Source organism: Streptomyces sp. NPDC034043 (assembly GCF_055575675.1).
Genome location: NZ_JBVISF010000004.1, coordinates 1 through 56,498 on the forward strand (window position 1 = coordinate 1; position 56,498 = coordinate 56,498).

Annotated in this window: 53 protein-coding genes, 4 tRNA genes and 2 pseudogenes (1 of these 59 running past the window's edge); 47 read left to right on the forward strand and 12 right to left on the reverse strand. The window is 70.2% G+C overall.

The genetic code is table 11. The features are described from left to right. The 4 genes and pseudogenes from ACZ51S_RS11180 to ACZ51S_RS11195 all read right to left on the reverse strand — a co-directional run. Positions 1 to 199: pseudogene (locus ACZ51S_RS11180) on the reverse strand (2-oxoacid:acceptor oxidoreductase subunit alpha); the annotation flags it as partial. A gap of 218 nt (positions 200 to 417) precedes the next feature. Beyond that, complete coding sequence (locus tag ACZ51S_RS11185; protein ID WP_007265849.1) at positions 418 to 1,077, reverse strand: response regulator transcription factor; 660 nt, start codon at positions 1,075 to 1,077, stop codon at positions 418 to 420. Between the two features lie 206 nt (positions 1,078 to 1,283). Then, positions 1,284 to 2,694 (reverse strand): annotated as a pseudogene (locus ACZ51S_RS11190) (sensor histidine kinase). Positions 2,695 to 2,861: 167 nt separating this feature from the next. Then, on the reverse strand, positions 2,862 to 4,022 hold the full coding sequence (locus tag ACZ51S_RS11195) for a sensor histidine kinase (protein ID WP_468479166.1): 1,161 nt from the start codon (positions 4,020 to 4,022) through the stop codon (positions 2,862 to 2,864). Positions 4,023 to 4,178: 156 nt separating this feature from the next. Between ACZ51S_RS11195 and ACZ51S_RS11200 the strand changes: the two genes are divergently transcribed. From ACZ51S_RS11200 to ACZ51S_RS11260, 13 genes are all read left to right on the forward strand, one after another. After that, positions 4,179 to 4,586, forward strand: coding sequence for an NADH-quinone oxidoreductase subunit A (locus ACZ51S_RS11200; RefSeq protein ID WP_388934956.1), 408 nt, complete (start codon positions 4,179 to 4,181; stop codon positions 4,584 to 4,586). Beyond that, entirely contained in the window at positions 4,577 to 5,176 is a 600-nt protein-coding gene (locus ACZ51S_RS11205; RefSeq protein WP_388934953.1) for an NADH-quinone oxidoreductase subunit B, read from the forward strand. The genes ACZ51S_RS11200 and ACZ51S_RS11205 overlap by 10 nt, the downstream gene beginning before the upstream one ends. Further along, positions 5,173 to 6,279 (forward strand): NADH-quinone oxidoreductase subunit C, encoded by a 1,107-nt coding sequence (locus tag ACZ51S_RS11210; RefSeq protein WP_468960595.1) that lies wholly within the window; start codon positions 5,173 to 5,175, stop codon positions 6,277 to 6,279. The genes ACZ51S_RS11205 and ACZ51S_RS11210 overlap by 4 nt, the downstream gene beginning before the upstream one ends. Further along, the gene (locus tag ACZ51S_RS11215; protein WP_468479170.1) at positions 6,276 to 7,244 is read left to right on the forward strand and encodes a complex I subunit 1/NuoH family protein; all 969 of its coding nucleotides are present in this window, start codon (positions 6,276 to 6,278) and stop codon (positions 7,242 to 7,244) included. Before ACZ51S_RS11210 ends, ACZ51S_RS11215 begins: the two co-directional genes overlap by 4 nt. Next, complete coding sequence (locus tag ACZ51S_RS11220; protein WP_468960598.1) at positions 7,244 to 7,849, forward strand: NuoI/complex I 23 kDa subunit family protein; 606 nt, start codon at positions 7,244 to 7,246, stop codon at positions 7,847 to 7,849. Before ACZ51S_RS11215 ends, ACZ51S_RS11220 begins: the two co-directional genes overlap by 1 nt. Next, complete coding sequence (locus ACZ51S_RS11225) at positions 7,849 to 8,478, forward strand: NADH-quinone oxidoreductase subunit J family protein (RefSeq protein WP_468960601.1); 630 nt, start codon at positions 7,849 to 7,851, stop codon at positions 8,476 to 8,478. Before ACZ51S_RS11220 ends, ACZ51S_RS11225 begins: the two co-directional genes overlap by 1 nt. Then, positions 8,478 to 8,846 (forward strand): NADH-quinone oxidoreductase subunit NuoK, encoded by a 369-nt coding sequence (gene nuoK, locus ACZ51S_RS11230; protein ID WP_388934937.1) that lies wholly within the window; start codon positions 8,478 to 8,480, stop codon positions 8,844 to 8,846. Before ACZ51S_RS11225 ends, nuoK begins: the two co-directional genes overlap by 1 nt. After that, the gene (locus ACZ51S_RS11235; protein ID WP_468479173.1) at positions 8,843 to 10,846 is read left to right on the forward strand and encodes an NADH-quinone oxidoreductase subunit 5 family protein; all 2,004 of its coding nucleotides are present in this window, start codon (positions 8,843 to 8,845) and stop codon (positions 10,844 to 10,846) included. Before nuoK ends, ACZ51S_RS11235 begins: the two co-directional genes overlap by 4 nt. A gap of 38 nt (positions 10,847 to 10,884) precedes the next feature. Beyond that, entirely contained in the window at positions 10,885 to 12,438 is a 1,554-nt protein-coding gene (locus ACZ51S_RS11240; RefSeq protein ID WP_468804139.1) for a complex I subunit 4 family protein, read from the forward strand. Beyond that, positions 12,435 to 13,979, forward strand: coding sequence for an NADH-quinone oxidoreductase subunit N (locus ACZ51S_RS11245; protein ID WP_468479174.1), 1,545 nt, complete (start codon positions 12,435 to 12,437; stop codon positions 13,977 to 13,979). The genes ACZ51S_RS11240 and ACZ51S_RS11245 overlap by 4 nt, the downstream gene beginning before the upstream one ends. Before the next feature lie 210 nt (positions 13,980 to 14,189). After that, on the forward strand, positions 14,190 to 15,053 hold the full coding sequence (gene htpX / locus ACZ51S_RS11250) for a zinc metalloprotease HtpX (RefSeq protein WP_388934928.1): 864 nt from the start codon (positions 14,190 to 14,192) through the stop codon (positions 15,051 to 15,053). Continuing rightward, positions 15,050 to 15,442 (forward strand): YccF domain-containing protein, encoded by a 393-nt coding sequence (locus tag ACZ51S_RS11255; protein WP_468479175.1) that lies wholly within the window; start codon positions 15,050 to 15,052, stop codon positions 15,440 to 15,442. The genes htpX and ACZ51S_RS11255 overlap by 4 nt, the downstream gene beginning before the upstream one ends. Next, complete coding sequence (locus ACZ51S_RS11260) at positions 15,439 to 16,527, forward strand: barstar family protein (protein ID WP_468479176.1); 1,089 nt, start codon at positions 15,439 to 15,441, stop codon at positions 16,525 to 16,527. Before ACZ51S_RS11255 ends, ACZ51S_RS11260 begins: the two co-directional genes overlap by 4 nt. Positions 16,528 to 16,725: 198 nt before the next feature. Here ACZ51S_RS11260 and ACZ51S_RS11265 read toward each other — a convergent pair whose 3' ends face one another. After that, entirely contained in the window at positions 16,726 to 17,961 is a 1,236-nt protein-coding gene (locus ACZ51S_RS11265; RefSeq protein ID WP_468804126.1) for an APC family permease, read from the reverse strand. A 190-nt stretch (positions 17,962 to 18,151) separates the two neighbouring features. Further along, entirely contained in the window at positions 18,152 to 18,640 is a 489-nt protein-coding gene (locus ACZ51S_RS11270; RefSeq protein WP_030030284.1) for a YajQ family cyclic di-GMP-binding protein, read from the reverse strand. 204 nt (positions 18,641 to 18,844) lie between these two features. On the opposite strand from ACZ51S_RS11270, the gene ACZ51S_RS11275 reads away from it, so the two are divergent. Beyond that, positions 18,845 to 18,926 (forward strand) — tRNA-Tyr (locus ACZ51S_RS11275). A 151-nt stretch (positions 18,927 to 19,077) separates the two neighbouring features. On the opposite strand, the gene ACZ51S_RS11280 is transcribed toward ACZ51S_RS11275, so the two are convergent. Further along, entirely contained in the window at positions 19,078 to 19,581 is a 504-nt protein-coding gene (locus tag ACZ51S_RS11280) for a hypothetical protein (RefSeq protein ID WP_468479178.1), read from the reverse strand. Positions 19,582 to 19,685: 104 nt separating this feature from the next. Between ACZ51S_RS11280 and ACZ51S_RS11285 the strand changes: the two genes are divergently transcribed. Continuing rightward, positions 19,686 to 20,126 (forward strand): DUF3574 domain-containing protein, encoded by a 441-nt coding sequence (locus ACZ51S_RS11285; protein ID WP_468804127.1) that lies wholly within the window; start codon positions 19,686 to 19,688, stop codon positions 20,124 to 20,126. 37 nt (positions 20,127 to 20,163) lie between these two features. On the opposite strand, the gene ACZ51S_RS11290 is transcribed toward ACZ51S_RS11285, so the two are convergent. Next, positions 20,164 to 20,820 carry an SDR family oxidoreductase gene (locus ACZ51S_RS11290; protein ID WP_468804128.1) on the reverse strand — a complete coding sequence of 219 codons (657 nt, stop codon included), beginning with the start codon at positions 20,818 to 20,820 and terminating at the stop codon, positions 20,164 to 20,166. A 54-nt stretch (positions 20,821 to 20,874) separates the two neighbouring features. After that, positions 20,875 to 22,140: an amidohydrolase family protein gene (locus ACZ51S_RS11295; protein WP_468804129.1), complete on the reverse strand. Its 1,266-nt coding sequence runs from the start codon at positions 22,138 to 22,140 to the stop codon at positions 20,875 to 20,877. A 357-nt stretch (positions 22,141 to 22,497) separates the two neighbouring features. Between ACZ51S_RS11295 and ACZ51S_RS11300 the strand changes: the two genes are divergently transcribed. The 10 genes from ACZ51S_RS11300 to ACZ51S_RS11345 all read left to right on the forward strand — a co-directional run bounded on the left by ACZ51S_RS11300 (position 22,498) and on the right by ACZ51S_RS11345 (position 28,202). Next, positions 22,498 to 22,570 (forward strand) — tRNA-Thr (locus ACZ51S_RS11300). A gap of 48 nt (positions 22,571 to 22,618) precedes the next feature. After that, positions 22,619 to 22,691: transfer RNA gene (locus tag ACZ51S_RS11305), tRNA-Met, on the forward strand. Between the two features lie 88 nt (positions 22,692 to 22,779). After that, entirely contained in the window at positions 22,780 to 22,944 is a 165-nt protein-coding gene (rpmG, locus tag ACZ51S_RS11310; protein ID WP_007265873.1) for a 50S ribosomal protein L33, read from the forward strand. 203 nt (positions 22,945 to 23,147) lie between these two features. Beyond that, positions 23,148 to 23,600 (forward strand): FAS1-like dehydratase domain-containing protein, encoded by a 453-nt coding sequence (locus ACZ51S_RS11315; protein WP_467889199.1) that lies wholly within the window; start codon positions 23,148 to 23,150, stop codon positions 23,598 to 23,600. Between the two features lies 1 nt (position 23,601). Next, positions 23,602 to 24,030 (forward strand): MaoC family dehydratase, encoded by a 429-nt coding sequence (locus ACZ51S_RS11320; protein WP_468172730.1) that lies wholly within the window; start codon positions 23,602 to 23,604, stop codon positions 24,028 to 24,030. 106 nt (positions 24,031 to 24,136) lie between these two features. Beyond that, a complete protein-coding gene (locus ACZ51S_RS11325) occupies positions 24,137 to 24,730 on the forward strand; it encodes a TetR/AcrR family transcriptional regulator (protein WP_468479182.1) in 594 nt (197 codons plus the stop codon). A gap of 83 nt (positions 24,731 to 24,813) precedes the next feature. Further along, the gene (locus tag ACZ51S_RS11330; RefSeq protein WP_468479183.1) at positions 24,814 to 26,262 is read left to right on the forward strand and encodes a DHA2 family efflux MFS transporter permease subunit; all 1,449 of its coding nucleotides are present in this window, start codon (positions 24,814 to 24,816) and stop codon (positions 26,260 to 26,262) included. 22 nt (positions 26,263 to 26,284) lie between these two features. After that, a complete protein-coding gene (locus tag ACZ51S_RS11335) occupies positions 26,285 to 26,683 on the forward strand; it encodes a DUF3291 domain-containing protein (protein WP_468804130.1) in 399 nt (132 codons plus the stop codon). Then, a complete protein-coding gene (locus tag ACZ51S_RS11340; RefSeq protein ID WP_468804131.1) occupies positions 26,684 to 27,784 on the forward strand; it encodes a UDP-N-acetylmuramate dehydrogenase in 1,101 nt (366 codons plus the stop codon). A 1-nt stretch (position 27,785) separates the two neighbouring features. Further along, on the forward strand, positions 27,786 to 28,202 hold the full coding sequence (locus ACZ51S_RS11345) for a hypothetical protein (RefSeq protein WP_388934889.1): 417 nt from the start codon (positions 27,786 to 27,788) through the stop codon (positions 28,200 to 28,202). Here the strand turns inward: ACZ51S_RS11345 and ACZ51S_RS11350 are convergent. Both ACZ51S_RS11350 and ACZ51S_RS11355 read right to left on the reverse strand, forming a co-directional pair. Further along, on the reverse strand, positions 28,192 to 29,211 hold the full coding sequence (locus ACZ51S_RS11350; protein ID WP_388934886.1) for an adenosine deaminase: 1,020 nt from the start codon (positions 29,209 to 29,211) through the stop codon (positions 28,192 to 28,194). The genes ACZ51S_RS11345 and ACZ51S_RS11350 overlap by 11 nt on opposite strands. 164 nt (positions 29,212 to 29,375) lie before the next feature. Then, positions 29,376 to 30,602: a pyridoxal phosphate-dependent aminotransferase gene (locus tag ACZ51S_RS11355; protein WP_468804133.1), complete on the reverse strand. Its 1,227-nt coding sequence runs from the start codon at positions 30,600 to 30,602 to the stop codon at positions 29,376 to 29,378. 195 nt (positions 30,603 to 30,797) lie between these two features. On the opposite strand from ACZ51S_RS11355, the gene ACZ51S_RS11360 reads away from it, so the two are divergent. From ACZ51S_RS11360 to ACZ51S_RS11405, 10 genes are all read left to right on the forward strand, one after another. Further along, positions 30,798 to 30,870, forward strand: a tRNA-Trp gene (locus ACZ51S_RS11360). A 105-nt stretch (positions 30,871 to 30,975) separates the two neighbouring features. Then, on the forward strand, positions 30,976 to 31,257 hold the full coding sequence (gene secE, locus ACZ51S_RS11365; RefSeq protein ID WP_468479191.1) for a preprotein translocase subunit SecE: 282 nt from the start codon (positions 30,976 to 30,978) through the stop codon (positions 31,255 to 31,257). 84 nt (positions 31,258 to 31,341) lie between these two features. Continuing rightward, a complete protein-coding gene (gene nusG, locus ACZ51S_RS11370) occupies positions 31,342 to 32,259 on the forward strand; it encodes a transcription termination/antitermination protein NusG (protein WP_468479187.1) in 918 nt (305 codons plus the stop codon). Positions 32,260 to 32,426: 167 nt separating this feature from the next. Then, positions 32,427 to 32,861 carry a 50S ribosomal protein L11 gene (rplK, locus tag ACZ51S_RS11375; RefSeq protein WP_007265885.1) on the forward strand — a complete coding sequence of 145 codons (435 nt, stop codon included), beginning with the start codon at positions 32,427 to 32,429 and terminating at the stop codon, positions 32,859 to 32,861. Between the two features lie 87 nt (positions 32,862 to 32,948). Beyond that, complete coding sequence (gene rplA / locus ACZ51S_RS11380; RefSeq protein WP_468479188.1) at positions 32,949 to 33,677, forward strand: 50S ribosomal protein L1; 729 nt, start codon at positions 32,949 to 32,951, stop codon at positions 33,675 to 33,677. 174 nt (positions 33,678 to 33,851) lie between these two features. Continuing rightward, positions 33,852 to 34,757 (forward strand): SCO4651 family lipoprotein, encoded by a 906-nt coding sequence (locus tag ACZ51S_RS11385; protein WP_468960606.1) that lies wholly within the window; start codon positions 33,852 to 33,854, stop codon positions 34,755 to 34,757. Between the two features lie 279 nt (positions 34,758 to 35,036). Then, positions 35,037 to 35,567: a 50S ribosomal protein L10 gene (gene rplJ, locus ACZ51S_RS11390; protein ID WP_361606076.1), complete on the forward strand. Its 531-nt coding sequence runs from the start codon at positions 35,037 to 35,039 to the stop codon at positions 35,565 to 35,567. A gap of 110 nt (positions 35,568 to 35,677) precedes the next feature. Beyond that, entirely contained in the window at positions 35,678 to 36,064 is a 387-nt protein-coding gene (rplL, locus tag ACZ51S_RS11395; protein WP_388934867.1) for a 50S ribosomal protein L7/L12, read from the forward strand. A 561-nt stretch (positions 36,065 to 36,625) separates the two neighbouring features. Then, positions 36,626 to 40,108, forward strand: coding sequence for a DNA-directed RNA polymerase subunit beta (gene rpoB, locus ACZ51S_RS11400; protein ID WP_388934864.1), 3,483 nt, complete (start codon positions 36,626 to 36,628; stop codon positions 40,106 to 40,108). Positions 40,109 to 40,206: 98 nt separating this feature from the next. Then, positions 40,207 to 44,106, forward strand: a complete 3,900-nt coding sequence (locus ACZ51S_RS11405; RefSeq protein WP_388934862.1) for a DNA-directed RNA polymerase subunit beta' — start codon at positions 40,207 to 40,209, stop codon at positions 44,104 to 44,106. A gap of 232 nt (positions 44,107 to 44,338) precedes the next feature. Here the strand turns inward: ACZ51S_RS11405 and ACZ51S_RS11410 are convergent, their stop codons facing one another. Next, positions 44,339 to 46,822, reverse strand: coding sequence for a YfhO family protein (locus ACZ51S_RS11410; protein ID WP_468884753.1), 2,484 nt, complete (start codon positions 46,820 to 46,822; stop codon positions 44,339 to 44,341). Positions 46,823 to 47,223: 401 nt separating this feature from the next. On the opposite strand from ACZ51S_RS11410, the gene rpsL reads away from it, so the two are divergent. The 12 genes from rpsL to rplV all read left to right on the forward strand — a co-directional run. Further along, positions 47,224 to 47,595, forward strand: a complete 372-nt coding sequence (gene rpsL / locus ACZ51S_RS11415) for a 30S ribosomal protein S12 (RefSeq protein WP_007265893.1) — start codon at positions 47,224 to 47,226, stop codon at positions 47,593 to 47,595. A gap of 2 nt (positions 47,596 to 47,597) precedes the next feature. After that, on the forward strand, positions 47,598 to 48,068 hold the full coding sequence (rpsG, locus tag ACZ51S_RS11420) for a 30S ribosomal protein S7 (RefSeq protein WP_007265894.1): 471 nt from the start codon (positions 47,598 to 47,600) through the stop codon (positions 48,066 to 48,068). 39 nt (positions 48,069 to 48,107) lie between these two features. Next, a complete protein-coding gene (gene fusA / locus ACZ51S_RS11425; RefSeq protein WP_468477279.1) occupies positions 48,108 to 50,240 on the forward strand; it encodes an elongation factor G in 2,133 nt (710 codons plus the stop codon). Positions 50,241 to 50,390: 150 nt separating this feature from the next. After that, positions 50,391 to 51,584: an elongation factor Tu gene (gene tuf, locus ACZ51S_RS11430; RefSeq protein ID WP_125603751.1), complete on the forward strand. Its 1,194-nt coding sequence runs from the start codon at positions 50,391 to 50,393 to the stop codon at positions 51,582 to 51,584. 765 nt (positions 51,585 to 52,349) lie between these two features. Further along, positions 52,350 to 52,625 carry a hypothetical protein gene (locus tag ACZ51S_RS11435; RefSeq protein ID WP_468960609.1) on the forward strand — a complete coding sequence of 92 codons (276 nt, stop codon included), beginning with the start codon at positions 52,350 to 52,352 and terminating at the stop codon, positions 52,623 to 52,625. 466 nt (positions 52,626 to 53,091) lie between these two features. Then, positions 53,092 to 53,400: a 30S ribosomal protein S10 gene (gene rpsJ / locus ACZ51S_RS11440; RefSeq protein WP_003948644.1), complete on the forward strand. Its 309-nt coding sequence runs from the start codon at positions 53,092 to 53,094 to the stop codon at positions 53,398 to 53,400. Between the two features lie 14 nt (positions 53,401 to 53,414). Beyond that, entirely contained in the window at positions 53,415 to 54,059 is a 645-nt protein-coding gene (rplC, locus tag ACZ51S_RS11445) for a 50S ribosomal protein L3 (protein WP_125594709.1), read from the forward strand. 4 nt (positions 54,060 to 54,063) lie between these two features. Beyond that, complete coding sequence (gene rplD / locus ACZ51S_RS11450; RefSeq protein WP_467889147.1) at positions 54,064 to 54,714, forward strand: 50S ribosomal protein L4; 651 nt, start codon at positions 54,064 to 54,066, stop codon at positions 54,712 to 54,714. Continuing rightward, positions 54,714 to 55,037 (forward strand): 50S ribosomal protein L23, encoded by a 324-nt coding sequence (gene rplW, locus ACZ51S_RS11455; protein WP_007265901.1) that lies wholly within the window; start codon positions 54,714 to 54,716, stop codon positions 55,035 to 55,037. Before rplD ends, rplW begins: the two co-directional genes overlap by 1 nt. 39 nt (positions 55,038 to 55,076) lie before the next feature. Continuing rightward, positions 55,077 to 55,913 (forward strand): 50S ribosomal protein L2, encoded by an 837-nt coding sequence (gene rplB, locus ACZ51S_RS11460; RefSeq protein WP_125822122.1) that lies wholly within the window; start codon positions 55,077 to 55,079, stop codon positions 55,911 to 55,913. 12 nt (positions 55,914 to 55,925) lie between these two features. Continuing rightward, the gene (rpsS, locus tag ACZ51S_RS11465; protein ID WP_007265903.1) at positions 55,926 to 56,207 is read left to right on the forward strand and encodes a 30S ribosomal protein S19; all 282 of its coding nucleotides are present in this window, start codon (positions 55,926 to 55,928) and stop codon (positions 56,205 to 56,207) included. A 42-nt stretch (positions 56,208 to 56,249) separates the two neighbouring features. Then, positions 56,250 to 56,498, forward strand: the 5' portion of a protein-coding gene (gene rplV / locus ACZ51S_RS11470) for a 50S ribosomal protein L22 (RefSeq protein ID WP_007265904.1). It continues 99 nt past the right edge of the window; only the first 249 of its 348 coding nucleotides appear in the window; it begins with the start codon at positions 56,250 to 56,252; its stop codon lies off the right edge, out of view.

The window sequence follows — 56,498 nt, forward strand, 5'->3', positions numbered from 1 at the left end:
AGGACGCCGTCTCCGAGGTGAAACGGTCACCCGTCAGCTGCATACCGTCACCCGAGTCACCCGCGAAACGGATGATCACCCGGTCGACACGGCGGATCTCCTTGCCGGCTCCATGGGGCACAGCCGAGGCGCGCTGCTCTCCGATGGGCCCGCCGGCCCCGTCGGCCTGATCGGCCGGGCTACTGACCTGGCTGGTCACTGAACTGGACCTCCTTCGAGGCGTGGGCGCTCGTCCCCAAAACCAACCCTACGTCCGTGAGGTCGTCCGGCCCTGGGTCGCCCGCATTCTGGACCGCCCCTCGCGGGGCAGTCTGTCCGACAGACGTCGTGCACAACTCGAAATATTCCAAATCAACCGGCGGTCGCCGTGGCGCTCCGTAACGAGCGGCGCGCCTTACCTGACAGATTGTCAGTTAATCAAGACCTCAGGTAGGTGAGGACCGCCAGTACACGCCGGTGATCCCCGTCACTCGGGGACAGCCCCAGCTTCATGAAGATATTGCTGACGTGCTTCTCCACGGCCCCGTCGCTGACGACGAGCTGCTTGGCCACAGCGGAATTCGTGCGTCCTTCAGCCATCAGGCCCAGTACCTCGCGTTCGCGCGGGGTCAGACCGGCGAGCACGTCCTGTTTCCGGCTGCGGCCGAGCAGCTGGGCCACCACTTCGGGGTCCAGGGCCGTTCCGCCCCGGGCGACGCGCACCACGGCGTCGAGGAACTCGCGCACCTCGGCGACGCGGTCCTTGAGCAGGTAGCCCACACCCGTGCTGGAACCGGCCAGCAGTTCGGTGGCGTACTGCTCCTCCACGTACTGCGACAGCACGAGCACGCCGATACCGGGGTAGTCGCGGCGCAGCCGTACGGCGGCCCGTACGCCCTCGTCGGTGTGCGTCGGCGGCATCCGCACGTCCGCCACCACCACGTCCGGCAGCGCACCCTCGGCGGCCAGCTCCGCCACCGTCTTGATCAGGGCTTCCGCGTCCCCGACGCCGGCCACGACGTCATGCCCCCGGTCGGTCAGCAGCCGGGTCAGGCCCTCACGGAGCAGCACTGAGTCCTCGGCGATGACCACTCGCACCCTGTCTTCCACGTTCTCGCAGCTCCCGCGTCCACTCGTCCACCCACTTGGCAGAGCCAAGCATCCCAGCCGGACCCCCGGCCGGGGGCGGATCCCGGCCAATGGGGGAAGACATGGCCGAAAGCGCCACCTGGCGGGGGGTGTACGAGAGGCGTACGGGGCTGTGCTGGTCGAGCCGGCCGCGCCGGCGGGTGGGGCGCGGGGCCTCAGCTTCCGGTGGAACGCCACGGCAGCTCCGCCGTGACCACCGTGCCCTCCCCGACCGGCGAATCCACCACGAAGACCCCGTCCACCGCGTCCAGCCGCTCCGCGAGCCCCGCCAGCCCGCTCCCGCCGGAGGCATCCGCTCCGCCACGCCCGTCGTCGGCCACCCGGATCAGCAGCCGCGTCCCCGACTTCCACACCTCGACGCTCGCGCCGCGCGCCCCCGCGTGCTTGCTGACGTTCTGCAGCAGCTCGGACACCGTGAAGTACGCGATCCCCTCGATCGCCGCCGCCGGCCGGGCCGGCAGGTCCACCTCCACCCGCACCGGCACCGCGCACCGCGAGGCCACTGACGACAGCGCCGCGTCCAGCCCCCGGTCCGTCAGTACCGCCGGGTGGATGCCCCGGGCCAGGTCCCGGAGCTCCTGGAGGGCGATCTTCACCTCGCCGTGGGCCTCGTCCACCATCCGGGCGGCGGCCTGCGGATCCTCGGTCAGCTTCTCCTTGGCCAGGCCAAGGTCCATGGCCAGGGCCACCAGCCGGGCCTGCGCCCCGTCGTGCAGGTCGCGTTCGATGCGCCGCAGGTCGGCGGCGGCGGTGTCCACGACCGCCCCGCGGTCCGACTCCAGTTCGCTGAGCCGGTCGTCGAGACGGGACCGGCCGAGCAGCCCGCTGACCAGCACCCGGTCGGCGGTGGTCAGGGCCCGCACCACCCACGGGGTGGCCAGCGTGAGGACCAGCCCGATGGCGGCGGTCGCGGCGATCGCCACGGGGGAGTCGAGGTAGAAGACGTACGTCTCGTTCTGGAACACCGCCAGCCCCGGCTGGTCGGTGAAGGCGGGGAAGACCCAGAACCACAACGGGTACAGCAGCATGCTCCAGCCGGTGCTCCACAGCACGAGCGCCGTCGTGAAGGCGAACACCGCCCACGGCAGGTGGATCACCGAGTACAGCGCGTGCCGCCAGGCGCTGCCGCTCTTGAGCAGCGCCCCCATCCCGGCCAGTGGGCCGCTCCCCGCCGCCAGGACCGGCGCCGGGTCGGCGAGCGGCACGCGCAGCATCCCGCGCACCCGGGCCCGCTCGACCCGCCCGAAGCCCCGGCACATGGCCAGCACCCCGGCCAGCACCGGGACCCCGACGAACGTCACGAGCAGCCCGGCCCCGAGGGCCACTCCGGTGACGGCGAGCGTGAAGTACACGGTGCTGAGCGGCAGGCCGACGACCAGGTACGCGAGCTCGCGCCAGGTCTGCGCCGCCACCGGAGCCCGCAGTACCGCCCGGCCGCCGTCCTTGCCGTTGCCCATGATCCCGACCCGCCCTTCGACTCGTCCCTTGACCTCCCCCACCCTGCCGCCCGCCCCTCTGCCCGAACCATGCGGCGGGTCGGCGTCTCCCGAGGGGGGTTAACCCCACCCCCCACGGCCCGGCCCCCGCTCCGCCCCGGGCGGGGGCCCGGGGCGGAGCCCCGCGGGGACACCCCGGGCGCGGCGCCGGGCACGGAAGGAGGCCGGGCAGGGGACACGGGCCCCCCGCCCGGCCCCGGCCCCGCCCGTCAACGGCGGCCCGGCCCCCGGGAGGAACTACCGGCGGTCCCGCCACGGCAGCTCCGCCGTGACCACCGTCCCCGCCCCGTCGGGGGAGTCCACCGTGAACACCCCGTCCACGGCCCGCAGCCGCTCCGCCAGCCCCGCCAGCCCGCTTCCGCCGGAGGTACGGGCTCCGCCGCGCCCGTCGTCCGAGACCCGGAGCAGCAGACGTGCCCCCGCCCGCCACACCTCGACGCTCGCGCCGCGCGCCCCCGCGTGCTTGCTGACGTTCTGCAGCAGCTCGGACACCGTGAAGTAGGCGATGCCCTCGATGGCCTCCGCCGGCCGGGCCGGGAGGTCCACGATCACCTTGACCGGCACCAGGCACCGCGAGGCCACCGACGACAGCGCCGCGTCCAGCCCCCGGTCCGTCAGCACCGCCGGGTGGATGCCCCGCGCGAGGTCCCGCAGCTCCTGGAGTGCCAGCTTCACCTCGCCGTGCGCCTCGTCGACCATCGCCGCCGCGCCCTCCGGGTCCTCCAGCAGCTTCTCCTTGGCCAGGCCCAGACCCATGGCGAGGGCCACCAGCCGGGCCTGCGCCCCGTCGTGCAGGTCGCGTTCGATGCGCCGCAGGTCGGCGGCGGCGGTGTCCACGACCACCCCGCGCCCCGATTCCAGCTCGGCGATGCGCCGCTCCAGCTCGTCGGAGGGCGACAGCAGGCCCCGTACCATCGCGCGGTCCGCATTGGCCAGGGCGCGCACCAGGTACGGCAGCACCGGCCACAGCACGAACAGCCCCGTCAGCGCGATACTGAAGGTCAGTACTCCCCACGGCAGCCGGATCAGTTCGTACAGCACGGTCCGCCAGCCCACCGGATCCTTGATCCCGGCCCACAGCCAGGCGAAGAACCCGCCGGCCCGCGCCGGCCCCGGCAGCGGTGTCGGCTCGTCCACCCGTACGCCCAGCAGGGCCCGCGCCCTGACGCGTTCGAGCTTTCCGAACTGCCGCGACCCGAGGAGACCGCATGCGAGCAACGGCAGTCCGATCGCGGTCACGGTCAGCCCGCCCGCCGTCGCAATCATGAAAACCGTGTAAACAAACCCGATCAACGCCACCGGCAGGTTGCTCAGCAGGTAGGCGATCTCCTTCCACGTGGCCGCGGCGAAGGCGGGGCGTACGGGAGGGGGAGCGGAAGCTTGATCGTTCGCGGTCATGCGGCTCAGCCTGTCAACTGAGCCCCGCGCGCGCCATGGGGCAGCCATGCGCCAGTGAACGGGGGGTAACCCCACCCCGTGCGGCCCAGGCCCTAGACTCCCTGCCGTACCAGATCAACCCGATCGTCGACAGTGGCCGAGGAGCGAGGAACGGACGTGCCCGACCCAACGGTATCGACAGCAGCCGTGATCGCAGCGGACTACTTCCGGAGTTATTCGGTCGTCGGCCTGCTGGCGGTCCTCGGCGTGCTCTTCGTCGCCGTGGCCTTCGGCGCCGGCCGCCTGCTGCGGCCCGTGGTCCCGACCCCCGAGAAGCTGCTGACGTACGAATGCGGAGTGGACCCCGTGGGGGAGGGCTGGGCGCACACCCAGGTCCGCTACTACGTCTACGCCTTCCTCTACGTCATCTTCGCCGTCGACTCGATCTTCCTCTTCCCGTGGGCGACGGTGTTCGCCGCCGCCGGTTACGGCGCCACGACCCTGGTCGAGATGTTCATCTTCCTGGGCTTCCTGGCCGTCGGCCTGCTCTACGCGTACAAGAAGGGCGTCCTCGAATGGACGTGACACCGGCCGTCACCCCGGAGCCCCAGCCGCTTCCGGAACCGAAGAGGCTGGGAGTGCTCTCCCGCCTCGCCCCGGAGCCCATGAAGGTGGTCCTGAACTGGGGCCGCCGCTACAGCCTGTGGGTCTTCAACTTCGGCCTCGCCTGCTGCGCCATCGAGTTCATCGCCGCGTCGATGGCCCGGCACGACTTCATCCGCCTGGGTGTCATTCCGTTCGCGCCCGGCCCCCGCCAGGCCGACCTGATGATCGTCTCGGGCACGGTGACGGACAAGATGGCCCCGGCCGTCAGGCGCCTGTACGAGCAGATGCCCGAGCCGAAGTACGTCATCTCCTTCGGCGCCTGCTCCAACTGCGGCGGCCCCTACTGGGACTCGTACTCCGTCACCAAGGGCGTGGACCAGATCATTCCGGTCGACGTGTACGTGCCGGGCTGCCCGCCGCGCCCCGAGGCCCTCCTCCAGGGCATCCTCAAGCTCCAGGAGAAGATCGCCCGGGAGTCGCTCGCGGACCGTTACGCGGCAGCGCCCTCCGTCGCCCAGCTCACCAGCGGCCTCGTCACGGCGCCGCCCGCACCGGGAGCCGGCGCGTGAACCTCTACGACTCCCTCCCCGAAGCGGCCGCCACGGTCTTCGGTGCCGAGGCCGTCGCCTCGTCCGCGTACGAGCTCCTCACCGTCGACGTGCCCGTCGGCTCCTGGATCTCCTCGCTGGAGATCGCCCGCGACAAGCTCGGCTGCACCTACTTCGACTGGCTGAGCGCGGTCGACGAGCCCGGTACGGGCTTCCGCGTCTGCGCGCACGTCGTCTCCCTGGAGAACCACCGGGTACGCCGCCTGCTGCTGCGGACGACCGTTCCGCACGCGGCGCCCTCCCTGCCCTCGGCCGTCGCGGTGTACGCGGGCGCGGCCTGGCACGAGCGGGAGACCTTCGAGATGTTCGGGGTCACCTTCACGGACCACCCGAACCTCGTCCACCTCCTGCTCCCCGAGAACTTCGAGGGGCACCCGCTGCGCAAGGACTTCGTCCTGGCGGCGCGCGTCGCCAAGGCGTGGCCCGGGGCCAAGGAGCCGGGCGAGGCCCACGACCCGGACGCGCCCAAGCGCCGCCAGATGCTGCCGCCGGGCGTGCCGGACCCCAACGACTGGGGCCCCCTCAAGGGCCAGCTGCCGCCGGCCCCCGCCCGGCCCGCCCGCACCCCGCGCGCCGCCGGAGCCGGCCCCGCGCGCACCCCGCGCGAGGGCGCCCCGGTACGCCGCACCCGCTCGGTGGCGGAGGGCTCGGCCACCCAGGCCGCGGCCACCCCGCCGGCGCCCGAGGGGGCCGATGCCGCGCAGACCCCGCGCCCGGTGCGGCGTACCCGCTCGGTGGCGGACGGCTCCGCCAGCCAGACCCCGCCGCCGGCGCCCGACGCGGCCGAAGCCCCGCAGACCCCGCGCCCGGTGCGGCGTACCCGCTCGGTGGCGGACGGCTCCGCCAGCCAGACCCCGCCGCCGTCGCCCGACGCGGCCGAAGCCCCGCAGACCCCGCGCCCGGCCACCCCGCCGGCGGCGAAACCCGGCTCGGACGCGCCCTGGCACAACCCGAAGCCCGCCTTCGAGGAGCCCCCGGCCGCCACCCAGCCGCGGCCGGACCCCGAAGCCGAACCCGGGCCCGAGACCAAGAACGAACCCGACACCAACGGAGGCGACGCGTGAACGACGTCCTCGACGTCGCCCTGCGACTGATCGTCGTCTTCGCCGCCTTCCTCGTGCTCCCGCTCGTCATCGGGCAGACCGAGCACAAGGTCATGGCGCACATGCAGGGCCGCCTCGGCCCCATGTACGCCGGCGGCTTCCACGGCTGGGCCCAGCTCGTCGCCGACGGCGTGAAATTCGCGCAGAAGGAGGACATCGTCCCGGCCAACGCCGACCGGCGGATCTTCCAGCTCGCCCCCGCCGTCGCGCTGCTGCCCTACCTCCTCGTCCTGATCGCCATCCCCATCGGCCCCGGCAACGGCGGGATCGGCCAGATCATCGACGCCGGCCTCTTCTACGTGCTCGCCGTCATGGGCGTCGGCGTACTCGGCAGCCTCATGGGCGGCTGGGCCTCCGCCAACAAGTTCTCCCTGCTCGGCGGCCTGCGCACCGCGGCCCAGCTGCTCGCGTACGAACTGCCGATGCTGCTCGCCGCCGCCTCCGTCGCCATGGCCGCAGGGACCGTGTCCCTGCCCGGCATCGTCGGCGCCTTCGAGTGGTGGTGGCTGCCCTGGCAGATCGTCGGCGCGGTCGTCTTCTTCACCGCCGGCCTCGCCGAGCTCCAGCGGCCCCCGTTCGACATGCCCGTCGCCGACTCCGAGATCATCTTCGGCGCGTACACGGAGTACACCGGCCTGCGCTTCGCGCTGTTCCTGCTCGCCGAGTACGCCGGCATCGTCGTCCTGTGCGCCCTCACCACCGTCCTCTTCCTCGGCGGCTGGCACGGCCCCTTCGGCGGTGACGACCTAGGCTGGTTCTGGACCCTGCTCAAGACCGCCGTCCTCGCCTTCGTCGTCATCTGGCTCCGGGTGAGCTACCCCCGCCTGCGCGAGGACCAGCTCCAGAAGCTCGCCTGGACCGTACTCATCCCCCTCGCGCTCGCCCAGATCGCGCTCACCGGCATCGTGAAGGTGGCGATCCAGTAATGCCCCCGATCCCCGGATCCGGCCTCGCCAAGGGCCTGGCCGTCACCCTGCGCACCATGACCAAGCGCGCGCACACCGCCCAGTACCCCGACGTGCAGCCCGAGCTCCCGCCCCGCAGCCGCGGGGTCATCGGCCTGTTCGAGGAGAACTGCACCGTCTGCATGCTGTGCGCCCGGGAGTGCCCCGACTGGTGCATCTACATCGACTCCCACAAGGAGACGGTGCCGGCCTCCGCCCCCGGCGGCCGCGAGCGCAGCCGCAACGTCCTCGACCGCTTCGCCATCGACTTCTCCCTCTGCATGTACTGCGGCATCTGCATCGAGGTGTGCCCCTTCGACGCCCTCTTCTGGTCGCCGGAGTTCGAGTACGCGGAGACCGACATCCACGAGCTCACCCACGAGCGCGACAAGCTGCGCGAATGGATGTGGACCGTGCCGGCCCCGCCCGCCCTGGACCCGGCGGCGGAGGAGCCCAAGGAGATCGCCGCCGCCCGCAAGGCCGTCGAGAAGGCCGAGGCCGCAGCGGTGGCCGCCGCCGCTGCCCGGGCCGCGGCGGCACCGCCGGCCGACGGCACCCCCGACACCCCTGCGGGAGGCACCGCCTGATGTACCCCGCCCACCTCGCCGCGGCCGCGGGCGCCCCCGTGCCCGGCCCCGGTTTCCTCTCGCCGACCGGCGTCGAGATCGCCTTCCTCCTCGTCGGCCTCGGCACCCTCGGCGCGGCCGTCATCACGGTCACCACCAAGCAGCTCGTGCACGCCGCCCTCTGGCTGGTCGTCGCGCTCGGCGGGATCGCCGTCGAGTACCTGCTGCTGACCGCCGAGTTCATCGCCTGGGTCCAGGTCCTGATCTACCTCGGCTCCGTTGTCGTCCTCCTCCTCTTCGGGCTGATGCTCACCAAGGCCCCCATCGGCCGCTCCCCGGACGCCGACTCCGGCAACCGCCGGGTCGCGCTCGGCGTCGCCGGCACCGCCGGGGCCGCGCTCGTCTGGGTGGTCGTCGACGCCTTCCGCACCACCTGGATCAACCTCGACGGACCCGCCCAGGGCTCCACCAGGGTCTCCGGAGAGATCCTCTTCCAGCACTGGGTGCTGCCCTTCGAGGCACTCTCCGTCCTCCTCCTCGCCGCCCTGATCGGTGCGATCGTGCTCTCCCGGCGCACCACGCCCGCCGAGGACGCCGCCGATGCCGCCGACGCCGCCGCCCGCGCGGGCGGACAGGAGGAACAGCGCTGATGCACCTCGCCTACCCCGCGGTCCTCGCCGCCCTGCTCTTCGCCACCGGCCTCTACGGAGTCCTCGCCCGCCGCAACGCCATCCTCGTCCTGATGTCCGTCGAGCTGATGCTCAACGCCGTCAACCTCAACCTGGTGGCCTTCGACGTCTGGCTGCGCGACACCCTGCACGCCGGCCAGGCCCTCACCCTCTTCACGATCGCCATCGCCGCCGCTGAGATCGGCATCGGACTCGCCATCGTGCTGATGGTGTACCGCAACCGGGGCACCTCGGACGTCGACCGGCTGCGCGACACCGCCGAGGGCCACGAGCCCGGACGGCCCGATGACACCGCTGCCATCACTGCCCGGCCGGAGGTCGCCGCGTGAGCACCACGACCCTCGCGGTCCTCGTCCCCCTGCTCCCCTTCCTCGGCGCGGTCGCCGGCCTGCTCCTGGGCCGCACCGCACCCGGATTCGTCAGGCCGCTCGCCGTCCTGCCGGCACTGGCCGCCGCCGTCCTCGCCGTAATCGTCGCCGTCCGCCACGGAGGCGGCCCGGCCATCGACACCGCGACCGAGCTCACCCCGACCGGCTCCGTGCCGATCGAGCTGTCGCTCCACCTGGACGGCTTCGCCGTCCTGGTCGCCGCCCTCGTCGGGGTCGTCGCCACCTGCGTACAGCTCTACTCGACGGCGTACCTCCGCGAGGACCCGCGCTACCCCTCCTACGCCGCTCTGGTCTCCCTCTTCACCTCCGCCATGCTGCTCGTCGTCTACTCCGGCGACCTGATGGTGCTGCTGGTCGGCTGGGAGATCATGGGCATCTGCTCGTACTTCCTCGTCGGCCACTACTGGGAGACCGAGGCGGCCCGCGCCGCCTCCCTCAAGGCCTTCCTCGTCACCAAGCTCGGCGACGTCCCCTTCCTCATCGGCCTGTTCGCGCTCGCCGCCGACGCCGGCTCCTTCCGGATCACCAAGATCCTCGGCACCGTCGCCGCGGGCGGGCTCGACCACCCGACGCTCATCGCGCTGCTCCTGCTCGCGGGCGTCGCCGGCAAGTCCGCGCAGTTCCCGCTGCACACCTGGCTCCCCGACGCCATGGCCGGCCCCACCCCGGTCTCCGCGCTGATCCACGCCGCGACGATGGTCGCCGCCGGTGTCTACTTCATCGCCCGCCTCCTGCCGGTCTTCGCGGCCTCCCGGGCCGCACTGGTGGTCATGGCCGTCATGGCCGCCGTCACGATGATCGGCTCGGCCCTCGCCGCCCTCGCCCAGGACGACATCAAGCGCGTACTCGCCTACTCCACGGTCGGCCAGCTCGGCTACATGACCGGCGCCCTGGCCGTCGGCGACCGCGGCGCCGCCGTCTTCCACCTCCTGTCCCACGGCGCCTTCAAGGCGCTCCTCTTCCTCGGCGCGGGCGTCATCATCCACGCCGCCGGGACGAACTCCCTGGCCGCCATGTCCCGTACGGACGGCCTGGCCAAGCGCATCCCCGACGCCTTCTGGACGATGACGATCGCGCTGCTCGCGCTCGCCGCCATCCCGCCCTTCGCCGGCTTCTTCTCCAAGGAAGCCGTCCTCGTCGCCGCCGAGCACACCGCCGGCGGACACTCCGACCTCGCTCCCGGCGCGGCCGGCTGGATCGTCCTCGTCGCGGGCGTACTGACCGCCCTGCTCACCGCCGCCTACGCCACCCGCCTGTGGCTGATGGCCTTCCGCGGCCGTGGCGCGGCCGCCCCCGACCACGGCAGGGAACCCGTCGCCATGACCGGCGTGCTGTGGCTGCTGGCCGTCCCCTCGGTCGCCTTCGGCCTCGCCGCCGGCCCCCTCGCCGACTGGTTCGACGGCGTGGAACTCACCCCGTCCGTCACCACCTCGGTCCTCGGCACGGGCGCCGCCCTCATCGGCGTGGTGCTCACCTATGGGCTCTGGCAGCGCGCCGTCGCACGCGCCGCCGCCGGGATCCGCAACGGAGCCGCCGTACCCGCGTCCGTCGCCGCCGCCGCATCCGCCGCCGAGACCCCCGAGGTGGCCGAGGTGGCCCACGACCACCCCGCCGTCCCGGCCGCCCCCGCCGCCGACCCCGGCCGGGCCCTCCTCGGCCCGCTGCACCGCCACGCCGCCGACGGCTTCCACCTCGACGCCGTCTACGACCGGCTCTTCGTCCGCCCCACCCGCGCGGCCGCAGGCCTGGTCCGCTTCCTGGACCGCGAGGTCGTCGACACGTACGTCCGCGGCGCGGGCGCCGGCCCCCGGCTGCTCGGCGGCCTCGTACGCCGGGCCCAGACCGGCAACGTACAGAGCTACCTGAGCGCCCTGCTCGCCGGCGCCGTGGTCCTGGCCATCGCCACCGCCGTCCTCGCCAACGTCAACGCCGGATCGTGAGCCGAGAGTCAGCCGTGATCGATATCAGCCCGTCCGTGATGCAGTTCCTTCTGGCGTTCATCGTGGCCGCACCGCTCCTCGGCGCGGTCGCGGCCCTCCTGCCGGCCCCGCCCGGGCTCAAGGGCAAGAGCCCCGGACAAGCCGTGCTCCGCCACGGCGTCACCGTCACCGGGGTCATCCTCGCCGCGGCCGTCGCCCTCACCCTGGGCTTCGACCACGACGACCCGTCCCGCTTCCAGGCGACGACGGACATCAGCTGGATCCAGGCGCTGAACATCCGGATCCACCTCGGCATCGACGGCATCTCGCTCCCCCTCCTCCTGATGACCGCGCTGCTGTTCTTCCTCTGCGCGGTGTACAGCTACTTCAAGCTCCCCGAAGGCCCCTCCCCGAAGGCCTTCGTCGCACTGCTCCTCGTACTCGAGTCCGGCACCCTCGCGACCTTCGCCGTACTCGACCTGATGCTCTTCTTCCTCGCCTTCGAGATGGTCCTCATCCCGATGTACTTCCTCATCGCCCGCTGGGGCGGTGCTCAGCGGCGGGCCGCCGCCTGGAAGTTCATCCTCTACACCCTCCTCGGTTCCGTGGTCATGCTGCTCGGGCTGCTGCTGATCGGCCTGAACAGCGGCACTTTCGACATGGTGGCACTCGCCTCTGACAACGGGCGCGGACTGAGCCGCACCACCCAGCTCCTGGCCGTACTCGCCATCGGCACCGGCCTCGCGGTGAAGACCCCGATGTGGCCGCTGCACTCCTGGCTGCCCGACGCGCACACCGCCGCGCCCACCGTCGGCTCCGTGCTGCTCGCCGGCGTCATGCTGAAGATGGGCACCTACGGGTTCGTCCGCATCCTGCTGCCCGTCACCCCCGACGGAATGCACACCTTCGCGCCCTACCTCGGCGCCTTCGCCGCCGTCGGCATCGTCTACGGATCCCTCGCCTGCCTCGCGCTGACCCGCAAGAACGGCAAGGGCGACCTCAAGCGCCTCATCGCGTACTCCTCCGTCGGACACATGGGCTTCGTCCTCCTCGGCATCGCGACCATGACCCCCACCGGAGTCAACGGCGCGCTCTTCGCCAACATCGCCCACGGCCTGATCACCGGCCTCCTCTTCTTCCTCGTCGGCGCCCTCAAGGACCGCTACGGCAGCAGCGACCTCGACACCCTCGCCGGAGCCACCGGCGCCGCCCTCTACGGCCGCGCCCCCCGCCTCGGCGCGCTCCTCGCCTTCGCCGCCGTCGCCTCGCTCGGCTTGCCCGGCCTGGCCGGCTTCTGGGGAGAGATGCTGGCCCTCTTCGGCGCCTTCGACCCGGCCGAGGGCCTCTCCCGCCCGGCCTTCCTCACCTACACGGCCGTCGGCGCGTTCGGCACCCTGCTCACCGCCGCCTACCTGCTGGTCGTCGTACGGCGCGTCTGCATGGGCGACCCGAAGACCGCCCCCGGGACCGCCCTCGCCGACGTACAGCGCCACGAGTTCGCCGCCTGGACCCCGCTCGTCGCCCTCACCGTCCTCGCCGGCCTGTGGCCGGCCCTCCTCCTCGGCCTCACCGACCCGGCCGTACAGAAGCTCCTCGCAGGAGGCAACGCATGACGGCCATGACGGCCACGACGGTCCTCGCCGCCGACGCCCCCAGCCTCGTCCAGTCCGTCGACTGGCTCGCGATCTCGCCCGTGGTCATCGCCGCCGCCGTCGCCCTGCTCGTCCTGGTCGCCGACCTCTTCATGCCGGAGGCCCGCAAGCCGGTCCTCGGCTGGATCTCCGTGGCCGGCCTGGCCGCCGCCACCGCCGTCCTGCTCCCGCTGCGCGCCGGTGACCGCAGCACCTTCTGCCTCACCACCGACCCGGCCGCGTGCAGCTACACCGCCGACCACTTCACGCTCGTCGTGCAGTTCCTGGTGCTGGCCGGAGCCCTGGTCACCGCGCTGATGTCGGTCACCGCCGTCCGTGACGCCCGCACCCCGGCCGGCGAGTACTGGTTCCTGCTGCTGTCGTCCGCCGCCGGCGCCGCCCTGCTGCCCGCCTCCCGCGACCTCGCCACCCTGATCGTCGCCCTCGAAGTGGCCTCGCTGCCCGCGTTCGCCCTCGTCGGCATGCGCCGCGGCGACCGGCTCTCCTCCGAGGCCGCCCTCAAGTTCTTCCTGTCCTCGGTCACCGCCACCGCCGTCTCCCTGATGGGCGTCAGCTTCGTCTACGCCACCACCGGCTCCCTGCACCTCTCGCAGGTCGCGGGCCGGCTGGAAGAGGTGCCCGGGCAGCTCGACACCCTCGCCATGGCGGGCGTCGCGCTCACCCTCGTCGGCTTCGCCTTCAAGACCGCCGCCGTCCCCTTCCACTTCTGGGTCCCCGACACTTACGTCGGCGCCCCGCTGCCCGTCGCGGCGTACCTCTCGGTGATCGGCAAGGCCGTCGGCTTCACCGGCCTCATCCTCGTCACGGTGATCGCCTTCCCCGCGTACTCGGACATCTGGGGTCCGGCGCTGGCCGTGCTCGCCGCGCTCACCATGACCCTCGGCAACGCCGCCGCCCTGCGCCAGTCCGCCGACCGCGCCCACGGCGCCGTACGCCTCCTGGCCTGGTCCTCCGTCGGCCAGGCCGGGTACCTGCTGGTCCCGATCGCCGCGGCCGCGTACACCGACCGCGACCAGATCGGCTCCACCGTCGCCTACGCCCTGATGTACGCGGCCGTGAACCTCGGCGCCTTCGCCGTGGCCGCCCTGGTGGCCCGGACGAAGCCGCTGCACCGGATCAGCGACTACCGCGGCCTGTACGCCGAGAGGCCCGCCGCCGCCCTCTCGATGGCCTTCTTCCTGCTCTGCCTGGCCGGCCTGCCGCCGGGCATCATCGGCCTCTTCGCCAAGGTCGCCGTCTTCCGGTCGGCCGTCGACGCCGGCCTGGGCTGGCTGGCCGTGGTCATGGCGGTCAACGTCGTCGTCGCCCTGTACTACTACCTGCGCTGGACCGCGCTCCTGTTCCGCACCGCCGAGCCCGCCGAGGGCGCACCCCCCGCCCGCACGAAGGCCCCCTGGCCCGTCGCGGCCGCGATCGCCCTCACCGCCGCCACCGCCCTGATCCTCTCGGGCGCCCCGCAGCTCGTCCTGCGCTTCGCCTCCGGCACCCTCTTCCCGCTGTAGCCCGCCCGGACGCGCCCCGACGTACGCGCTCACCCGTACGGAGTAACGCCCGCCGCCGCCCCCCGGCCCGTGCCGCCGGGGCGGCGGCCCCGTCGTGCCCTGGGAACCACACGCCGCCACCTCGCGTTGACCAGGAAGGGAGGGTCCACTGGACCGAAGTCCCGCAGATCCACGACGGGCTCCCCTGCCGCACCACTTGGAGGGCGTACCGTGCACCGCCGACACAACGGGCTGAAGACCGCCGTACTCCTCGGCGGGCTGTCCGCGCTCATCATCGTCATCGGAAGCCTCTTCGGGCGGGGCGGCCTGATCGTCGCCGTCCTCGTCGCCCTGGGGACGAACGCCTACGCGTACTGGAACAGCGACAAGCTGGCTCTACGCGCGATGCGCGCCCGCCCCGTCAGCGAGTTCGAGGCCCCCGCGCTCTACCGCATGGTGCGCGAGCTCTCCACGTCCGCGCGCCAGCCCATGCCCCGCCTCTACATCTCCCCGACCGAGGCCCCCAACGCCTTCGCGACGGGCCGCAACCCGCGCAACGCCGCGGTCTGCTGCACCGAGGGCATCCTGCGCATACTCGACGAGCGCGAGCTGCGCGGGGTGATCGGGCACGAGCTGAGCCACGTCTACAACCGCGACATCCTGATCTCCTCGGTCGCCGGAGCCCTAGCCTCCGTGATCATGTTCCTGGTGAACTTCGCCTGGCTGATCCCGATGGGCCGTTCCAACGACGACGAGGGCCCGGGCCTCTTCGGCATGCTGCTCATCATGATCCTCGGCCCGCTGGCCGCCTCCGTGATCCAGCTGGCCATCAGCCGCTCGCGCGAGTACGAGGCCGACGCCTCGGGAGCCCAGCTCACCGGCGACCCGCTCGCCCTGGCCAGCGCCCTGCGCAAGCTCGACGCCGGCACCAAGCGGCTCCCCCTGCCCCCCGAGCCCCGCCTGGAGACGGCGAGCCACATGATGATCGCCAACCCCTTCCGCCCCGGCCAGGGGCTGTCCAGGATGTTCTCGACACACCCTCCGATGGCCGAGCGCATCGCCCGGCTCGAACAGATGGCAGGCCACAGCCGATGAAAACCATCCTGAACGTCATCTGGCTCATACTCAGCGGGATCTGGCTCTTCGTCGGATACTGCGTGGCGGGCCTGATCCTCTGCGTCACCGTCATCGGCATCCCCTTCGGGATCGCCGCGTTCCGCATCGCCGTCTACGCCCTCTGGCCCTTCGGCTACACCACGGTCGAGCGCCGCGACGCGGGCGCGCCGTCCTGCGTCGGCAACGTCCTGTGGCTGGTCCTGGCCGGCTGGTGGCTGGCCATCGGCCACGTCGTCACCGGCATCGCGCTCTGCGTCACGATCATCGGCATCCCGTTCGGCATCGCCAACTTCAAGATGGTCCCGCTCTCCCTGCTCCCCCTGGGCCGTGAAATCGTTCCCACCGACGCCCCGTTCGCCACGCGGTGACGGCGGGCACGCGCTTCGCCCTGTGGGGCGAGAACGAGGACCGGTACGAGGAGCGGCTGTGGGCGCTGTGCGAGGAGGCGGAGAACCTCTTCGCCGAACCGCCCGCCCCCGTACGGCGGCGCTACGAGCTGCGCGGGTTCACCGCGGAGACGGAACTCCCGGCCGCGCTGGGATTCCTCGTACTGACGCCGCTCCAGGATCGCGGCGGCACCCCCGCCCGGGAGTGGTACCTGGAGGACGCCCGCGTCCTCGCCACCCGGCCCGGCGGCGCGTCGCGGACGCACGTCACCATCGAGGCCGTCCGCTCCGACCACCAGCCGCCCCACCCCGCCGGGGCGCCCCTGGCCGTGGGCTTCAGCCTGTCCGACCACCAGGACCGGATCCTGGGCCACTTCCGTGAGCTCGCCGAGGTGCTGCCCGTCGAGGAGCCGCCGCCGCACTCCGTACGGCTCCTCGGGTGCACCCTGCACGGGCCGCTGCGCGAGGTCCTGGAAGGCAGGGACGAACGGCCGCTCGGCTACCGGCGCCTGGACGCCCTGGACGCGCGCGGAGAGGTCCTCGCCCCGGCGGGGAACCCGCACGTCGTCGACTGCCGGCCGTCGCCGCGGACACCGGACCGCTACGACCTGACCGTGCACATGGAGCCCCAGCCGCCCGTGGTCGCCGAGATCTGGCCCCTGTGGAGCGAAGGCCGCCCGGCCGTCCCCAACCTGTGGGCGCGGTTCGACGGCGAGGGGCGGGCCCGCTGGCTGGACCCGGCGCTGGAGCACCGCGACGGCCCGGACCGGCCGGCCCGAAGCACCCACCACCTCGACGGGAGGCACGTCACCGACGCGGAGGGCTTCTTCTGTGCCCTCGGCGAGGCGGTCAACGGGCCGGGCGGATACTTCGGACGCTGCCTGGACGGCGTCGCGGACGCCCTGAGCGGCGGCTTCGGAGCCACCCGGCCCTTCACCCTGGTCTGGCACGACCACGAGGTGGCCCGCCGCTGCCTGGGTCCACAGCCCCTGACGGGACGCCCCGCCACCTTCCACGAGCTCCTCGGCTTCCTCCGGGAGGAGGGCGTCGAGGTCGTCCTGGCCTGAGTTGTCCACAGGCCGGGGCGGCTGTCAGTGGAGTGCGGCACCCTGAACACATGAACGAGACCGAGCAGTTGCTGAAGCAAGCCGCCGGCCGCGCGGGCACCGCCGCGCGCGAATGCGGGACCACCCGGAGCGCGGCCCGGACCCCGGCGGGGACGGTCCGGGCCGGGCCCGTGAGAGGAGCCGGCCCGCCGCCCCCGCTCATACCCCGGACCTGAACCGTCCGCGTACTCCGTAGACCAGCACGCCCAGCGCCAGCACCGCCGCGCCCGAAACCGCCGACGTGAGCGGCAGCGTGCAGGCCAGCACGACACAGCCGGACAGCCCGACCGCCGCCACGGCCCGGTCCTTGACACCTGAACCGAGAGTCCACGCGGAGGCGTTCGCGATCGCGTAGTAGACCAGTACTCCGAAGGAGGAGAAGCCGATCGCGCCCCGCAGATCGGCGGTCGCCGCGAGCACCGCCACGACCGCACCCACCGCCAGCTCCGCGCGGTGCGGCACCTGATGCCGGGGGTGTACGTCCGCCAGCGCGCGCGGCAGATGACCGTCCCGGGCCATCGCCAGAGCCGTGCGCGACACCCCGAGCACGAGGGCCAGCAGAGAGCCCAGCGCGGCCAGCGCCGCGCCCGCCCGGACGACGGGGGACAGTCCGGGCCGGCCGGCCGCGCCCACCGCGTCGGCCAGCGGAGCCGCCGACGCCGCCAGGCCGTCACTGCCGAGCACCGACAGGGCCGCCATCGCCACGGCGGCGTACACGAGCAGGGCGATCCCCAGCGCGAGCGGCACCGCACGCGGGATCGTGCGCCGCGGATCACGCACCTCCTCGCCCAGAGTGGTGATCCGGGCGTAGCCCGCGAAGGCGAAGAACAGCAGGCCCGCGCCCTGCAACAGCCCGGCGGCACCCCAGTCCCCGCCGGCCAGAGCACCGGAATCCGCCGCTCCGGAGGTCAGGCACACCACGACGACCCCGGCCAGCACCGCCAGCACCGCCGCCACGATCAGCCGCGCGATCCGGGCGGACTTCTGCACCCCGCCGTAGCTCGCCGCGGTCAGCGCCACCACCGCCGCGACGGCCACGGCGTGCTGCCGCCCGGGCCACACGTACGCCCCGACGGTCAGCGCCATCGCCGCGCAGGAGGCCGTCTTGCCGACGACGAAGGCCCAGCCGGCCAGGTACCCCCAGAAGGGGCCGAGCCGCTCGCGGCCGTAGACGTACGTCCCGCCCGAGGCCGGATACCGGGTGGCCAGCAACGCCGAGGAGCGGGCGTTGCAGTACGCCACCAGGGCCGCCACCGCGAGGGCGGCGAGGAGTCCCCCGCCCGCCGCGCGTGCCGCCGGCCCGAGGGCGGCGAAGATCCCGGCGCCGACCATGGCGCCCAGTCCGACGACGACGGCGTCGGACACCCCCAGGCTGCGCTTCAGCTCGTTGTCCACGGGCGGAGGTTAGCGGGCCGGGGTGACGGGACCGGGTCCAGGGCCCGGCCGCGGGACACACCTCGCGCGCTCCCGGCCGGGCGCCCATGACGAAGGGCACAACGCGGGCGGCCGCCGGCCTGCCCGGCGATCCGCCCCCGTTGTGCCCCACGGGTCCGCCTCAGAGGCGCGCCCGCGCCTCAGCGGTGGGTCAGCGGTAGTTCACGAACTGGATCGCGAAGTCCAGGTCCTTGCCCTTGAGGAGGGCCTGGACGGCCTGGAGGTCGTCACGGCTCTTGGAGCTGACGCGCAGCTCGTCGCCCTGGACCTGGGCCTTGACGCCCTTGGGGCCCTCGTCGCGGATGATCTTCGCGACCTTCTTGGCGTTCTCCTGGGAGATGCCCTCCTCGATCGTCGCGAAGATCTTGTACTCCTTGCCGGACAGCTGCGGCTCGCCGGCGTCCAGCGCCTTCAGCGAGATGCCGCGCTTGACCAGCTTGGTCTCGAACACGTCGAGGACCGCCTTGACGCGCTCCTCGGAGTTCGCCTCCATGAGGATCTTCTCGCCGGACCAGGCGATGGTGGCGCCGGTGCCCTTGAAGTCGTAGCGCTGCGAGAGTTCCTTGGCGGCCTGGTTGAGGGCGTTGTCGACCTCCTGCCGCTCGACCTTCGAGACGATGTCGAAACTGGAGTCGGCCATGTGCTGTGGCTCCTTGAAGTCGGCTGCGGTGTGCCCCGGAGGGCCGCGGCCGGACATCCCCGGACCGCTCCGCAAAGCCTAGCCACCACGCCCACGTGGGGCGCTGATCAATCCGGTGGCGAACCACCCCCGAGCATCAGGTATCGTTTACGTCGTTGCCAGGGAACAACGCCGCGAGGCGGGGGAACCGAGGCGACATCCCATGGCGGTGTGCCCGAGTGGCCAATGGGAGCGGACTGTAAATCCGTCGGCTTAGCCTACCCAGGTTCGAATCCTGGCGCCGCCACGCGAGTGGAACCCCCGTTCATCTGCGGAAACGCAGGGGCGGGGGTTTCTTCGCATACCCCCGCACGCACCGGCAACCCGCACCGGCCCATACCGCGCCGCGCCGAGCCATACCGCGCCGAGCCGCGCCGAGCCGTGCCGCGCCTCGGAGGCTAGGGAGCGGTGACCGTCAGGTGGTAGGTCGTGTCGATCCAGAAGCCGTTCGTCGCCGCCGCCTGGATCTCCAGGACGAACTGGCCCGGCGGCAGGGGTTCGAGGGCGCACCACAGTCCCCAGGCGACCTGCGGTACGCCCCGCACGGGAAAGGGCTTCGAGGAGAACTCGCGCAGCCTCAGGGGAGAGCTGTTCAGGGCCGCCGAGGCCCGGGTCGCCTCCAGGCGGCACGGCTTCGTCAGGAACGGCACCGCCGCCCGCCTGGTGGTCAGCACCGGGAAGAACAGCGGCCGGGCCGACGGGACGCCGCACCGGCGCACCACCCGGCCCCCGTAGGTCCCCGCGAGGAACCACAGGTCCCGGGGCTGACGCCACCCGGCGTACGCGCCCGTCGTGTCCCCCACCGGGCTCTCCTCGTCCGGCGCGGACAGGGCCCACCGCCACCACCGGGCCGAGAGCCGGCCGCCCTCGGCCGCGCTGACGCGCCACTCGCCATCGCCCATGCCCCACCCCGGAACCCGTACGGCCGCCCCCTGCGGCCGATTCCGGGGTGACCCTATCGGCCCCCGTCACGCACCGAAGCGGGCCGCCGGTCGTTCCCCGGGGCATGACATGGACTTCGGACGGACGCGGCAAGGCCCGGGGCGGCGTCCTGCTCGCCCTGCTCGGCGCGGGCATCCCGGCCCTCGTCGGGGCCGCGCTGCACAGCCACACGGGGGAGCCCTACCGGGAGACCCGGCTGTACTTCGGCACTCAGCGCCCCGACGGAGGGGAACCCGTCGGCAAGGCGGAGTTCACCCGGTTCCTGGACCGCGAGGTCACCCCCGCCTTCCCCGAAGGGCTGATCCTCCGGGACGGGCACGGCCAGTGGGGCGGAGACGACGGCGCCATCATCCGCGAGACCTCCTACGAGGTCGTGCTGCTCTACCCGCAGAAGGAGGCGGACGAGCGGGGCGCCCGCGTCGAACGGATCCGGCAGCGGTACGAGACGCAGTTCCGGCAGCACTCCGTCAGGCGCTCCGACACCGCGGTCCAGTCCGGGTTCTGACGGCCCGTCGGCGGACCCCCGCCGCCCGCACACCACCTCAGTTGCCCGCCACGTCCTTCACCGCCACCGGGACCGGCGCCGAGCCCGAGACCAGCTCCAGCGTCAGCCCCGCCGTCGCCGGAGTCTCCACCAGCTCCGCGAGCACCGCCGCCACGTCGTCACGGGGGACGGAGCCCCGGCCGGTGTGGGCCTCCAGCCGGACCAGCCCCGTGCCGGGGTCGTCCGTCAGCCGCCCCGGGCGCAGCACAGTCCACTCCAGCCCCAGCCGGGTCTGCACGTGGGCATCGGCATCGCCCTTGGCGCGCAGGTACACGTCGAAGACCTCGTCGCCCTCGTGACGCGGGTCGGCGTCCATCGTGGAGACCATCAGGAAGCGGCGTACGCGGGCCCGTTCGGCGGCGTCGGCGAAGAGGACCGCCGCACCGCGGTCCACGGTGTCCTTGCGCGCCGCACCACTGCCGGGACCCGCCCCGGCGGCGAACACCGCCACGTCCGCGCCCTGCAGGATCCCCGCCACGTGCTCGACCGACGCCGACTCCAGGTCGCACAGCACCGGTTCGGCACCGGCCTCCCGCAGATCGTCGCCCTGCTCCGGATCACGGACGATGCCCGCGACCTCGTACCCGCGCGCGGCGAGCAGGCGCTCCAGCCGCAGCGCGATCCGACCGTGTCCACCCGCGATGACGATGCGCATGTCCCGACCGTACGACGAGCCGGGCGCGGCCGCCCGCGAACGCCCGGCAAACGGTCAGGGCCCCGGTTCGGTACGGCCCTGCCGGGGCAGATCCAGGGCCACCGCGACCGCCGAGTCGCAGTACTCCCGCACCGCACTCGTACGGGCTACCACCCGCCCCCGGTGGATCACGATGCGGCTGTACGCCAGCGACAGCACCCCGGCGATCCGGTCCCCGCGCACGGCGAGCAGCTCCGCGGGGAAGCCCGCCTCCACCCGCACCTCCGGCAGCCCCATGGCCTCCCGGGCGGCGGTGCTGACCGCCTCGTAGGCCTCGCCCGCGCGCAGTCCGCCCTGGGAGGCCAGCAGGTACGCGGCTTCGAGCGGGTCGCCCCGGCCGACCGGGTTCCCGGCGTCCCGCAGGGCCCCGCTGCCGGCCGCGACGCGGACCCCGGCCGAGCGCAGGAGGCGGACGGGAGCGGTGCGCAGCCCGCGGCGCTCCAGGGCCGCGCAGTCACCCTGGGGCAGGCAGGTCACCCGTACGCCGGCCGCGGCGAGCCCGTCGGCGGCACGGGTGGCCGAGTCCAGCGGCAGCCGGGACAGCCCGCCGCAGGGGCCGATGGTCACTCCGGGCCGCAGCCCCCCGGCCATGGCCGCAAGCCGGGCCAGCCGGCCCGGGTCGTCACCGTCGGTGTGCAGGTCCACCGGGCAGCCGTGTTCCGCGGCCAGCTCCAGGACCGCCTCCAGGAAGCCCGTCGGGTCGGGGTCGAGGTCGGGGCAGCCGCCGATCACCGAGGCCCCCATCTTGACGGCGTCGCGCAGCATGGCGAGCCCGTCCGCGCCGGCCACTCCCGTCAGGAGCCGGGGAACGGCGACGGCGGTCAGGTCGGCGAGCCCGCGCAGCGAGCGGCGGGCCTGGAGCACCGCTTCCATGGGGCCCAGCCCGTGCACGTCGCCGATCCGGACGTGGGAGCGCACGGCCGTCGCCCCGTGGCCGAGCTGGAGCAGCGCCGCCTCGGTGGCGCGGCGCTGCACCTCGTCCGGGGTGTACGACACCGGGCCCTCGCCGTCGGCGGTCAGCGCGGTGTCCCCGTGCGCGTGCGGTTCGGCGGGGGCGGGCAGGAGCAGGTACCCGCGCAGGTCGACCCGGGACAGCGCGGGGGCGGGCAGGCTCCCGGCGGTGCCGACGGCCTGGATGCGGCCGCCGCCGAGCCGGACGTCGACGGTACGGCCGTCGGTCAGCCGGGCCCCGGTGAGCAGCAGTCCCGTGGCCTCGGGGACGGGGCCGCCGACGGGATTGCGCGGGGTGGGGGAGGGCTGCTGCGGCTGGCTGTCGGACATCGCGCTCCTGGGGTGGCTCGGGCGGTTCCTGTGCCGTGGCCGCAGCCGGCGGCCCAAGATCACGCAGCGTGCTCAGAGCCTAGGGCGCGGGGGTCCCGGGTTCGCGGAGGAGCGCAATAGTCGTACCGGTGTGGTGCCCACCTGCCCTGGTGACCCCGGTCCCGGTCCCGACCCCGGCGGGCGCGCGCGGACGCGGGAAGGCGCGGGATGAGGGGCTGCGGAATGTGACTCCGGGCACAAACGGGCCGGTAAGTGGGCCGGGAGCCGTGTGGAATGGCGGGGGCGGAGGCTTCCGAGCCCAGTCCCCCCAAAGGATTTGGGCGAACGGCGGGCAACCGTGTAATGTCTTCATCGCTCGCCCCAATAGCTCAGTCGGTAGAGCGTCTCCATGGTAAGGAGAAGGTCTGCGGTTCGATTCCGCATTGGGGCTCTGGTGAGAGAGGTTCCCCACCCTCGGGTGGGGAACGGATCTCATCAAAGCGGCGTAGCTCAGTCGGTAGAGCAAGCGGCTCATAATCGCTGTGTCACCGGTTCAAGTCCGGTCGCCGCTACACCCAGTAGCCGATTGCGGGGTCGGTCTCCCGATCGGCTACTCTTTTATGCGTTCATCCGTCCCATAGTCCGTCAAGGAGCACTCACGTGGCTGCCACCGACGTCCGCCCGAAGATCACGCTGGCCTGCGTGGAGTGCAAGGAGCGGAACTACATCACCAAGAAGAACCGGCGTAACAACCCGGACCGCATGGAGATGAAGAAGCACTGCCCGCGCTGCAACTCGCACACCGCGCACCGCGAGACCCGCTAGTCACTGGCGAAGTCTCAATATAGGCACCGTCATGAGGTCGTCCCCTTCAATGGGGGGCGGCCTTGTGTCGTTTCCGCACCAGGTCTTGATCAGGTGCGCGGTACGCCGGACCGGGGGCGGTCGGCGTGCTCGATGCGTGTCGCCTTCACACGTGCCCTTCAAACGCCCCGTCAACGTGTCCCTGCAACAGGAGGCAGTGAGCCATGGCCCTCGATCAGACCTTCGTGGGGCGGACCTACCCGCCCACCGATCCGTACGAGGTCGGCCGCGAGAAGATCCGCGAATTCGCGGTCGCGGTGGGTGACGAGAATCCCGTCTACACCGATCCCGAAGCCGCCAAGGCGTTCGGTCACCAGGACGTGATCGCCCCGCCGACTTTCGTGTTCGCCATCACCTTCGCGGCGGCGGGCAAGGTCATCGAGGACCCGCAGCTGGGGCTGGACTACAGCCGCGTCGTGCACGGCGACCAGAAGTTCGCGTACGTCCGCCCCGTGCGGGCGGGTGACCGGCTCACCGTGACCTCCACCATCGAGGCCGTGAAGTCGCTCGCCGGCAACGACATCATCGACATCCGCGGCGAAGTCCACGACGAGTCCGGCGAGCACGTCGTGACCGCGTGGACCAAGCTCGTGTCCCGTGCCCCCGAGGAGGCCTGAGATGGCCGCGCAGATCCACTACGCCGACGTCGAGGTCGGCACCGAGCTCCCGGCGGCGTCCTTCCCCGTGACGCGCGCCACCCTGGTCCGCTACGCCGGCGCCTCGGGCGACTTCAACCCGATCCACTGGAACGAGAAGTTCGCCAAGGAGGTCGGCCTGCCGGACGTGATCGCGCACGGCATGTTCACCATGGCCGAGGCGATCCGCGTCGTCACCGACTGGGTGGGCGACCCGGGCGCGGTCGTCGAGTACGGCGTCCGCTTCACCAAGCCGGTCGTGGTCGCGAACGACGACCAGGGCGCGCTGATCGAGGTCACCGCGAAGGTCGCCGCCAAGCTGGAGGACAACCGCGTCCGGGTCGACCTCACCGCGATGAGCGCGGGCCAGAAGGTCCTGGGCATGTCCCGCGCGGTGGTCAAGCTGGCCTGAGGCCGAAGCGGGCGGGCACCCGGAGCTGCGGGGTGGGGCGGCGCCCCCCCGAAGCCCTGGCTGCCCGCCCCTTGACCTGGTTGTGATTGAGTACTAACTTACAAGCGTGGTCAGGATGAGTGCGGACGAGCGGCGCGAGAGCGTCATTCGCGCGGCGATTCACGAGTTCGCGCGCGGTGGTTACTACGGGACCTCCACCGAGGCGATCGCCAAGCGGGTCGGGGTGTCGCAGCCGTACCTCTTCCGGCTGTTCCCCGGGAAGCAGGCCATCTTCCTCGCGGCGGCCGCCCGCTGCATGGAGCGGACCCGGGAGGTCTTCGCCCGGGCGGCCGAGGGGCTCGGGGGCGCGGAGGCCCTGCAGGCCATGGCCGACGCCTACCAGCGGCACATCACCGAAGACCCGCAGGTCGTCCAGATGCAGCTCCAGATGTACGTCACCGTAGCCGCCGCCGAGGCGGCGGGCGACCGGGAGTTCGGGGAGCTCGTACGGGCCGGCTGGCTGGAGCTGTGGGACACCGTGCAGGTGCCGCTCGGCGGGGACGTCAAGGAGACGACCGGCTTCATGGCCTACGGAATGCTCATCAACACCCTCACCGCGATGGGTTTCCCGCCCGGTCACCGCATCTGGGAGGGGTTCCACACCTGCGAGCAGCCCGAGCAGCAGTCCGGCGAGCAGCCCGGGGTGCCTGCCGAGGCGTAGTGCCGCCCCGCGCGGCTTCGCCGTCTCTTTCTGCCCGTGAAAGTTAGTCAGCAATAACTAACAACAATCCTCAGGGGGAAACCGTGACCCAGCAAGCCGCCGAGACGAAGCTGAGCGGGCCCGCCGTCTGGGCCCTCGTGCTCACCGGGGCCGCCAGTTTCATGGCCGCCCTCGACAACCTCGTCGTCACCACCGCCCTCCCCGCGATCCGCGCCGACCTCGGCGGCGGGCTGGAGGACCTGGAGTGGACGGTGAACGCCTACACGCTCACCTTCGCCGTCCTGCTGATGTCCGGCTCCGCGCTCGGCGACCGCTTCGGCCGGCGGCGGCTGTTCATCGCCGGTCTCGTGGTCTTCACCGGCGCCTCCGCGGCGGCCGCCCTCTCGCCCGGGATCGACCAGCTCATCGCCGCCCGCGCCGTCCAGGGCGTGGGAGCGGCGGTGATGATGCCGCTCAGCCTCACCCTGCTCACCGCCGCCGTCCCGGCCGCGCGGCGGGGCATGGCCCTCGGGATCTACGGAGCCGTGAGCGGGCTGGCCGTCGCCGGCGGACCCCTCGTCGGAGGCAGCCTCACCGAGCACATCTCCTGGCAGTGGATCTTCTGGCTCAACGTCCCCATCGGCCTCGCCCTGATCCCGCTCGCCCGGCTGCGCCTCGCCGAGTCCTCCGTCGCGCACGCCCGCCTCGACTTCCCGGGCACCCTCCTGATCAGCGGCGGTCTCTTCGGCATCGTCTACGGCCTGGTCAACGCCAACGCCCACGGCTGGACCGGCGTCCCCGTCCTGTCCGCCCTGCTCGCGGGCGGCGTCCTCGTCGCGGGCTTCGTCGGGCACGGCTTCCGGAGCGCGGACCCGATGCTCCCCATGCGGCTCTTCCGCGACCGCGGCTTCTTCGGGATCAACTTCGCGGGCCTGCTGATGTACCTGGGCATGTTCGGGTCGATCTTCCTGCTCAGCCAGTTCCTCCAAGGCGTCGCCGGCCACTCGCCCACCCAGGCCGGCCTGCGCATGCTCCCCTGGACCGGGATGGCGGTCGTCGTCGCGCCGATCGCGGGGATGCTGTCCGACCGGATCGGCGGCCGGCCCGTCGTCGTGACCGGGCTGGCCCTGCAGGCGCTCGGTCTCGGCTGGTTCGCGGTGATCCTGAGCACGGACGTCTCGTACGCCGCCCAGCTCCCGGCGCTGGTCCTGAGCGGCATCGGCATGGCGCTGTACTTCGCCCCCGCCGGCCACGTGCTCATGTCCACCGTCGCCCCCGCCGACCAGGGCCGGGCCTCCGGCGCCAACAGCGCCCTGCGCGAGGTCGGCGGCGCCCTCGGGGTGGCGGTCCTGGCCTCCGTCTTCGCCGCCCGGGGCGGTTACGAGACCCCGCAGGCCTTCACCGACGGCACCGTCCCCGCCCTGTGGACCGGCGCCACCGCGGTGGCCCTGGCCGCCGTGCTCGCCCTGCTGCTGCCGCGCCGCGCGAAGGCCCCCGCCGCCGGCCCGGAATCCGTCACCGTCACCGCCCCGGCCCCCGTGCGGGCCGGCTGATCCGCGCGAAGGAGACCCCGTCATGCCCGACATCCCCTGGTCCACGCCCACCCAGGCGGCCCCCGACGCCGAGGTCTACGTCATGGCCTCCCGGTTCGAGACCGCCACCCTTTCCGGCGCCCTCAGGTTCTTCCTCAAGTCGCCCGGCATCGTCCGCCAGATCCGCGAGGCCCCCGGCGCCCACGGCGTGGCCCTCCGTGCCCGCGTCCTCGGCCGGACCTTCCTCACCCTCTCCGCCTGGGAGGACCGGGCCGCGCTGTACCGCTTCGCCGGCAGCGAGCCGCACCGCTCCAGTTCCCGCGCGGCCAGCGCGTACATGAAGGAATCGGCCTTCACCTTCTGGACCGTCCCCGCCTCGCAGCTGCCCGTCAGCTGGGCCGAGGCCGAGCGCCGTCTGGCGGAGCGGGAGCAGGGCCACTGAGTGCCCCGCCGGAACGCGAGGGGGACGGACCGTACTCTTGTCCACGTGCAGGAACTCCACGACGCCCCCCTCGCCCCGCTGACCACCTTCCGCCTCGGCGGCCCCGCGGCCCGGCTGGTCACCGCGACCACCGACGCCGAGGTGATCGAAACCGTCCGTGCCGCGGACGAGAGCGGCACGCCGCTCCTGGTCATCGGCGGCGGCAGCAACCTGGTCATCGGTGACCAGGGCTTCGCCGGAACGGCCCTGCGCATCGCCACCACCGGCTTCACCCTCCAAGGCAGCACCCTCGAACTGGCGGCCGGCGAGAACTGGAGCGACGCCGTCGCCCGCACCGTCGAGGCCGGGCTCGCCGGCATCGAGTGCCTCGCCGGTATCCCCGGCTCGGCCGGTGCCACCCCGATCCAGAACGTCGGGGCGTACGGCCAGGAGGTCTGCGACACCATCACCGAGGTCGTCGCCTACGACCGCACCACCGGTGAGACCGTCACCCTGAGCGCCGCCGAGTGCGCCTTCCGGTACCGCAACAGCACCTTCAAGGACCAGCCCGACCGCTACGTCGTGCTGCGGGTGCGGTTCGCCCTGGAGGACGCGGGCGGCCTCTCCGCGCCGATCAAGTACCCCGAGACGGCCCGCGCCCTCGGCGTCGAGGCCGGCGACCGCGTCCCGGCCGCCCGCGCCCGCGAGACCGTCCTGCGCCTGCGCGCGGGCAAGGGCATGGTCCTGGACCCCGCCGACCACGACACCTGGTCCGCCGGCTCCTTCTTCCACAACCCGATCCTGACCGACGAGGCCTACGCCGCCTTCCTGGCCCGCGTCCAGGACCGCCTCGGCGCCGACACCGCCCCGCCCGCCTACCCGGCCGGCGAGGGCCGTACGAAGACCAGCGCGGCCTGGCTGATCGACAAGGCCGGCTTCACCAAGGGCTACGGCAGCGGCCCCGCCCGCATCTCCACCAAGCACACCCTCGCCCTCACCAACCGGGGCGGGGCCACCACCGAGGACCTGCTGACCCTCGCCCGGGAGGTCGTCGCGGGCGTCCACGCGGCCTTCGGCGTCACCCTCGTCAACGAGCCGGTGACGGTCGGCGTCAGCATCTGACATGCACTGCCCCCAGCACGGGGCCGGCACGGACCCCACACGACTGGTGGGGCGCGAGATCCGCCGGGTCGTCGCGTCCTGGCACATCTGCGAGGGCGAGCGCTCCGAGGCTCCGCTCGACGTCTGGCTGATCGACAGCGCCGGCGAATGCACCCGCATCACCACCGGGTCGGACCAGTGCCTCATCGTCGAGTGCGCGGAGCCCCACGAGCCGTACGACCTGGGCGAATGGGGCCGCGTCGAGGTCGGTGAGGACCTCGGCGAGCACCCCTTCCTGCGCCACCTCGGCCAGACCGTCGAATCGGTCGCCGAGTTCGCGCTGCCCGAACAGGGGCGCACCCACCTGGAGATCGGCTTCCCCGACGGCCACCGGGTCCGGGCCGACTGTCACGAAGGGGACCTGCGGCTCACCCGTTGAGCCAGTGCCCGATCCCGTCCAGCAGCTTGTTCTTGACCTCCTCCGGCGCTGCCGACCCGCGCACCGACTGGCGGGCCAGCTCGGCGAGCTCCGCGTCCGTGAAGGCGTGGTGGCGGCGGGCGATCTCGTACTGGGCCGCGAGCCGGGACCCGAAGAGCAGCGGGTCGTCCGCGCCCAGCGCCATCGGCACCCCGGCCTCGAAGAGGGTGCGCAGCGGCACGTCCTCGGGCCGTTCGTAGACCCCGAGCGCCACGTTGGAGGCGGGGCAGACCTCGCAGGTGACCTGCCGGTCGGCGAGCCGCTTCAGCAGCCGGGGGTCCTCGGCGGCGCGTACGCCGTGCCCGATGCGGGAGGCGTGCAGGTCGTCGAGGCAGTCGCGGACGGAGGCCGGGCCGGTCAGCTCGCCGCCGTGCGGGGCCGCGAGCAGGCCGCCGTCGCGGGCGATGGCGAAGGCCCGGTCGAAGTCGCGGGCCATGCCGCGGCGCTCGTCGTTGGAGAGCCCGAAGCCGACGATGCCGCGGTCGGCGTAGCGGACGGCCAGGCGGGCGAGGGTGCGGGCGTCGAGGGGGTGCTTCATGCGGTTGGCGGCGATCAGGACCCGCATGCCGAGACCGGTCTCGCGGGAGGCGCGGTCGACGGCGTCGAGGATGATCTCGACGGCCGGGATCATCCCGCCGAGGAGGGGCGCGTAGGAGGTGGGGTCGACCTGGATCTCCAGCCAGCCGCTGCCGTCCCGTACGTCCTCCTCGGCCGCTTCGCGGACCAGCCGCTGGATGTCCTCGGGCTCGCGCAGGCAGCTTCGGGCGGCGTCGTAGAGCCGCTGGAAGCGGAACCAGCCGCGTTCGTCGGTGGCCCGCAGCTTGGGCGGCTCCCCGGCGGTCAGGGCGTCGGGAAGGCGGACGCCGTACTTGTCGGCGAGCTCCAGCAGGGTCGACGGGCGCATCGAGCCCGTGAAGTGCAGGTGGAGGTGGGCCTTCGGCAGAAGCGTGAGATCGCGTACGTGCTCCATCCGGTGATCCTGCCGTACCGCGGCGCCTGGCGGGAGGGGGTTTTGCCTTTCGGGGGCTTGCCCGAACGGCAGAACGGGCCCGGGTGCCGCGGAAACGCCCGAGCGGCGGCTCCCCGTGCCGGGGGAGCCGCCGCTCGGGACTTGGCCGCGGGAGCGCCGCCGGCCTAGGCCTTGGCCTCCGCGAGGAGCTTCTGGACGCGGGAGACGCCCTCGACCAGGTCCTCGTCGCCCAGGGCGTACGACAGGCGCAGGTAGCCGGGGGTGCCGAAGGCCTCGCCCGGGACGACCGCGACCTCGGCCTCGTCGAGGATCAGCGCGGCGAGCTCGACGGAGGTCTGCGGGCGCTTGCCGCGGATCTCCTTGCCGAGCAGCTCCTTGACCGACGGGTACGCGTAGAACGCGCCCTCGGGGGTCGGGCAGAAGACGCCGTCGATCTCGTTGAGCATCCTCACCATCGTCTGGCGGCGGCGGTCGAAGGCCTTGCGCATCTCGGCGACGGCGTCCAGGTTGCCCGAGACGGCGGCCAGCGCGGCGACCTGGGCCACGTTGGAGACGTTGGAGGTGGCGTGCGACTGGAGGTTGGTCGCGGCCTTGACGACGTCCTGCGGGGCGATCACCCAGCCCACGCGCCAGCCGGTCATGGCGTACGTCTTGGCGACGCCGTTGACGATGATGCACTTGTCGCGCAGGGCCGGCACGAGCACGGGCAGCGAGGTGAACTTCGCGTCGCCGTACACGAGGTGCTCGTAGATCTCGTCGGTCAGCACCCACAGGCCGTGCTCGGCGGCCCACTCGCCGATCGCGCGGGCGTCCTCCTCGCTGTAGACCGCCCCGGTCGGGTTGGAGGGGGAGACGAACAGGACGACCTTGGTGCGCTCGGTGCGCGCGGCCTCGAGCTGCTCGACGGAGACGCGGTAGCCGGTGGTCTCGTCGGCGACGACCTCGACCGGGACACCGCCGGCGAGGCGGATCGACTCCGGGTAGGTGGTCCAGTACGGGGCGGGGACGATGACCTCGTCGCCCGGGTCGAGGATCGCGGCGAAGGCCTCGTAGATGGCCTGCTTGCCGCCGTTGGTCACCAGGACCTGGGAGGCGTCGACCTCGTAGCCGGAGTCGCGCAGCGTCTTGGCGGCGATGGCCTTCTTCAGCTCGGGCAGGCCGCCGGCCGGGGTGTAGCGGTGGAACTTCGGGTCGCGGCAGGCCTCGACCGCCGCCTCGACGATGTAGTCCGGCGTCGGGAAGTCGGGCTCGCCCGCGCCGAAGCCGATCACCGGGCGGCCGGCGGCCTTGAGGGCCTTGGCCTTGGCGTCGACGGCGAGGGTGGCGGACTCGGAAATGGCGCCGATGCGGGCAGACACCCGGCGCTCGGAGGAAGGCGTTGCAGAGGTCATGGGGCCAATCGTCCCAGACGTGCGAGAGGGGCGGCACACCGTTTCAGTCACCGGACGGAGCAGATCCGGATGTCTTCTGTTCGACGTCAGGGCCCGGACCACGTACACTCACCTGTCGTTGGTCCTCAACAGCCGCCCCAGAGCGTGAGCACTCCGTGCACTCGCCCGGATGCGGTAGGTTGGGGCACGCAACAAAGGGTCGTAGCTCAATTGGTAGAGCACTGGTCTCCAAAACCAGCGGTTGGGGGTTCGAGTCCCTCCGGCCCTGCTTCACACTCCTTCTCGGATGTGTGCGCAGGTACGTACTTCGATGCAACGCCGTGCGGCGCAACCGGGCGCGGCAACGGCCACGACCCGGATTCAGGTGAGAGACGTGACGGACGCCCTGGGCTCCATCGACATGCCTGACGCCGACAGCGACTCTCGCGAGAAGAAGGCCCGCAAGGGCGGCAAGCGCGGAAAGAAGGGCCCCCTCGGGCGCCTCGCGCTGTTCTACCGCCAGATCGTCGCGGAACTCCGCAAGGTCGTCTGGCCCACCCGTAACCAGCTCTCGACGTACACCACCGTGGTGATTGTCTTCGTCGTCATCATGATCGGTCTGGTGACCGTGATTGACTATGGGTTCCAGGAAGCCATCAAGTTCGTCTTCGGCTGATCCCCGCGGAGGGCGGCGCCTTGATGGGTGCCGCCCGTTTTCGCATGTTCGACCACCTTTTGTATCCAGGAAGAAGCAGCCACCGTGTCTGACCCGAACCTGAACGTGAGCCACGACTCCGTCGAGTCCGTCGAGGACGAGCTCGACATCGTCGAGGCGGCGGACGCTGTGGACCCCGACGAGGTCGAGCTCGCCGATGCCGAGGCCGGCATCGCCGCCGAGGAAGCCGCGCTGCACGTCGAGGACGAGGTCGACGCCGAAGCCGACACCGACGGGACCGACGAAGACGCCGAGACCGACGAAGACGCCGAGGACGAGGGCGACATCGAGGCCGAGACCGAGACCGAGGTCGAGGACGCCGAGGAAGCCGCTCCGGCCGAGCCCGTCGACCCCATCCAGGCCCTCCGCGAGGAGCTGCGCCTGCTCCCCGGCGAGTGGTACGTGATCCACACCTACGCGGGCTACGAGAAGCGCGTGAAGGCGAACCTCGAGCAGCGCGCCGTCTCGCTGAACGTCGAGGAGTTCATCTACCAGGCCGAGGTGCCCGAGGAAGAGATCGTCCAGATCAAGAACGGCGAGCGCAAGAACGTCCGGCAGAACAAGCTGCCCGGTTACGTTCTCGTCCGCATGGATCTGACGAACGAGTCCTGGGGCGTCGTCCGCAACACCCCGGGTGTCACGGGCTTCGTCGGCAACGCGTACGACCCGTACCCGCTGACCCTCGACGAGATCGTCAAGATGCTCGCCCCCGAGGCGCAGGAGAAGGCCGCCAAGCAGGCTGCCGAAGAGGCCGGCCTGCCCGCGCCCGCCGTCAAGCGCACCATCGAGGTCCTGGACTTCGAGGTCGGCGACTCGGTCACCGTCACCGACGGCCCGTTCGCCACGCTGCAGGCGACGATCAACGAGATCAACCCGGACTCGAAGAAGGTCAAGGGCCTCGTCGAGATCTTCGGCCGCGAGACCCCGGTCGAGCTGAGCTTCGACCAGATCCAGAAGAACTGATCTTCCGGATTCAACGCTTCCGAAACAGGTCAGACCAGCCCGTGAAGGGCGGTCTGACCTGCTCGGTTTTTAGCCCCGCACTGATACCCGTTATCGTGGTGCGGTATGCCTCCATCCGGATGACCGGAAGGACGGCTGAAAACTCTCACTAGGACCCGGAGAGAGCAATGCCTCCCAAGAAGAAGAAGGTCACGGGGCTTATCAAGCTCCAGATCAAGGCCGGTGCGGCCAACCCGGCTCCGCCGGTCGGCCCCGCGCTCGGTCAGCACGGCGTCAACATCATGGAGTTCTGCAAGGCCTACAACGCCGCGACCGAGTCGCAGCGTGGCATGGTCGTGCCGGTGGAGATCACGGTCTACGAGGACCGTTCCTTCACCTTCATCACCAAGACCCCGCCGGCCGCGCGCCTCATCCTGAAGAGCGCCGGCATCGAGAAGGGCTCCGGCGAGCCGCACAAGACCAAGGTCGCGAAGCTCACGCGTGACCAGGTCCGTGAGATCGCCACGATCAAGATGCCCGACCTCAACGCGAACGACATCGACGCCGCCGAGAAGATCATCGCCGGCACCGCCCGTTCGATGGGTATCACGGTCGAGGGCTGATCCAGCCCCTCGCAGTTCCCCAGTGGTAGGGCCAAGCGCTGGCCCGTACCACGACTCCATGCCTGAAGCACTTACACAGGAGCAGAAGTGAAGCGCAGCAAGACTCTCCGCGCTGCGGACGCCAAGGTCGACCGGGAGAAGCTCTACGCTCCCCTCGAGGCCGTCCGTCTCGCCAAGGACACCAGCACCACCAAGTTCGACGCCACCGTTGAGGTTGCCTTCCGCCTGGGTGTCGACCCGCGCAAGGCCGACCAGATGGTCCGCGGCACCGTGAACCTCCCGCACGGCACCGGTAAGACCGCCCGGGTCCTGGTCTTCGCGACCGGTGACCGTGCTGCGGCCGCGGAAGCCGCCGGCGCCGACATCGTCGGCGACGACGAGCTGATCAACGAGATCGCCAAGGGCAACCGCCTCAACGAGTTCGACGCCGTCGTGGCGACCCCGGACCTCATGGGCAAGGTCGGCCGCCTCGGCCGCGTGCTCGGTCCGCGTGGTCTCATGCCGAACCCGAAGACCGGCACCGTCACCATGGACGTCGCCAAGGCTGTCACCGACATCAAGGGTGGCAAGATCGAGTTCCGCGTCGACAAGCACTCGAACCTGCACTTCATCATCGGCAAGGTCTCCTTCACCGATGAGCAGCTGGTCGAGAACTACGGCGCCGCTCTGGACGAGATCATCCGTCTGAAGCCGTCCGCCGCCAAGGGCCGCTACATCAAGAAGGCCGCCCTCAGCACCACGATGGGCCCCGGCATCATGCTGGACTCCAACCGCACCCGGAACCTCCTCGTCGAGGAAGACCCGGCTGCTGTCTGAGCCTCACGGCTCGCCTGAGTGGCTGAACGGGCCCTCCGCTCCCTCCGGGGAGCGGAGGGCCCGTTTTTTCTGCCCCGGGGGCGGTGCCGGTCGGACGCCCCTTATCCAGGAGCGTCCGCGGCATACAGGCCGTATGGTCATACGGTTATCGATCACACCAGGGGTGGGGACTCCATGCTGACGTACCGCAAGAAGACCGCAGGAGCCGCGCTGGCCGCCGTACTGCTCGTGGGCGGGGCCACCACGGCCTGCGAGGAGGGTAAGAAGGCGGACGGCGGCAAGGCGGCGGCCACGCCGGCCGCACAGGCCTCCCCGTCCGCGCCGGCGGCCCAGGGCGCCGCGGACGCGACCCCGGCCGCGTACCTGCAGAAGGCCAAGAAGAAGTCCGAGGAGATCACCTCCCTCCGCTACACCATGTCCGGGACCACCGCCGGGCAGCAGCTCTCAGGCGAGGTGTCCATGCGGATCAAGCCGTCCGTGGCCATGTCGATGAAGATGGCCACGCAGGGCGCCCAGGCCGGGTCGGTGGACCTCCGGCTCGTCGACGGGGCCATGTTCCTCGGCTCCGAGGGCAAGTACCTGAAGTTCGACATGAAGGCCATGGACCCGGCGACCGCGAAGAAGCTGGAGAGCGCGGGCGGCGGGGTGAACAGTTCCGGCGAGAACCCGGGGGACCGGGCCGACCAGCTGCTGGCGGCCAAGGACCTCAAGACCGTGGGCGACGAGACCGTCGACGGCGTGAAGACCAAGCACGTCCGCGGGACCGTCACCACGGAGCAGATGCGGGCCTCGCTCGCCTCCGAGACGCCCGAGGCCAAGGAGCGCCGGGAGAAGTCCGTCCGGAAGCTGGAGGACGAGGGCATCAAGAGCCTGGACGTGGACATGTGGATCGACGAGAGCGACCACACCAAGCGGGTCCGCACCCGCGGTGAGGGCACCAGCGGCCCGATGGACATCACGATCACGTTCGTGGACTACAACAAGCCGGTCGACATCACCGCCCCGTCGGCCGACCAGGTCGTGGACCTCGCCGAAATGATGAAGGGCTCGGGCACCGGCTCCGGGACCGACCAGGGCTGACCAGGCAGAACGTGTGGAGCGGATCCGCCGTACGGGCGGATTTGCTCTGCAACGGATGATTCGCGTACGCTTCACCAGAAGCCAAAGACCGCTGGTCGTTGCCGTGCCCGGAGGGTGCGGTGGCCGAAGGATCCGCTACTGCGGACGACCCGCGCAGGTGACTGTGGAATGTTCCCGGATTTCTTCCGGTCGAGCTACGCCCTGGCGCCTGCGCCGGGGCGTTTTGTATGTACGGCCCTTCTGAGCGGTCCTCATCACCCGGAAGGAGGCCGACGCTCTATGGCAAGGCCCGACAAGGCTGCCGACGTAGCCGAGCTTGAGGACAAGTTCCGCAGCTCGAACGCCGTTGTGCTGACCGAGTACCGGGGTCTCACCGTCGCGCAGCTCAAGACGCTGCGTCGTTCGCTCGGTGAGAACGCCCAGTACGCCGTGGTGAAGAACACGCTGACCAAGATTGCGGCTAACAACGCCGGGATCACCTCGCTCGACGACCAGTTCACTGGTCCGACGGGTGCCGCCTTCATCACCGGTGACCCGGTGGAGTCGGCCAAGGGTCTTCGTGACTTCGCCAAGGAGAACCCGAATCTCATCATCAAGGGCGGTGTCCTTGACGGCAAGGCGCTGACCGCCGATGAGATCAAGCAGCTCGCGGACCTCGAGTCCCGCGAGGTTCTGCTCAGCAAGCTGGCCGGCGCGTTCAAGGGCAAGCAGTCCCAGGCTGCCTCGCTCTTCCAGGCGCTGCCGTCGAAGTTCGTCCGCACCGCGGAAGCGCTTCGCGTCAAGCTCGCCGAGCAGGGCGGTGCCGAGTAATTCGGCTCGCGCACTGATCCACGCCGCCTAGTGCGTGGGTCGTAGCGGGCCGTTACGCCCGCCTCTCTATACATCCGGCACCTGCCGAATTAGTGGAAGGATCGCCCATCATGGCGAAGCTCTCTCAGGACGACCTCCTCGCCCAGTTCGAGGAGATGACCCTCATCGAGCTCTCCGAGTTCGTGAAGGCCTTCGAGGAGAAGTTCGACGTCACCGCCGCCGCGGCCGTCGCCGTTGCCGCCCCGGGTGCCCCGGGCGCCGGTGCCGTTGCCGAGGTCGAGGAGAAGGACGAGTTCGACGTCATCCTCACCGGCGCCGGCGACAAGAAGATCCAGGTCATCAAGGTCGTGCGCGAGCTGACCTCCCTGGGTCTGAAGGAGGCCAAGGACCTCGTCGACGGCACCCCGAAGCCGGTTCTCGAGAAGGTCAACAAGGAGGCCGCTGACAAGGCCGCCGAGGCCCTCAAGGCCGCCGGTGCGGGCGTCGAGGTCAAGTAACACCTCTGAGGCCGTCTGACGGCCTCTGCAAAGGGCGATCACCCGTAAGGGTGGTCGCCCTTTGGCGTATCCGCAGTGCCTGACTTGCCCTGGTCTCGTTGGGGAGTAGGGTGATCTTCGTTGTCCCGAAGCGGGGTCCGGAGGTGATCCGCTCGGAGCACGGGGCCTTGACGAACGGCCGACGGCGCGCAATTCTCAGTCCCGTCGTGAGGTCGGCGGCTCGATCCGAGATCCGAGGCATGGATCGACCACGAAGAGGGCAGTACTCATACGCGCTCTGTGTACGCAGGGACGCGGCGTGTTGGTTGAACGAGTAGGGAAGGGCCTGTTGCCGGTCTCCGGAAACCTGGTCTGGACATCAGTGAGCCGAGTGGCTACACTGACCCTTTGCGCTGCCTGTTAGCTGCCCCCTGCCCGTCGCCAGGGGCATGCCCACGCTAGAGCACATCTGACTGACCGCCTCTGAACTGGCCTTTTAGCCAGATCGGAAGCACCTTGTCTTCTGTGTCGGCTGGGACCGGTACGCGCGTAGTGAGTCCGAGCCCTCGGAAGGACCCCCTCTTGGCCGCCTCGCGCAACGCCTCGACCAATACGAACAACGGTGCCAGCACCGCCCCGCTGCGCATCTCCTTTGCAAAGATCAAGGAGCCCCTCGAGGTTCCGAACCTCCTGGCGCTGCAGACCGAGAGCTTTGACTGGCTGCTCGGCAACGCCGCCTGGAAGTCCCGCGTCGAGTCGGCGCTTGAGAGTGGACAGGACGTCCCCACCAAGTCCGGTCTGGAAGAGATCTTCGAGGAGATCTCGCCGATCGAGGACTTCTCCGGGTCGATGTCGCTGACGTTCCGCGACCACCGGTTCGAGCCGGCGAAGAACTCTGTCGACGAGTGCAAGGAGCGCGACTTCACGTACGCGGCGCCGCTCTTCGTCACCGCCGAGTTCACGAACAACGAGACCGGTGAGATCAAGTCTCAGACGGTCTTCATGGGCGACTTCCCGCTCATGACCAACAAGGGCACCTTCGTCATCAACGGCACCGAGCGCGTCGTCGTGTCGCAGCTCGTCCGTTCCCCGGGTGTCTACTTCGATTCCTCCATCGACAAGACCTCCGACAAGGACATCTTCTCCGCCAAGATCATCCCGTCCCGGGGTGCCTGGCTGGAGATGGAGGTCGACAAGCGCGACATGGTCGGCGTCCGCATCGACCGCAAGCGCAAGCAGTCCGTCACCGTCCTCCTGAAGGCTCTCGGCTGGACCACCGAGCAGATCCTCGAGGAGTTCGGCGAGTACGAGTCCATGCGCGCCACCCTGGAGAAGGACCACACCCAGGGCCAGGACGACGCGCTGCTCGACATCTACCGCAAGCTCCGCCCGGGTGAGCCGCCGACCCGCGAGGCCGCTCAGACGCTGCTCGAGAACCTCTACTTCAACCCGAAGCGCTACGACCTCGCGAAGGTCGGCCGCTACAAGGTGAACAAGAAGCTCGGCGCCGACGAGCCGCTCGACGCCGGTGTGCTCACCACCGACGACATCATCGCCACGATCAAGTACCTCGTGAAGCTCCACGCGGGCGAGACCGAGACGATCGGTGAGTCGGGCCGTTCGATCGTCGTCGAGACCGACGACATCGACCACTTCGGCAACCGTCGTCTGCGCAACGTCGGCGAGCTCATCCAGAACCAGGTCCGCACGGGTCTGGCCCGTATGGAGCGCGTCGTGCGCGAGCGCATGACCACCCAGGACGTCGAGGCGATCACGCCGCAGACCCTGATCAACATCCGGCCGGTCGTCGCCTCCATCAAGGAGTTCTTCGGCACCAGCCAGCTGTCGCAGTTCATGGACCAGAACAACCCGCTGTCGGGTCTGACGCACAAGCGTCGTCTCTCGGCGCTGGGTCCCGGCGGTCTCTCCCGTGAGCGGGCCGGCTTCGAGGTCCGTGACGTGCACCCGTCGCACTACGGCCGCATGTGCCCGATCGAGACCCCCGAAGGCCCGAACATCGGTCTGATCGGCTCGCTCGCGTCCTACGGCCGCGTCAACGCGTTCGGTTTCATCGAGACCCCGTACCGCAAGGTCGTCGACGGCGCCGTGACCGACGAGGTCGACTACGTCACCGCCGACGAGGAAGACCGCTTCGTCATCGCCCAGGCGAACGCCCGCCTGGACGACGAGCTGCGCTTCACCGAGAACCGCGTCCTGGTCCGCAAGCGTGGCGGCGAGGTCGACTACGTCGAGCCGTCCGACGTGGACTACATGGACGTCTCGCCGCGCCAGATGGTGTCCGTCGCCACCGCGATGATCCCCTTCCTGGAGCACGACGACGCCAACCGTGCCCTCATGGGCGCGAACATGATGCGCCAGGCCGTTCCGCTCATCAAGGCGGAGGCCCCGCTCGTCGGCACCGGCATGGAGTACCGCTGCGCGGTCGACGCCGGCGACTCGATCAAGGCGGAGAAGGACGGTGTCGTCCAGGAGGTCTCGGCCGACTACATCACCGTCGCCAACGACGACGGCACGTACACCACGTACCGCGTCGCCAAGTTCTCCCGCTCGAACCAGGGCACCTCGGTCAACCAGAAGGTGATCGTCAACGAGGGTGACCGGATCGTCGAGGCCCAGGTCCTCGCCGACGGCCCGGCCACCGAAGAGGGCGAGATGGCCCTCGGCAAGAACCTGCTCGTCGCGTTCATGCCGTGGGAAGGCCACAACTACGAGGACGCGATCATCCTGTCGCAGCGCCTCGTGCAGGACGACGTCCTCTCCTCGATCCACATCGAGGAGCACGAGGTCGACGCCCGTGACACCAAGCTGGGCCCCGAGGAGATCACCCGGGACATCCCGAACGTCTCCGAGGAGGTCCTCGCCGACCTCGACGAGCGCGGCATCATCCGCATCGGTGCGGACGTCGTCGCCGGCGACATCCTCGTCGGCAAGGTCACGCCCAAGGGTGAGACCGAGCTGACCCCCGAGGAGCGCCTGCTCCGCGCGATCTTCGGTGAGAAGGCCCGTGAGGTGCGTGACACCTCGCTCAAGGTCCCTCACGGTGAGATCGGCAAGGTCATCGGTGTCCGCGTCTTCGACCGCGAGGAGGGCGACGAGCTTCCTCCGGGCGTGAACCAGCTGGTCCGCGTCTACGTCGCCCAGAAGCGCAAGATCACCGACGGTGACAAGCTCGCCGGCCGCCACGGCAACAAGGGTGTTATCTCGAAGATCCTTCCGATCGAGGACATGCCGTTCCTCGAGGACGGAACTCCGGTCGACATCATCCTGAACCCGCTGGGTGTCCCGTCCCGAATGAACCCGGGACAGGTCCTGGAGATCCACCTCGGCTGGCTCGCCAGCCGCGGCTGGGACGTCTCCGGCCTCGCGGACGAGTGGGCGCAGCGCCTGCAGGCGATCGGCGCCGACCAGGTCGCCCCCGGCACCAACGTCGCCACCCCGGTGTTCGACGGCGCCCGCGAGGACGAGCTGGCCGGTCTGCTCCAGCACACCATCCCGAACCGCGACGGCGAGCGCATGGTGCTCCCGACCGGTAAGGCGCGCCTGTTCGACGGCCGCTCCGGCGAGCCGTTCCCGGACCCGATCTCGGTCGGGTACATGTACATCCTCAAGCTGCACCACCTGGTCGACGACAAGCTCCACGCCCGTTCGACCGGTCCGTACTCGATGATCACGCAGCAGCCGCTGGGTGGTAAGGCGCAGTTCGGTGGTCAGCGATTCGGTGAGATGGAGGTGTGGGCGCTTGAGGCTTACGGTGCCGCGTACGCACTCCAGGAACTCCTGACGATCAAGTCCGACGACGTGACCGGCCGCGTGAAGGTCTACGAGGCCATCGTCAAGGGCGAGAACATCCCTGAGCCGGGCATTCCCGAGTCCTTCAAGGTGCTCATCAAGGAAATGCAGTCGCTCTGCCTCAACGTGGAGGTGCTGTCCTCGGACGGCATGTCCATCGAGATGCGCGACACCGACGAGGACGTCTTCCGCGCGGCGGAGGAGCTCGGTATCGACCTGTCCCGGCGCGAGCCGAGCAGCGTCGAAGAGGTCTGACGGGCCTGGCCGGGGGGATCCGCGTGATCCCCTCGGCCGCCCCCGGGACCGTTCAGACCATGATTGAGACTCGACCCCGAAAGAGGGATTGACGCACAGTGCTCGACGTCAACTTCTTCGACGAGCTGCGGATCGGCCTTGCCACCGCGGACGACATCCGAACCTGGTCGCACGGCGAGGTCAAGAAGCCGGAGACCATCAACTACCGCACCCTCAAGCCCGAGAAGGACGGACTCTTCTGCGAGAAGATCTTCGGCCCCACCCGGGACTGGGAGTGCTACTGCGGCAAGTACAAGCGTGTCCGCTTCAAGGGCATCATCTGTGAGCGCTGTGGCGTCGAGGTCACGCGCGCCAAGGTGCGTCGTGAGCGGATGGGCCACATCGAGCTCGCCGCTCCCGTCACCCACATCTGGTACTTCAAGGGCGTCCCGTCGCGCCTTGGCTACCTGCTGGACCTCGCGCCGAAGGACCTCGAGAAGGTCATCTACTTCGCCGCGTACATGATCACGTTCGTCGATGACGAGCGCCGTCAGCGCGACCTGCCGTCGCTGGAGGCCCACGTCTCCGTCGAGCGCCAGCAGATCGAGAACCGCCGTGACGCGGACCTCGAAGGCCGCGCCAAGAAGCTCGAGAGCGACCTGGGCGAGCTCGAGGCCGAGGGCGCCAAGGCCGACGTGCGCCGCAAGGTGCGCGAAGGCGCCGAGCGTGAGATGAAGCAGCTCCGCGACCGCGCCCAGCGCGAGATCGACCGCCTCGACGAGGTGTGGAACCGCTTCAAGAACCTCAAGGTCCAGGACCTCGAGGGCGACGAGCTGCTCTACCGCGAGCTGCGCGACCGCTTCGGTACGTACTTCGACGGTTCGATGGGTGCCGCGGCGCTGCAGAAGCGCCTGGAGTCCTTCGACCTGGAGGAGGAGGCCGAGCGCCTCCGCGAGATCATCCGTACCGGCAAGGGCCAGAAGAAGACCCGCGCGCTCAAGCGCCTCAAGGTCGTCTCGGCGTTCCTGCAGACCAGCAACAGCCCCAAGGGCATGGTTCTGGACTGCGTCCCGGTCATCCCGCCGGACCTGCGTCCGATGGTGCAGCTGGACGGTGGCCGCTTCGCGACCTCCGACCTGAACGACCTGTACCGCCGCGTGATCAACCGCAACAACCGCCTGAAGCGCCTTCTCGACCTCGGTGCCCCCGAGATCATCGTGAACAACGAGAAGCGCATGCTCCAGGAGGCGGTCGACGCCCTCTTCGACAACGGCCGTCGCGGTCGCCCGGTGACGGGCCCCGGCAACCGTCCGCTGAAGTCCCTCAGCGACATGCTGAAGGGCAAGCAGGGTCGATTCCGTCAGAACCTTCTCGGTAAGCGCGTGGACTACTCCGCGCGTTCCGTGATCGTCGTCGGTCCGCAGCTGAAGCTGCACCAGTGCGGTCTGCCCAAGGCCATGGCGCTGGAGCTCTTCAAGCCGTTCGTGATGAAGCGCCTGGTCGACCTGAACCACGCGCAGAACATCAAGAGCGCGAAGCGCATGGTCGAGCGCGGCCGCACGGTCGTGTACGACGTGCTCGAAGAGGTCATCGCCGAGCACCCGGTGCTGCTGAACCGTGCGCCCACGCTGCACCGCCTCGGCATCCAGGCCTTCGAGCCGCAGCTGGTCGAGGGCAAGGCCATCCAGATCCACCCGCTCGTCTGCACCGCGTTCAACGCGGACTTCGACGGCGACCAGATGGCCGTCCACCTGCCGCTCTCCGCGGAGGCGCAGGCCGAGGCCCGCATCCTGATGCTGTCCTCGAACAACATCCTCAAGCCGGCCGACGGCCGTCCGGTCACGATGCCGACGCAGGACATGGTCCTGGGTCTGTTCTTCCTGACCACCGACGGTGAGCTCCGTGACACCAAGGGCGAGGGCCGCGCGTTCGGCTCGACCGCCGAGGCGATCATGGCGTTCGACGCCGGCGAGCTCGCGCTGCAGTCGTCCGTCGACATCCGCTTCCCGGTGGGCACCATCCCGCCGCGCGGCTGGGTGCCGCCGGTCGCCGAGGAGGGCGAGCAGGAGTTCCAGCCGGGTGACAGCTTCCGTCTGAAGACCACCCTGGGCCGCGCGCTCTTCAACGAGCTGCTGCCCGAGGACTACCCGTTCGTCGACTACTCGGTGGGCAAGAAGCAGCTCTCCGAGATCGTCAACGACCTGGCGGAGCGCTACCCCAAGGTCATCGTGGCGGCGACGCTCGACAACCTGAAGGCGGCCGGCTTCCACTGGGCGACCCGTTCGGGCGTCACCGTGGCCATCTCCGACGTCGTCGTGCCCGAGGCCAAGAAGGCCATCGTCGCGGGCTACGAGGCGCAGGACGAGAAGGTCCAGAAGCAGTACGAGCGCGGTCTGATCACCAAGGACGAGCGCACGCAGGAGCTCATCGCGATCTGGACCAAGGCGACCAACGAGGTCGCCGAGGCGATGAACGCGAACTTCCCCAAGACGAACCCCATCTTCATGATGGTTGACTCGGGTGCCCGAGGAAACATGATGCAGATGCGACAGATCGCCGGTATGCGTGGTCTGGTGTCGAACGCGAAGAACGAGACCATCCCGCGTCCGATCAAGGCGTCCTTCCGTGAGGGCCTCACCGTTCTGGAGTACTTCATCTCCACGCACGGTGCCCGTAAGGGTCTGGCGGACACCGCCCTGCGTACCGCCGACTCGGGTTACCTCACCCGTCGTCTGGTGGACGTCTCGCAGGACGTCATCATCCGCGAGGAGGACTGCGGCACCGAGCGCGGCCTCAAGCTCAAGATCGGTGTCAAGGACGAGACCGGTGTCCTCCGCAAGGCGGACGACGTCGAGACCTCCGTGTACGCCCGCATGCTGGCCGAGGACGTCGTCATCGACGGCAAGGTCATCGCGCCGGCCAACGTGGACCTCGGTGACGTGCTCATCGACGCCCTCATCGCGAACGGCGTCGAGGAGGTCAAGACCCGCTCGGTCCTGACCTGCGAGTCCGCGGTCGGCACCTGTGCCTTCTGCTACGGCCGCTCGCTGGCCACCGGCAAGCTCGTCGACATCGGCGAGGCGGTCGGCATCATCGCCGCCCAGTCCATCGGTGAGCCCGGTACCCAGCTGACGATGCGTACCTTCCACACCGGTGGTGTGGCCGGTGACGACATCACGCAGGGTCTGCCGCGTGTCGTCGAGCTCTTCGAGGCCCGTACCCCGAAGGGTGTCGCCCCGATCTCCGAGGCCGCCGGCCGCGTGCGGATCGAGGAGACCGAGAAGACGAAGAAGATCGTCATCACGCCCGACGACGGCAGCGAGGAGACGGCCTTCCCGATCTCCAAGCGCGCCAAGGTCATCGTGCACGAGGGCGACCACGTCGAGGTGGGCCAGAAGCTCACCATGGGTGCCACCAACCCGCACGACGTGCTGCGCATCCTCGGCCAGCGTGCCGTCCAGGTCCACCTGGTCGGCGAAGTCCAGAAGGTCTACAACTCGCAGGGCGTGTCGATCCACGACAAGCACATCGAGATCATCATCCGGCAGATGCTGCGCCGCGTGACGATCATCGAGTCCGGCGACGCGGAGCTCCTGCCGGGCGAGCTCGTCGAGCGCTCGAAGTTCGAGACCGAGAACCGTCGCGTGGTCACCGAGGGCGGTCACCCCGCCTCCGGCCGTCCGCAGCTGATGGGTATCACCAAGGCCTCGCTGGCGACGGAATCCTGGCTGTCGGCCGCCTCCTTCCAGGAGACGACCCGAGTTCTGACGGACGCGGCGATCAACGCCAAGTCCGACAGCCTCATCGGCCTCAAGGAGAACGTCATCATCGGTAAGCTCATCCCGGCCGGTACGGGCCTGTCCCGCTACCGCAACATCCGGGTGGAGCCGACCGAGGAGGCCAAGGCCGCGATGTACTCGGCCGTCGGCTACGACGACATCGACTACTCGCCCTTCGGCACCGGCTCCGGCCAGGCTGTCCCGCTGGAGGACTACGACTACGGCCCGTACAACGGCTGAGTCGGCACGCATCAACCGCAGGGCGGTCACCCGAAAGGGTGGCCGCCCTGCGGCGTTCCCCGGTCCTGCGGGTCAGCGTGTGCGGCCGCGGCCCGCCGGATGTGGTCGGGGCCGGGGACCCCGGGGCTGCCGGTGACGGATATGACGATGCCGGGTGACCGGGCGGCGGGAACCGCACGATGATCGAGCGGCCGGCCTGCGGAGGCGGGCCGGGCCGTCGATGCGTCGGCCGTCAGGTCCGTTCGCGGCGGCGCCTCAGGTGGGTGGCCGTGGTGACCGAGGTGAGGGTGAGGAGGGCCAGGGTGGCCGCCGCCAGGCCCGGGGTGAGGCCCTTCGGGGTGAAGGTGCAGGAGAGGTGGCGGGTGTCCGGGGTGACCGGGAGGGACAGCAGGCCGTGGAAGTCGCGCACCGGGGCCGAGCACTGCCAGCCGGGGACGTTCGTGACGGCCAGGACCGCGGTGCCGGTGGCGTTCGCGGGGAGGGTGGCTTCCAGGGTGTGGCCGCCGACCTCCACCGAGGTGGCTCCCGTGGTGGTGAGGCGGCCGACCGCCGAGGCCAGGGCCGCGCGGTTCAGGCAGCCGACCGGGTGGGCGCCGGCGTCGGCGTTCTCGGTGCGGGTCTCCACCGTCGCGGTGACCGTGCCCGAGGCCGGGACGGGGCCCAGGGGGACGACGCCGGTCATGCGGTCCTCCAGGGGGCGGGCCGAGCCGGCGGTGCGCAGGGTGCCGTACAGGGCGGGGGAGTACCAGTAGGCCTCGGAGCCGGGCGTGCACCTGGCGGCGTACGTCTGGGTGGTGGCGGTGCCGCCGCGGGTGACCGGGGGGACCTCGTAGACGGTGGCGCCCAGGACGGTCTCCTGGTGGGCGTAGACCGAGCCGGCCGGGTTCGGAGAGGTGTACGGGGCCGTGCGGAGCGTCACCAGGGGCGGGGCGGGGGACCTCGTCGCCGTCCAGCTGTCCGGCTCCTTCCCGGGACGGACCCGGGCGCCGATCGAGAAGATCGCGTCGAGCACCGGGTTGTCGGCGCCGAAGAAGGTCCGGCCGTCGTTCTTGAAGCCGTAGCCGAGGGGCTCCAGGGCCCGGTACGTGACCTCGGGGAGGTAGCTGCTGTAGTACTGCGGGCCCTCCGCCCGCAGGGCGAGCGCGTCGTTGTACGAGGTCTGCGGCGCGCCCGAGTCCGTCCGGTAGGCGGGCCAGCCGTCCACGTTCCGGACGGCTTCGAAGTGGTTCGTGATCGAACGGTTCGAGGTGGCCGTCGGGTGCGCCCAGCGTTCGCGGGAGCGGCGGGCGTCGGCGTTGGCGGCCGCGACCGTCGATTCGGCGAAGACCACGCCGATCATCAGGACGGCCGCGAGCGGGACCAGGGCGCGGCGCTTCGCGCCCAGGGTCAGCAGGGTCAGGGCCAGCAGGGAGGCGGCGCCGCCTCCCAGGACGGCCGGCCAGGTCCAGCCGCCGAAGTCGTCGGTGTGGCGGAGCACGAAGGCGGCCACCACCAGAAGGGCCGCGGACAGGGCGAGGTGGAGGGGGCGCGGGCGGTTGGCCAGGGCGAGCCAGGCCAGGATGACGACCATCCCGCTGAACACGAAGGCCTCGCGGTACGGGTTGCCGTTCGGCACCGCCAGGCCGTGCCAGACGTACTGCGTCGGCGGGAACTGGAAGGAGACCAGGACCAGCAGGGTGGCCGCCGCCCACACCAGGCGGGTGCGCGCCGCGATGCGGGTGTTGAGCAGGAAGCCGCCCGCCAGGATCAGCCCCAGGGAGGCCACGTACAGGCGCGGGCGGCCGCCCCACAGGTGGGTGGCGGGGAGCATGCCCGAGAGGAAGACCTCGATCCGGACGGGGTCGAAGGCGCCGGCCCGGGTGGGCTGCGCCGCCCCGCTGGACAGGAACGACGGCAGGAGGAGGGGGAGCGTCAGGAGGATGCCCACCGCGGCCGCGGAGGCCGCCCGCCCCAGGGCGCGCAGCCGCTGGGCGCCGGTCATGTCCAGGGTGATCAGGCGGATGCCGAGCAGGACGCAGGCGGCCATCGTGGCCATCATCGCCGTGTAGAAGTTCCCGAACCAGGCCAGGGCGACCAGCAGTGCCACCCCCGGCCAGCGGCGTCCCTCCAGGCACCACTCGACGGCGATGCCGAGCAGCGGGAGGGCCACCAGGCCCCACAGCCACATGGGGATGTACGAGGCGTCGCTCAGCGCCCACCCGCACAGCCCGTACGTGGCCCCGAGCACCCCGCGCTGCCACCACGGGCCGGGGTGCAGCTTGCCGAGGTAGACGGCCATCACGGCGGCGGCGGTGCCCATGGTGACGGGGGTGATCACGAAGACGGCGAGGTCGACGTGCTCGCGCGGGACCAGGACGGCGAGCCAGGAGAACGGATTGCCGAGGTAGGTGTAGTAGTCGGACAGGAACTGCTGTCCGAAGCCTCCCCGCCAGGTGAACAGCAGGTCGCCGGCGGCCTGGCCGTGGACCAGGTCCCACAGGGCGCGGTGGAAGGGCACGTACTGGTTGGCCTGGTCGTTGATGGCCCGGCCCGTGTTGCCGAAGGGGAAGGAGCCCCGCGCCACCCAGGCGGCGCAGAAGGCGCCCGAGGTGACGAGGAAGGCCAGCAGGGGCCCGTACAGCCGCGGGAGCGCGGCGCGCCGCCGTGACGAGGGGGTTCGGCCGCCGTCAGGGGGCGGGATCTCCGCCGTCGCCGGCTCCGTCGTGACCGTCCCCAATGTCCTGCTCCTGGCGCTCGTACGTTTTGGAATGACTCGCGGGATTCGGTGGGCAGTGTAGTTCGCCCTCCCTACCACGCCGGTCCGCGTTCCGCGCGGCCACCCCGGCCCGGGACCCGCCCGCCCGTGCGGCGCCTGACCTGTGCGCTCGTGGTGGCGGGGGCCGGGAGGCCCATGTTTTGACCGGAGTGGATGCGGTAGGTACGCTCAGACCTTGTGCCTGGGGTGTGCCTGGGCTCCCGTGCGTGTCCATCAACCGCACGAGAGCGTCGACGGCCACCGCGATCCACGCGTCCTTCCTCCTCGCGGAGGGGGTCCGCCGGATCCGACACACCCGACCGCGTGGGTCGGCAAAGTTCCAGGTTAGCTTCACTACACGGCACACAGAAACCGGAGAAGTAGTGCCTACGATCCAGCAGCTGGTCCGTAAGGGCCGGCAGGACAAGGTCGAGAAGACAAAGACCCCCGCGCTCGAGGCTTCGCCCCAGCGTCGCGGCGTCTGCACGCGTGTGTTCACGACCACCCCGAAGAAGCCGAACTCGGCGCTCCGTAAGGTCGCGCGTGTGCGTCTGACCTCCGGCATCGAGGTCACCGCTTACATTCCGGGTGAGGGACACAACCTGCAGGAGCACTCGATCGTGCTCGTGCGTGGTGGCCGTGTGAAGGACCTGCCGGGTGTTCGTTACAAGATCATCCGCGGTGCGCTTGACACCCAGGCTGTCAAGAACCGCAAGCAGGCCCGCAGCCGCTACGGCGCCAAGAAGGAGAAGTAAGAATGCCTCGTAAGGGCCCCGCCCCGAAGCGCCCGGTCATCATCGACCCGGTCTACGCATCTCCTCTGGTGACCTCGCTCATCAACAAGATCCTGCTGAACGGCAAGCGCTCCACCGCCGAGCGCATCGTCTACGGCGCCATGGAAGGCCTCCGCGAGAAGACCGGCAACGACCCGGTCATCACGCTGAAGCGCGCGCTGGAGAACGTGAAGCCGTCCCTCGAGGTCAAGTCCCGCCGTGTCGGTGGCGCGACCTACCAGGTCCCCGTCGAGGTCAAGCCGGGTCGCCAGTCGACCCTGGCCCTCCGCTGGCTCGTGGGTTACTCCCGCGCCCGTCGCGAGAAGACCATGACCGAGCGCCTCATGAACGAGCTGCTCGACGCCTCCAACGGTCTTGGCGCTGCTGTCAAGAAGCGCGAGGACACGCACAAGATGGCCGAGTCCAACAAGGCCTTCGCGCACTACCGCTGGTAGTCCCAACCCACATCGAGACCGAGAGAAGACTGAGCCGATATGGCTACCACTTCGCTTGACCTGGCCAAGGTGCGCAACATCGGCATCATGGCCCACATCGACGCGGGCAAGACGACCACCACCGAGCGCATCCTGTTCTACACCGGTGTGTCTTACAAGATCGGTGAAGTCCACGACGGCGCTGCCACGATGGACTGGATGGAGCAGGAGCAGGAGCGCGGCATCACGATCACGTCCGCCGCGACGACCTGCCACTGGCCGCTCGAGGACGTCGACCACACCATCAACATCATCGACACCCCGGGTCACGTTGACTTCACGGTCGAGGTGGAGCGTTCGCTCCGCGTCCTCGACGGTGCCGTCACCGTGTTCGACGGTGTCGCCGGTGTGGAGCCGCAGTCCGAGACCGTTTGGCGTCAGGCGGACCGCTACGGCGTCCCGCGCATCTGCTTCGTCAACAAGCTCGACCGTACCGGTGCCGAGTTCATGCGCTGCGTCGACATGATCAAGGACCGCCTCGGTGCGGTTCCGATCGTCATGCAGCTCCCGATCGGTGCCGAGGCGGACTTCAAGGGCGTCGTCGACCTCGTCCGCATGAAGGCGCTCGTGTGGTCCGCCGAGGCCACCAAGGGCGAGATGTACGACGTCGTCGACATCCCGGCCACGCACACCGAGCTGGCCGAGGAGTGGCGCGCCACCCTCGTCGAGCAGGTCGCCGAGAACGACGAAGAGATGATGGAGCTCTTCCTCGAGGGCACCGAGCCCACCGAGGAGCAGCTGCACGCCGCTGTGCGTCGCATCATCCTCGGCTCCGGCAAGGGCAAGGGCGAGCCCACGATCACCGCGGTGTTCTGCGGTACGGCGTTCAAGAACAAGGGCGTTCAGCCCCTGCTCGACGCCGTCGTGCGCTACCTCCCGTCGCCGCTGGACATCGAGGCCATCGAGGGTCACGACGTCCGTGACGCCGAGGTCGTCGTGAAGCGCAAGCCGTCCGACGAGGAGCCCCTCGCCGCGCTCGCGTTCAAGATCATGAGCGACCCGCACCTCGGCAAGCTCACCTTCGTCCGGGTTTACTCGGGCCGCCTGGAGGCCGGCACCGCGGTGCTGAACTCCGTCAAGGGCAAGAAGGAGCGCATCGGCAAGATCTACCGCATGCACGCGAACAAGCGTGAGGAGATCGAGTCGGTGGGCGCCGGTGACATCGTCGCCGTCATGGGCCTGAAGCAGACCACCACCGGTGAGACGCTGTGTGACGACAAGTCGCCCGTGATCCTGGAGTCCATGGACTTCCCGGCTCCGGTCATCCAGGTCGCCATCGAGCCCAAGTCCAAGGGCGACCAGGAGAAGCTGGGTGTCGCCATCCAGCGTCTCGCGGAAGAGGACCCCTCGTTCCACGTCCACTCGGACGAGGAGACGGGCCAGACCATCCTCGGCGGTATGGGCGAGCTGCACCTCGAGGTGCTGGTCGACCGTATGAAGCGCGAGTTCAAGGTCGAGGCCAACGTCGGCAAGCCGCAGGTCGCGTACCGTGAGACGATCCGCAAGGCCGTCGAGCGTCACGACTACACCCACAAGAAGCAGACCGGTGGTACCGGTCAGTTCGCCAAGGTGCAGATCGCGATCGAGCCGATCACGGACGCCGATGGTCCGGCGTACGAGTTCGTCAACAAGGTCACCGGTGGCCGCGTGCCGAAGGAGTACATCCCTTCGGTCGACGCCGGTGCGCAGGAGGCCATGCAGTTCGGCATCCTGGCCGGCTACGAGATGACGGGCGTCCGCGTCACGCTTCTCGACGGTGGCTACCACGAGGTCGACTCCTCCGAGCTCGCCTTCAAGATCGCCGGTTCGCAGGCCTTCAAGGAGGCCGCGCGCAAGGCTTCTCCCGTGCTCCTCGAGCCGATGATGGCCGTCGAGGTCACCACGCCGGAGGAGTCCATGGGCGACGTCATCGGTGACATCAACTCCCGCCGTGGCCAGATCCAGGCCATGGAGGACCGTCACGGAGCCAAGATCGTCAAGGGCCTCGTGCCGCTTTCGGAGATGTTCGGCTACGTCGGAGACCTCCGCAGCAAGACCTCGGGTCGCGCCAGCTACTCGATGCAGTTCGACTCCTACGCCGAGGTTCCCCGGAACGTCGCCGAGGAGATCATCGCGAAGGCCAAGGGCGAGTAACTCTTCCGAGTACACGCTTTAGGCTTGTCACCGGAGCCTCTGGGGCAACAGGAACAAAACTCCCGTTGCCCCGGGGAACCCGGCTTTCCAGCAAAGATCACCTGGCGCCGATCTGTAAGGCGTACAGAACCACTCTCCAGGAGGACCCCCGTGGCGAAGGCGAAGTTCGAGCGGACTAAGCCGCACGTCAACATCGGCACCATCGGTCACATTGACCACGGTAAGACGACCCTCACGGCCGCCATTACCAAGGTGCTGCACGACGCGTACCCGGACCTGAACGAGGCCTCGGCCTTCGACCAGATCGACAAGGCTCCTGAGGAGCGCCAGCGCGGTATCACCATCTCCATCGCGCACGTCGAGTACCAGACCGAGGCGCGTCACTACGCCCACGTCGACTGCCCGGGTCACGCGGACTACATCAAGAACATGATCACCGGTGCCGCGCAGATGGACGGTGCCATCCTCGTGGTCGCCGCCACCGACGGCCCGATGCCGCAGACCAAGGAGCACGTGCTCCTGGCCCGCCAGGTCGGCGTTCCCTACATCGTCGTCGCCCTGAACAAGGCCGACATGGTCGACGACGAGGAGATCCTGGAGCTCGTCGAGCTCGAGGTCCGTGAGCTGCTCTCCGAGTACGACTTCCCGGGCGACGACCTGCCGGTCGTCCAGGTCTCCGCGCTGAAGGCGCTCGAGGGCGACAAGGAGTGGGGCGAGAAGCTCCTCGGCCTCATGAAGGCCGTCGACGAGTCGATCCCCACCCCGCCGCGTGACACCGACAAGCCGTTCCTCATGCCCGTCGAGGACGTCTTCACGATCACCGGTCGTGGCACCGTCGTCACCGGTCGCATCGAGCGTGGTGTCCTGAAGGTCAACGAGACCGTCGACATCATCGGCATCAAGACCGAGAAGACCACCACCACGGTCACCGGCATCGAGATGTTCCGCAAGCTGCTCGACGAGGGCCAGGCCGGCGAGAACGTCGGTCTGCTCCTCCGTGGCATCAAGCGCGAGGACGTCGAGCGCGGCCAGGTCATCATCAAGCCCGGTTCGGTCACGCCGCACACCGAGTTCGAGGCCGCCGCGTACATCCTGTCGAAGGACGAGGGTGGCCGTCACACCCCGTTCTTCAACAACTACCGCCCGCAGTTCTACTTCCGTACCACGGACGTGACCGGCGTCGTTACCCTCCCCGAGGGCACCGAGATGGTCATGCCGGGCGACAACACCGACATGTCCGTCCAGCTGATCCAGCCGGTCGCCATGGAGGAGGGCCTGAAGTTCGCCATCCGTGAGGGTGGTCGTACCGTGGGCGCCGGCCAGGTCACCAAGATCACGAAGTAATTCGTGTTCTGACCTGGTAGCTCGCTGCAGCGGGCACCGTGTTCGACGTGAGGGCCCCTTTCCCACCGCTCCGGCGGCGGGGGAGGGGCCCTTCGTCGTATCCCCGGCAGGGGGACCGTACGGAGCTGTGAGAGGCTCCGGCACGGATCACCGCGAACGTCCGGCGGGCCGGAGATCTCCGACGAGGAACGGGCCCGGTTCGGCGAACGGATCGCGCGGGAGGGCGCGGGCGCGGACGCGCCGAAGGAGCCGTCGGCGCGGGCGCGGATGGTCACCGAGCGGCTGCGGCGCGAGGACGAGGAACGGGCCCGCGCCACCGGGCGGCGCGGGCCGTTCGGGCGCCGGGGCGCGCCGGCGCCCCACGACCCGCCGGGCTGGCGCACCGGGCCGCCCGGCAGGAGACGGCGGGGCACCGGCGCGGGCGGGGCCTGAAGGCCGCCGCGGCGCTGGCGCTGGTCGTCCTGCGTCCCGAGCTGCCCATCGACCGCCTGACGGGCGAGGCCGCGGCCCGCGGAGTCCGTACGTCCGACGGCGCCCCCGGGGGCCGTCCCCGCGGACCGCCCCACGCTCAAGGAGCCCTTCCGCGGCTCGCCGGCCCTGCGGTGGGCCGATGGCGCGGCCGGTATCGAGAACCCGGAGCCCGCTGCCGTCGGCGGCCTGTCGAAGCAGCAGGTCGCCGACGCACTGGCCATGACCAAGCGGCTGCTGCACGCCGACTACACCTTCGTCTACCCCGTGGTCCGGGCGAGGCCGGGCTAGGACGAGGTGGCCCGCACGGTGGTGCGGCGCGCGCTGACCGTGGCCCTCTCCGACCCCCGCAAGGTGGTCGCGACCCCGGGCAGGCTCCAGGTCCTGGAGCGGTTCGAGAGCGCCGGCAACGACGACTGCTCGCGGGACGGCACCGGCTTCCTGCACCCCCGGTTCGACAGCGAGCTCGCGGCGGCCGGGGCGGGCCTGTCAGGACCGGTCGTCGACCCCTACGACCGGAGCGCGCCCGTGGGCGGGCCGCCGGCGGAGTGCACGACGGCATCCCGCTCCTGACCTGGGAGGAGCCCCCCAAGAAAACGCGTGCCACGGTTTGACGTGTTCGCGCGGCGGGGTATTCTCTTCGGCCCGATTGGCCAGGTACGTGCCTCGTATGGCAGACTACTCAAGTTGCTCGGTTGAGTGCCGATGCTGTGCGCCTCCCGCCGGGAGGACCGGAAGCGAGTCCCACAGTACTCGTCGTCCTTAATCTGCCTTTCGGGGCAGCAATGAGGGCGGACGTACGGGAATCTTCTGGGAAGTGTCAGCACGGTGCCCACCAGGCACTCGGCGGGTGTCTTTCCCCCGATGCGCGGTCCAGGGACCGCACCCCCTTGGACGAGGGAATTTCCGTATGGGAATTTTCTGTAGAGGGAGTGCGACACGCCCGACCGCGTGGGTCGGAGGAAAGGCTGCGGGAGTTCCTCCTGCGGCCCACCGGGAGCCAGAGCGTTCCACACACAGACAGGACTACGGAGTAGCCATGGCGGGACAGAAGATCCGCATCCGGCTCAAGGCCTACGACCACGAGGTCATCGACTCCTCGGCGAAGAAGATCGTCGAGACGGTGACGCGCACTGGTGCGTCGGTCGCGGGCCCGGTGCCGCTGCCCACTGAGAAGAACGTGTACTGCGTCATCAAGTCGCCGCACAAGTACAAGGACTCGCGCGAGCACTTCGAGATGCGCACGCACAAGCGCCTGATCGACATCCTCGACCCGACGCCCAAGACCGTTGACTCGCTGATGCGCCTGGACCTTCCGGCCGGCGTTGACATCGAGATCAAGCTCTGAGAGGCGTCGAGAAGATGGCAAAGCAGATCAAGGGCGTCCTGGGCGAGAAGCTCGGCATGACCCAGGTCTGGGACGAGAACAACCGTGTCGTCCCGGTGACCGTCGTCAAGGCCGGACCCTGCGTCGTGACCCAGGTCCGTACCAACGACACCGACGGCTACGAGTCGGTCCAGATCGCCTTCGGCGAGATCGACCCGCGCAAGGTGAACAAGCCCCTCAAGGGCCACTTCGCCAAGGCCGACGTGACCCCCCGCCGCCACCTGGTGGAGCTCCGCACCTCCGACGCCAGCGAGTACACGCTCGGCCAGGAGATCACCGCTGAGATCTTCGAGTCCGGCGTCAAGGTTGACGTCACGGGCAACAGCAAGGGCAAGGGCTTCGCCGGTGTCATGAAGCGGCACAACTTCCGGGGCCTCGGCGCCGGTCACGGTGTGCAGCGCAAGCACCGCTCCCCCGGTTCGATCGGTGGCTGTGCCACCCCTGGGCGTGTCTTCAAGGGCATGCGCATGGCCGGTCGCATGGGTAACGAGCGCGTCACCACCCAGAACCTGACCATCCACGCGGTTGACGCGGAGAAGGGTCTGCTCCTCATCAAGGGCGCGGTCCCCGGTCCGAACGGCGGCCTCGTCCTGGTCCGTACCGCGGCCAAGGGGGCTTGAGGTAATGAGCACCATTGACATCCTTTCGCCGGCAGGCGACAAGGCCGGTACCGTCGAGCTCCCCTCGGAGATCTTCGACGCGAAGACCAGCGTTCCGCTGATCCACCAGGTCGTCGTCGCCCAGCTGGCCGCTGCCCGTCAGGGCACGCACAAGACCAAGACCCGTGGCGAAGTCCGTGGTGGTGGCAAGAAGCCTTACCGCCAGAAGGGCACCGGCCGCGCCCGTCAGGGTTCGACCCGCGCTCCGCAGTTCGCCGGCGGTGGCGTCGTCCACGGCCCGCAGCCGCGTGACTACTCGCAGCGGACCCCCAAGAAGATGAAGGCCGCCGCCCTCCGCGGTGCCCTCTCGGACCGTGCGCGTCACTCCCGCATCCACGTCGTCACCGGCGTGGTCGAGGGTGCCGCCTCCACGAAGGCCGCCAAGACGCTGTTCGGCAAGATCTCGGAGCGCAAGAACCTGCTCCTGGTCGCCGAGCGCTCTGACGAGCTGGCGTGGCTGTCCGCCCGCAACCTGCCCCAGGTTCACATCCTGGAGCCGGGCCAGCTGAACACGTACGACGTGATCGTCTCTGACGACGTGGTCTTCACCCAGGCCGCGCTCGAGTCCTTCGTGTCTGGCCCCAAGGCCGATGAGACCGAAGGGAACGAGGCCTGATGTCTGAGGCGACCGTTACCAGCAAGACCTTCACCGACCCGCGCGACCTGCTGATCAAGCCGGTCGTCTCGGAGAAGAGCTACGCGCTGCTGGACGAGAACAAGTACACGTTCATCGTCGCGCCCGGCGCCAACAAGACCCAGATCAAGCAGGCCGTCGAGGCGGTCTTCTCGGTCAAGGTCACCGGGGTCAACACGATCAACCGTCAGGGTAAGCGCAAGCGCACCAAGACCGGTTTCGGCAAGCGCGCCAACACCAAGCGCGCCATCGTGACCCTTGCCGAGGGCAACCGTATCGACATCTTCGGCGGCCAGGCCTCCTAACGGAGGTCTAGTCGTCCGGAATCGGACGAGGACTGAGAAATGGGTATCCGCAAGTACAAGCCGACGACCCCGGGCCGTCGTGGCTCCAGCGTCGCCGACTTTGTCGAGATCACGCGGTCCACGCCGGAGAAGTCGCTGGTTCGCCCTCTGCACAGCAAGGGCGGCCGTAACAACACCGGCCGGATCACCGTTCGCCACCAGGGTGGCGGACACAAGCGCGCCTACCGTGTGATCGACTTCCGTCGTCACGACAAGGACGGCGTGCCGGCCAAGGTCGCGCACATCGAGTACGACCCCAACCGCACCGCGCGCATCGCGCTGCTGCACTACGCCGACGGCGAGAAGCGCTACATCATCGCGCCGCGCGGTCTGCAGCAGGGTGACCGGATCGAGAACGGCCCCACGGCCGACATCAAGCCCGGTAACAACCTCGCGCTCCGCAACATCCCGGTCGGTACCACGATCCACGCGATCGAGCTCCGTCCCGGTGGCGGCGCGAAGTTCGCCCGCTCCGCCGGCGCCTCCGTGCAGCTGCTCGCGAAGGAGGGCGTCATGGCCCACCTCCGCATGCCGTCGGGCGAGATCCGTCTCGTCGACGCGCGCTGCCGCGCCACGGTCGGCGAGGTCGGCAACGCCGAGCAGTCGAACATCAACTGGGGCAAGGCCGGCCGCATGCGCTGGAAGGGCGTTCGCCCGACCGTCCGCGGTGTCGCGATGAACCCGGTTGACCACCCGCACGGTGGTGGTGAGGGCAAGACCAGCGGTGGTCGCCACCCGGTCTCCCCGTGGGGTCAGAAGGAGGGTCGTACTCGCTCGCCGAAGAAGGCTTCGAGCAAGTACATCGTCCGCCGCCGCAAGACGAACAAGAAGCGCTAGGAGCGGGTTTAGATGCCGCGCAGTCTCAAGAAGGGGCCCTTCGTCGACGACCACCTCGTAAAGAAGGTGGACGCCCAGAACGAAGCCGGCACCAAGAACGTCATCAAGACCTGGTCCCGTCGCTCGATGATCATCCCCAGCATGCTGGGTCACACGATCGCGGTGCACAACGGCAAGACCCACGTCCCGGTGTTCGTCACCGAGTCGATGGTCGGCCACAAGCTCGGCGAGTTCTCGCCGACTCGCACCTTCCGCGGCCACGTCAAGGACGACCGGAAGTCGAAGCGCCGCTAACGCGGGGTGGTTACGACTATGACTAACACCGAAGGGACAACCATGGAAGCCAGGGCCCAGGCGCGGTACATCCGCGTCACGCCCATGAAGGCCCGCCGAGTGGTGGACCTCATCCGTGGCATGGATGCCACGGAGGCTCAGGCGGTCCTGCGTTTCGCCCCGCAGGCCGCGAGCGTGCCGGTCGGCAAGGTGCTGGACAGCGCCATTGCCAACGCCGCACACAACTACAACCACCCGGACGCCTCCACGCTGGTCATCAGCGAGGCGTACGTGGACGAGGGCCCGACCCTG

Coding starts and splice junctions, on each gene's coding strand:
- ACZ51S_RS11195 (WP_468479166.1), bottom strand. CDS start 4,022: ATGACCGCGAACGATCAAGCTTCCGCTCCCCCTCCCGTACGCCCCGCC.
- rplJ (WP_361606076.1), top strand. CDS start 35,037: ATGGCAAGGCCCGACAAGGCTGCCGACGTAGCCGAGCTTGAGGACAAG.
- rplB (WP_125822122.1), top strand. CDS start 55,077: ATGGGTATCCGCAAGTACAAGCCGACGACCCCGGGCCGTCGTGGCTCC.
- ACZ51S_RS11285 (WP_468804127.1), top strand. CDS start 19,686: ATGACATGGACTTCGGACGGACGCGGCAAGGCCCGGGGCGGCGTCCTG.
- ACZ51S_RS11295 (WP_468804129.1), bottom strand. CDS start 22,140: ATGTCCGACAGCCAGCCGCAGCAGCCCTCCCCCACCCCGCGCAATCCC.
- rplK (WP_007265885.1), top strand. CDS start 32,427: ATGCCTCCCAAGAAGAAGAAGGTCACGGGGCTTATCAAGCTCCAGATC.
- rpsG (WP_007265894.1), top strand. CDS start 47,598: ATGCCTCGTAAGGGCCCCGCCCCGAAGCGCCCGGTCATCATCGACCCG.
- ACZ51S_RS11315 (WP_467889199.1), top strand. CDS start 23,148: ATGGCCCTCGATCAGACCTTCGTGGGGCGGACCTACCCGCCCACCGAT.
- ACZ51S_RS11225 (WP_468960601.1), top strand. CDS start 7,849: ATGTACCCCGCCCACCTCGCCGCGGCCGCGGGCGCCCCCGTGCCCGGC.
- fusA (WP_468477279.1), top strand. CDS start 48,108: ATGGCTACCACTTCGCTTGACCTGGCCAAGGTGCGCAACATCGGCATC.
- rplL (WP_388934867.1), top strand. CDS start 35,678: ATGGCGAAGCTCTCTCAGGACGACCTCCTCGCCCAGTTCGAGGAGATG.
- ACZ51S_RS11335 (WP_468804130.1), top strand. CDS start 26,285: ATGCCCGACATCCCCTGGTCCACGCCCACCCAGGCGGCCCCCGACGCC.
- ACZ51S_RS11270 (WP_030030284.1), bottom strand. CDS start 18,640: ATGGCCGACTCCAGTTTCGACATCGTCTCGAAGGTCGAGCGGCAGGAG.
- rplW (WP_007265901.1), top strand. CDS start 54,714: ATGTCTGAGGCGACCGTTACCAGCAAGACCTTCACCGACCCGCGCGAC.
- ACZ51S_RS11290 (WP_468804128.1), bottom strand. CDS start 20,820: ATGCGCATCGTCATCGCGGGTGGACACGGTCGGATCGCGCTGCGGCTG.
- ACZ51S_RS11205 (WP_388934953.1), top strand. CDS start 4,577: ATGGACGTGACACCGGCCGTCACCCCGGAGCCCCAGCCGCTTCCGGAA.
- ACZ51S_RS11245 (WP_468479174.1), top strand. CDS start 12,435: ATGACGGCCATGACGGCCACGACGGTCCTCGCCGCCGACGCCCCCAGC.
- rpsJ (WP_003948644.1), top strand. CDS start 53,092: ATGGCGGGACAGAAGATCCGCATCCGGCTCAAGGCCTACGACCACGAG.
- rplC (WP_125594709.1), top strand. CDS start 53,415: ATGGCAAAGCAGATCAAGGGCGTCCTGGGCGAGAAGCTCGGCATGACC.
- ACZ51S_RS11320 (WP_468172730.1), top strand. CDS start 23,602: ATGGCCGCGCAGATCCACTACGCCGACGTCGAGGTCGGCACCGAGCTC.
- nuoK (WP_388934937.1), top strand. CDS start 8,478: ATGCACCTCGCCTACCCCGCGGTCCTCGCCGCCCTGCTCTTCGCCACC.
- ACZ51S_RS11355 (WP_468804133.1), bottom strand. CDS start 30,602: ATGACCTCTGCAACGCCTTCCTCCGAGCGCCGGGTGTCTGCCCGCATC.
- ACZ51S_RS11240 (WP_468804139.1), top strand. CDS start 10,885: ATGCAGTTCCTTCTGGCGTTCATCGTGGCCGCACCGCTCCTCGGCGCG.
- rplD (WP_467889147.1), top strand. CDS start 54,064: ATGAGCACCATTGACATCCTTTCGCCGGCAGGCGACAAGGCCGGTACC.
- rpsS (WP_007265903.1), top strand. CDS start 55,926: ATGCCGCGCAGTCTCAAGAAGGGGCCCTTCGTCGACGACCACCTCGTA.
- ACZ51S_RS11255 (WP_468479175.1), top strand. CDS start 15,050: ATGAAAACCATCCTGAACGTCATCTGGCTCATACTCAGCGGGATCTGG.
- ACZ51S_RS11385 (WP_468960606.1), top strand. CDS start 33,852: ATGCTGACGTACCGCAAGAAGACCGCAGGAGCCGCGCTGGCCGCCGTA.
- ACZ51S_RS11345 (WP_388934889.1), top strand. CDS start 27,786: ATGCACTGCCCCCAGCACGGGGCCGGCACGGACCCCACACGACTGGTG.
- ACZ51S_RS11280 (WP_468479178.1), bottom strand. CDS start 19,581: ATGGGCGATGGCGAGTGGCGCGTCAGCGCGGCCGAGGGCGGCCGGCTC.
- ACZ51S_RS11350 (WP_388934886.1), bottom strand. CDS start 29,211: ATGGAGCACGTACGCGATCTCACGCTTCTGCCGAAGGCCCACCTCCAC.
- ACZ51S_RS11220 (WP_468960598.1), top strand. CDS start 7,244: ATGCCCCCGATCCCCGGATCCGGCCTCGCCAAGGGCCTGGCCGTCACC.